The sequence below is a fragment of the Shewanella jiangmenensis genome (genome assembly GCF_018596335.1).
In the GTDB taxonomy this organism is placed as follows: domain Bacteria; phylum Pseudomonadota; class Gammaproteobacteria; order Enterobacterales; family Shewanellaceae; genus Shewanella; species Shewanella jiangmenensis.
The window spans coordinates 1-56,518 of the sequence record NZ_JAHEPS010000001.1; the positions used below are offsets into that span (position 1 = coordinate 1).

55 protein-coding genes and 1 riboswitch (1 of these 56 cut by a window edge) are annotated in these 56,518 nt (G+C 54.6%); of the genes, 16 read left to right on the forward strand and 39 right to left on the reverse strand.

The window, feature by feature from the left end:
- Positions 1-71: 71 nt before the first annotated feature.
- The 5 genes from KJI95_RS00005 to KJI95_RS00025 all read left to right on the forward strand — a co-directional run bounded on the left by KJI95_RS00005 (position 72) and on the right by KJI95_RS00025 (position 4,462).
- Positions 72-1,100, forward strand: coding sequence for an IS110 family RNA-guided transposase (locus tag KJI95_RS00005; protein ID WP_214505132.1), 1,029 nt, complete (start codon positions 72-74; stop codon positions 1,098-1,100).
- Positions 1,101-1,355: 255 nt separating this feature from the next.
- On the forward strand, positions 1,356-1,850 hold the full coding sequence (locus KJI95_RS00010) for a hypothetical protein (protein ID WP_214505133.1): 495 nt from the start codon (positions 1,356-1,358) through the stop codon (positions 1,848-1,850).
- Between the two features lie 443 nt (positions 1,851-2,293).
- Positions 2,294-3,283 (forward strand): transposase, encoded by a 990-nt coding sequence (locus KJI95_RS00015; protein WP_214505134.1) that lies wholly within the window; start codon positions 2,294-2,296, stop codon positions 3,281-3,283.
- Positions 3,284-3,511: 228 nt separating this feature from the next.
- A complete protein-coding gene (locus KJI95_RS00020) occupies positions 3,512-3,802 on the forward strand; it encodes a YciI family protein (protein ID WP_214505135.1) in 291 nt (96 codons plus the stop codon).
- A 99-nt stretch (positions 3,803-3,901) separates the two neighbouring features.
- Complete coding sequence (locus KJI95_RS00025; RefSeq protein WP_214505136.1) at positions 3,902-4,462, forward strand: sugar O-acetyltransferase; 561 nt, start codon at positions 3,902-3,904, stop codon at positions 4,460-4,462.
- A gap of 106 nt (positions 4,463-4,568) precedes the next feature.
- Here the strand turns inward: KJI95_RS00025 and KJI95_RS00030 are convergent, their stop codons facing one another.
- Entirely contained in the window at positions 4,569-4,772 is a 204-nt protein-coding gene (locus KJI95_RS00030; RefSeq protein WP_214505137.1) for a hypothetical protein, read from the reverse strand.
- Between the two features lie 396 nt (positions 4,773-5,168).
- On the opposite strand from KJI95_RS00030, the gene KJI95_RS00035 reads away from it, so the two are divergent.
- On the forward strand, positions 5,169-5,747 hold the full coding sequence (locus tag KJI95_RS00035) for a hypothetical protein (RefSeq protein ID WP_214505138.1): 579 nt from the start codon (positions 5,169-5,171) through the stop codon (positions 5,745-5,747).
- 70 nt (positions 5,748-5,817) lie between these two features.
- Here the strand turns inward: KJI95_RS00035 and KJI95_RS00040 are convergent, their stop codons facing one another.
- The 4 genes from KJI95_RS00040 to KJI95_RS00055 form a co-directional block, all read right to left on the reverse strand.
- Complete coding sequence (locus tag KJI95_RS00040) at positions 5,818-8,634, reverse strand: ExeM/NucH family extracellular endonuclease (RefSeq protein ID WP_214505139.1); 2,817 nt, start codon at positions 8,632-8,634, stop codon at positions 5,818-5,820.
- Positions 8,635-8,837: 203 nt separating this feature from the next.
- The gene (locus tag KJI95_RS00045) at positions 8,838-9,350 is read right to left on the reverse strand and encodes a GDYXXLXY domain-containing protein (protein ID WP_214505140.1); all 513 of its coding nucleotides are present in this window, start codon (positions 9,348-9,350) and stop codon (positions 8,838-8,840) included.
- Entirely contained in the window at positions 9,347-10,627 is a 1,281-nt protein-coding gene (locus KJI95_RS00050) for a DUF4401 domain-containing protein (protein ID WP_214505141.1), read from the reverse strand. The genes KJI95_RS00045 and KJI95_RS00050 overlap by 4 nt, the downstream gene beginning before the upstream one ends.
- On the reverse strand, positions 10,624-11,826 hold the full coding sequence (locus KJI95_RS00055; RefSeq protein WP_214505142.1) for a DUF2157 domain-containing protein: 1,203 nt from the start codon (positions 11,824-11,826) through the stop codon (positions 10,624-10,626). The genes KJI95_RS00050 and KJI95_RS00055 overlap by 4 nt, the downstream gene beginning before the upstream one ends.
- Before the next feature lie 320 nt (positions 11,827-12,146).
- Between KJI95_RS00055 and KJI95_RS00060 the strand changes: the two genes are divergently transcribed.
- Entirely contained in the window at positions 12,147-12,911 is a 765-nt protein-coding gene (locus tag KJI95_RS00060; RefSeq protein ID WP_214505143.1) for a type 2 periplasmic-binding domain-containing protein, read from the forward strand.
- A gap of 114 nt (positions 12,912-13,025) precedes the next feature.
- On the opposite strand, the gene KJI95_RS00065 is transcribed toward KJI95_RS00060, so the two are convergent.
- From KJI95_RS00065 to KJI95_RS00095, 7 genes are all read right to left on the reverse strand, one after another.
- On the reverse strand, positions 13,026-14,276 hold the full coding sequence (locus KJI95_RS00065; protein ID WP_250885572.1) for an ABC transporter permease: 1,251 nt from the start codon (positions 14,274-14,276) through the stop codon (positions 13,026-13,028).
- Between the two features lie 98 nt (positions 14,277-14,374).
- Positions 14,375-15,616, reverse strand: a complete 1,242-nt coding sequence (locus KJI95_RS00070; RefSeq protein ID WP_214505144.1) for an efflux RND transporter periplasmic adaptor subunit — start codon at positions 15,614-15,616, stop codon at positions 14,375-14,377.
- 71 nt (positions 15,617-15,687) lie between these two features.
- A complete protein-coding gene (locus KJI95_RS00075; RefSeq protein ID WP_349356687.1) occupies positions 15,688-16,956 on the reverse strand; it encodes an efflux RND transporter periplasmic adaptor subunit in 1,269 nt (422 codons plus the stop codon).
- Entirely contained in the window at positions 16,953-17,894 is a 942-nt protein-coding gene (locus KJI95_RS00080; protein ID WP_250885501.1) for an HlyD family secretion protein, read from the reverse strand. Before KJI95_RS00080 ends, KJI95_RS00075 begins: the two co-directional genes overlap by 4 nt.
- 31 nt (positions 17,895-17,925) lie before the next feature.
- Complete coding sequence (locus KJI95_RS00085) at positions 17,926-18,630, reverse strand: ABC transporter ATP-binding protein (RefSeq protein ID WP_214505146.1); 705 nt, start codon at positions 18,628-18,630, stop codon at positions 17,926-17,928.
- Between the two features lie 421 nt (positions 18,631-19,051).
- On the reverse strand, positions 19,052-19,477 hold the full coding sequence (locus tag KJI95_RS00090; protein WP_432653769.1) for a hypothetical protein: 426 nt from the start codon (positions 19,475-19,477) through the stop codon (positions 19,052-19,054).
- A 78-nt stretch (positions 19,478-19,555) separates the two neighbouring features.
- Positions 19,556-20,158, reverse strand: coding sequence for a GNAT family N-acetyltransferase (locus tag KJI95_RS00095; RefSeq protein ID WP_214505147.1), 603 nt, complete (start codon positions 20,156-20,158; stop codon positions 19,556-19,558).
- Positions 20,159-20,440: 282 nt separating this feature from the next.
- On the opposite strand from KJI95_RS00095, the gene KJI95_RS00100 reads away from it, so the two are divergent.
- The 3 genes from KJI95_RS00100 to KJI95_RS00110 are packed head-to-tail and all read left to right on the forward strand — an operon-like array spanning position 20,441 to position 24,472.
- Complete coding sequence (locus tag KJI95_RS00100) at positions 20,441-21,610, forward strand: amidohydrolase family protein (RefSeq protein ID WP_214505148.1); 1,170 nt, start codon at positions 20,441-20,443, stop codon at positions 21,608-21,610.
- Between the two features lie 9 nt (positions 21,611-21,619).
- On the forward strand, positions 21,620-22,936 hold the full coding sequence (locus KJI95_RS00105; protein ID WP_214505149.1) for an OprD family outer membrane porin: 1,317 nt from the start codon (positions 21,620-21,622) through the stop codon (positions 22,934-22,936).
- Between the two features lie 24 nt (positions 22,937-22,960).
- Positions 22,961-24,472, forward strand: a complete 1,512-nt coding sequence (locus KJI95_RS00110; protein WP_214505150.1) for an OprO/OprP family phosphate-selective porin — start codon at positions 22,961-22,963, stop codon at positions 24,470-24,472.
- A gap of 138 nt (positions 24,473-24,610) precedes the next feature.
- Here the strand turns inward: KJI95_RS00110 and KJI95_RS00115 are convergent, their stop codons facing one another.
- Positions 24,611-25,234: a 2OG-Fe(II) oxygenase gene (locus KJI95_RS00115; RefSeq protein ID WP_214505151.1), complete on the reverse strand. Its 624-nt coding sequence runs from the start codon at positions 25,232-25,234 to the stop codon at positions 24,611-24,613.
- A 210-nt stretch (positions 25,235-25,444) separates the two neighbouring features.
- Positions 25,445-25,954 (reverse strand): GNAT family N-acetyltransferase, encoded by a 510-nt coding sequence (locus tag KJI95_RS00120; RefSeq protein ID WP_214505152.1) that lies wholly within the window; start codon positions 25,952-25,954, stop codon positions 25,445-25,447.
- Between the two features lie 73 nt (positions 25,955-26,027).
- Here KJI95_RS00120 and KJI95_RS00125 point away from each other — a divergent pair, with 73 nt between their 5' ends.
- Positions 26,028-26,639, forward strand: coding sequence for a chemotaxis protein (locus KJI95_RS00125; RefSeq protein ID WP_214505153.1), 612 nt, complete (start codon positions 26,028-26,030; stop codon positions 26,637-26,639).
- A 15-nt stretch (positions 26,640-26,654) separates the two neighbouring features.
- Positions 26,655-27,389 carry an oxygen-binding di-iron domain-containing protein gene (locus tag KJI95_RS00130; protein ID WP_214505154.1) on the forward strand — a complete coding sequence of 245 codons (735 nt, stop codon included), beginning with the start codon at positions 26,655-26,657 and terminating at the stop codon, positions 27,387-27,389.
- Positions 27,390-27,600: 211 nt separating this feature from the next.
- Here the strand turns inward: KJI95_RS00130 and KJI95_RS00135 are convergent, their stop codons facing one another.
- The 10 genes from KJI95_RS00135 to hinT all read right to left on the reverse strand — a co-directional run bounded on the left by KJI95_RS00135 (position 27,601) and on the right by hinT (position 36,979).
- Entirely contained in the window at positions 27,601-28,149 is a 549-nt protein-coding gene (locus tag KJI95_RS00135; RefSeq protein ID WP_214505155.1) for an NAD(P)H nitroreductase, read from the reverse strand.
- A 157-nt stretch (positions 28,150-28,306) separates the two neighbouring features.
- On the reverse strand, positions 28,307-28,897 hold the full coding sequence (locus KJI95_RS00140; protein WP_214505156.1) for an HvfX family Cu-binding RiPP maturation protein: 591 nt from the start codon (positions 28,895-28,897) through the stop codon (positions 28,307-28,309).
- A 260-nt stretch (positions 28,898-29,157) separates the two neighbouring features.
- The gene (locus KJI95_RS00145; protein ID WP_214505157.1) at positions 29,158-30,036 is read right to left on the reverse strand and encodes a DUF6279 family lipoprotein; all 879 of its coding nucleotides are present in this window, start codon (positions 30,034-30,036) and stop codon (positions 29,158-29,160) included.
- Positions 30,037-30,114: 78 nt separating this feature from the next.
- Positions 30,115-31,275 carry a phosphotransferase gene (locus KJI95_RS00150; RefSeq protein WP_214505158.1) on the reverse strand — a complete coding sequence of 387 codons (1,161 nt, stop codon included), beginning with the start codon at positions 31,273-31,275 and terminating at the stop codon, positions 30,115-30,117.
- Positions 31,272-31,916 (reverse strand): nicotinamide riboside transporter PnuC, encoded by a 645-nt coding sequence (gene pnuC, locus KJI95_RS00155; RefSeq protein WP_214505159.1) that lies wholly within the window; start codon positions 31,914-31,916, stop codon positions 31,272-31,274. The genes KJI95_RS00150 and pnuC overlap by 4 nt, the downstream gene beginning before the upstream one ends.
- 3 nt (positions 31,917-31,919) lie before the next feature.
- Positions 31,920-32,180, reverse strand: coding sequence for a YkoF family thiamine/hydroxymethylpyrimidine-binding protein (locus tag KJI95_RS00160; protein ID WP_214505160.1), 261 nt, complete (start codon positions 32,178-32,180; stop codon positions 31,920-31,922).
- 142 nt (positions 32,181-32,322) lie between these two features.
- A complete protein-coding gene (locus tag KJI95_RS00165; RefSeq protein ID WP_250885575.1) occupies positions 32,323-34,446 on the reverse strand; it encodes a TonB-dependent receptor in 2,124 nt (707 codons plus the stop codon).
- A 151-nt stretch (positions 34,447-34,597) separates the two neighbouring features.
- Positions 34,598-34,703: riboswitch (TPP riboswitch) on the reverse strand.
- A gap of 311 nt (positions 34,704-35,014) precedes the next feature.
- The gene (locus KJI95_RS00170; protein WP_214505162.1) at positions 35,015-35,425 is read right to left on the reverse strand and encodes a YcfL family putative periplasmic lipoprotein; all 411 of its coding nucleotides are present in this window, start codon (positions 35,423-35,425) and stop codon (positions 35,015-35,017) included.
- Positions 35,426-35,618: 193 nt separating this feature from the next.
- Positions 35,619-36,608 carry a PaaI family thioesterase gene (locus KJI95_RS19665; protein WP_214505163.1) on the reverse strand — a complete coding sequence of 330 codons (990 nt, stop codon included), beginning with the start codon at positions 36,606-36,608 and terminating at the stop codon, positions 35,619-35,621.
- A gap of 17 nt (positions 36,609-36,625) precedes the next feature.
- Positions 36,626-36,979 (reverse strand): purine nucleoside phosphoramidase, encoded by a 354-nt coding sequence (gene hinT / locus KJI95_RS00180; RefSeq protein WP_214505164.1) that lies wholly within the window; start codon positions 36,977-36,979, stop codon positions 36,626-36,628.
- Between the two features lie 209 nt (positions 36,980-37,188).
- Here hinT and KJI95_RS00185 point away from each other — a divergent pair, with 209 nt between their 5' ends.
- Positions 37,189-38,952 (forward strand): M61 family metallopeptidase, encoded by a 1,764-nt coding sequence (locus KJI95_RS00185; RefSeq protein ID WP_214505165.1) that lies wholly within the window; start codon positions 37,189-37,191, stop codon positions 38,950-38,952.
- A 110-nt stretch (positions 38,953-39,062) separates the two neighbouring features.
- Here the strand turns inward: KJI95_RS00185 and KJI95_RS00190 are convergent, their stop codons facing one another.
- The 6 genes from KJI95_RS00190 to KJI95_RS00215 form a co-directional block, all read right to left on the reverse strand.
- A complete protein-coding gene (locus KJI95_RS00190; protein ID WP_214505166.1) occupies positions 39,063-39,914 on the reverse strand; it encodes a CsgG/HfaB family protein in 852 nt (283 codons plus the stop codon).
- Complete coding sequence (locus KJI95_RS00195) at positions 39,914-40,300, reverse strand: curli assembly protein CsgF (protein WP_214505167.1); 387 nt, start codon at positions 40,298-40,300, stop codon at positions 39,914-39,916. Before KJI95_RS00195 ends, KJI95_RS00190 begins: the two co-directional genes overlap by 1 nt.
- Positions 40,301-40,314: 14 nt before the next feature.
- Positions 40,315-40,779 (reverse strand): curli production assembly/transport protein CsgE, encoded by a 465-nt coding sequence (locus KJI95_RS00200; RefSeq protein WP_349356688.1) that lies wholly within the window; start codon positions 40,777-40,779, stop codon positions 40,315-40,317.
- The gene (locus KJI95_RS00205) at positions 40,776-41,408 is read right to left on the reverse strand and encodes a LuxR C-terminal-related transcriptional regulator (protein ID WP_214505168.1); all 633 of its coding nucleotides are present in this window, start codon (positions 41,406-41,408) and stop codon (positions 40,776-40,778) included. Before KJI95_RS00205 ends, KJI95_RS00200 begins: the two co-directional genes overlap by 4 nt.
- A gap of 178 nt (positions 41,409-41,586) precedes the next feature.
- Positions 41,587-43,320: a beta strand repeat-containing protein gene (locus tag KJI95_RS00210; RefSeq protein WP_214505169.1), complete on the reverse strand. Its 1,734-nt coding sequence runs from the start codon at positions 43,318-43,320 to the stop codon at positions 41,587-41,589.
- Positions 43,321-43,345: 25 nt separating this feature from the next.
- Entirely contained in the window at positions 43,346-43,846 is a 501-nt protein-coding gene (locus KJI95_RS00215; protein ID WP_214505170.1) for a curlin, read from the reverse strand.
- 229 nt (positions 43,847-44,075) lie between these two features.
- Here KJI95_RS00215 and KJI95_RS00220 point away from each other — a divergent pair, with 229 nt between their 5' ends.
- The gene (locus tag KJI95_RS00220) at positions 44,076-44,819 is read left to right on the forward strand and encodes a cytochrome b/b6 domain-containing protein (protein ID WP_214505171.1); all 744 of its coding nucleotides are present in this window, start codon (positions 44,076-44,078) and stop codon (positions 44,817-44,819) included.
- A 191-nt stretch (positions 44,820-45,010) separates the two neighbouring features.
- Here the strand turns inward: KJI95_RS00220 and cctA are convergent, their stop codons facing one another.
- Positions 45,011-45,361, reverse strand: a complete 351-nt coding sequence (cctA, locus tag KJI95_RS00225) for a tetraheme c-type cytochrome CctA (RefSeq protein WP_214505172.1) — start codon at positions 45,359-45,361, stop codon at positions 45,011-45,013.
- 350 nt (positions 45,362-45,711) lie between these two features.
- Entirely contained in the window at positions 45,712-46,575 is an 864-nt protein-coding gene (gene htpX / locus KJI95_RS00230) for a protease HtpX (protein ID WP_214505173.1), read from the reverse strand.
- Between the two features lie 287 nt (positions 46,576-46,862).
- On the opposite strand from htpX, the gene pepE reads away from it, so the two are divergent.
- The gene (gene pepE, locus KJI95_RS00235; protein WP_214505174.1) at positions 46,863-47,570 is read left to right on the forward strand and encodes a dipeptidase PepE; all 708 of its coding nucleotides are present in this window, start codon (positions 46,863-46,865) and stop codon (positions 47,568-47,570) included.
- Positions 47,571-47,657: 87 nt separating this feature from the next.
- Here pepE and bioD read toward each other — a convergent pair whose 3' ends face one another.
- The 4 genes from bioD to bioB all read right to left on the reverse strand — a co-directional run bounded on the left by bioD (position 47,658) and on the right by bioB (position 51,556).
- Positions 47,658-48,338 (reverse strand): dethiobiotin synthase, encoded by a 681-nt coding sequence (bioD, locus tag KJI95_RS00240; protein ID WP_214506142.1) that lies wholly within the window; start codon positions 48,336-48,338, stop codon positions 47,658-47,660.
- 2 nt (positions 48,339-48,340) lie between these two features.
- Positions 48,341-49,198 (reverse strand): methyltransferase domain-containing protein, encoded by an 858-nt coding sequence (locus KJI95_RS00245; protein WP_214505175.1) that lies wholly within the window; start codon positions 49,196-49,198, stop codon positions 48,341-48,343.
- Positions 49,188-50,330, reverse strand: coding sequence for an aminotransferase class I/II-fold pyridoxal phosphate-dependent enzyme (locus KJI95_RS00250; RefSeq protein WP_349356689.1), 1,143 nt, complete (start codon positions 50,328-50,330; stop codon positions 49,188-49,190). The genes KJI95_RS00245 and KJI95_RS00250 overlap by 11 nt, the downstream gene beginning before the upstream one ends.
- 161 nt (positions 50,331-50,491) lie before the next feature.
- Positions 50,492-51,556 (reverse strand): biotin synthase BioB, encoded by a 1,065-nt coding sequence (bioB, locus tag KJI95_RS00255; protein WP_214505177.1) that lies wholly within the window; start codon positions 51,554-51,556, stop codon positions 50,492-50,494.
- A 116-nt stretch (positions 51,557-51,672) separates the two neighbouring features.
- Here bioB and bioA point away from each other — a divergent pair, with 116 nt between their 5' ends.
- Entirely contained in the window at positions 51,673-52,977 is a 1,305-nt protein-coding gene (bioA, locus tag KJI95_RS00260) for an adenosylmethionine--8-amino-7-oxononanoate transaminase (RefSeq protein ID WP_214505178.1), read from the forward strand.
- A 137-nt stretch (positions 52,978-53,114) separates the two neighbouring features.
- Here bioA and maiA read toward each other — a convergent pair whose 3' ends face one another.
- From maiA to tyrR, 3 genes are all read right to left on the reverse strand, one after another.
- Positions 53,115-53,756: a maleylacetoacetate isomerase gene (maiA, locus tag KJI95_RS00265; RefSeq protein ID WP_214505179.1), complete on the reverse strand. Its 642-nt coding sequence runs from the start codon at positions 53,754-53,756 to the stop codon at positions 53,115-53,117.
- Between the two features lie 108 nt (positions 53,757-53,864).
- Complete coding sequence (locus KJI95_RS00270) at positions 53,865-54,851, reverse strand: fumarylacetoacetate hydrolase family protein (RefSeq protein ID WP_214505180.1); 987 nt, start codon at positions 54,849-54,851, stop codon at positions 53,865-53,867.
- 238 nt (positions 54,852-55,089) lie between these two features.
- Positions 55,090-56,518: the 3' portion of a transcriptional regulator TyrR gene (tyrR, locus tag KJI95_RS00275; protein WP_214505181.1), read on the reverse strand. The gene runs 110 nt beyond the window's last position; 1,429 of the gene's 1,539 nt are visible here — the last part of the coding sequence; its start codon lies beyond the right edge, outside the window — the gene reads right to left on this strand; it ends in the stop codon at positions 55,090-55,092.

A 56,518-nucleotide genomic window follows, 5' to 3' on the forward strand; every position in this document is an offset into this window, starting at 1 on the left:
CACTATACAAATAATGAAATGGACGCTCCTATCCTAAATAGTCACAGTACTAATTTGATTAGGAGTCCGTCATGGAAAACATCACAGTTGTTGGGATTGACCTAGCGAAAAATATCTTTCAAATCCATGCCGTTAATGGCTACGGTGCGGTGGTGATTAAGCGGGCGCTTAAACGGGTCTCTGTTTTGAAGTTTTTTGCCAATTTACCGCCTTGTCTTATCGGAATGGAAGCTTGTGCCAGCGCTCATTTCTGGGCAAGAGAGCTGGCTAAGCAAGGTCATACAGTAAAACTGATGGCTCCTCAGTTCGTTAAACCCTATGTAAAAAGCAACAAGAACGATGTGAATGATGCTGAAGGGATTTGTGAGGCTGTTTCACGCCCGAACATGCGTTTTGTTGCGCTGAAATCAGAAGAACAACAGGCTCTATTGCTGGTACATCGAGAGCGGGACGGGATTATTAAAGAGCGTACCGCCTTAATTAACCGTATTAGAGCAACCCTGGCTGAGTTTGGTATTGTTGTGGCGGTCGGCCCGAGAAAGCTATCGGCATGGTTTGCGCAAGAACTTCAAACTCAAGAAGCCTTGCCAGAAGTGCTGCTAAGGCACATCCTTCGCATGAAAGCACGGCTAAACCAACTCGAAACAGACTTGGCTCTCTATGACAGAGAGATTGACATGGCGAGTCGGGAGAATGAGCAGTGCAGAAGGCTTGAGCAAGTACCTGGGATCGGCAGACTTACCGCTTCAGCTCTTGTAGCCACGGTTGGCTCAGGTCATGAGTTTAAATCTGGAAGGCAACTCTCAGCTTGGTTGGGGTTAGTACCAAAGCAATGTTCAAGTGGCGGTAAAACACGGCTATTAGGTATCAGCAAACGTGGAGATGGTTATCTGAGACGACTATTTATCCATGGAGCACGTGCAGTGTTACGACACATGAATCCAGACAGACGGGTCACGGAATGGTTGGGAGCATTGAGCGGCAGAGCGCATAAAAATGTGGTGATAGTGGCCTTAGCCAACAAACTTGCGCGGATAGCCTGGTCGTTATTGGCTAATCGCACGGATTACCGTGAGGATTTTTCTCACATTGTAAATTAATCAGATGCAACGTTTTGCGCAGGCAAGTTAACTGACGACAGACAGGTTGCACCGTGGCTTACAGAGACTGTTCCTAACATCGTACAAATAAGTACGTCCAAATGATTAGTCGTAAGCCAGCGGAATTCATCAGGGATCGAGGCTTGTTCCTCACAAAATCCGAATAGATGGCTGCAAAACCTACAGTTCTTTAGGCTCAACTAGCTTGCACAATCGGGAGCGTCCATAGATGTTAGGGCTATTCTAGGATTGCACATGGCAGCAAGAATTTCGACTTTCTTATTTGTAGTTTTTTATAGTGCTTTTGCATCTGCAAATGAAACACAGATTCAAAAGAATTTACTTGATGCATTAGTTTGCAAAGGTAAGCCTGAATCTGTAGTTTATGATCTGGTTGAAAAGAAAACTAACTTTAAAAATGGATATGCTGCTTACGGATTCGGCGAAGGAACTGCTTATAAGGCTATGGTTATACTCCAGGAGCCAATAAATATCGGCGATGCAAAAGCAGAAGCTATTGTCTCCGAAACTGAAAATTCATATTTTGATTTCTCCGCATTTACTTATGCAAAATTTAGTGGTGACTATCAGAAAATTGTCAATTTATTCAGTCTAGTTCCATCAAATAGTGCTGGATCAGCTTTTGGTAAATATGTTTCAAATATAAGTGGCTGTCCAAAAACAATAGCGCTTACCCCTTTAAGTAATGGCCAATTTCTATTAGGTTGTGGTTGGCATAACGGGTGTTAAAAAAGCCCTAACAAGCGCAGGCAATCGGACTGGCTCAAACCTGTCACCAAAATTGCTTACGCAATTTATGGCGCCAGTTTTGGCCAGCCGTTGCTACGGGCGTTAAATGTCATTATGAAATCAAGCATCGGTGTAGCAGTCATAGTTTTCTTAGTAGCCTTGGGTATATGGTTATCAGATATTGCCGAGGATCGAAGTATGTCTGTGAAAGTAACCGAGTCTGTTGCTGCGTACGATAATTGGGAATGTGGTAATCAGTATCAACTGGATTGCAAAGTGGTATTTGAAGCGGTAATTAACCAAAGTTATTCCGTTCAACGAATTCGGTATGGTAAAGACTTTATGGCAATTAAAGCGATCTTTTCGGACATCCAAACCTTTTTGAGGTTTCGCCGCCCCTCGACTAGGCTTTGACGTAGCCCCTTTGTCCGTCGAGGTTCGCCATGACTACCGCTCGTCGCCAGTTGATTGACCCCGAGAGTACGCCCTTCTACCACGTGATTAATCGCTGTGTCAGAAGGGCGTTTTTGTGTGGTGAGGACGCACTTTCTGGTCGCAGTTATGAGCATCGCCGTGGCTGGATAGTAGATAAAATCAGGCAGTTGTCATCGATATTCTGTATTGATATCTGCGCCTATGCGGTGATGTCGAATCACTATCATTTGGTGCTGAAAATTGACCTTGTCGCTCAAAAGGCGCTGTCGCCATTTGAGGTGATTGAACGCTGGACAAAGCTCTTTTACGGCAATCCCGTCGCGGCAAAATTCCTCAAGGGCGAAAACCTGTCAGAGGGTGAGCGCATCTTGGTCGATGGCTTAATTAGCGACTGGCAGGAGCGGCTTGGCAGTATCAGTTGGTTTATGAGGTGCTTAAACGAAGAAATTGCCCGCAAGGCCAATCGGGAAGATGGCTGCAAGGGCGTATTTTGGGAAGGGCGATTTAAATCTCAGGCGCTACTCGATGAACAGGCGCTGCTCGCCTGCATGATGTACGTGGACTTAAACCCGATTCGGGCGGGCATTGCTGACTCGCTGCAAGCATCTGATTACACATCGATTCAGGAACGAATCGCAGATATTGCAGAGCCTGCGCCACTAACCGCCTCGCTTAAGCCTTTACTTCCATTCGATGGCGCTGCCATTAACGCCGAGCAATCCGGCATCCCCTTTCACTTTGCTGATTATCTGGAGCTGATTGACTGGACCGGCCGAGCAGTGCGTGACGACAAACGTGGCTTTATTGCGTCTACCAGACCAAAACTTCTGCAAGCACTTGGCATCAGTGATGATGCCTGGATAACCTCAGCGAAAGAATTTCGTCGCCAATACAGTGGCATCAGCGGCCGATGGGATGCGATGTGCGCCATGAAAGCCAAATGCGGCGGCAAGTGGTGCCGAGGTAAGCAGCAAAGCGAAGCGATACATCCCCATTAACGTCAATCGGGCCTGCTTACCTTGATTCAAGCGAGCGTTTGCCTGAGACTGGCATATCTGTAAATCAATTTTTGCCATCGTTATCGGCCTTCCCGAGCAAACATACTGACAAAGTGATCCCAGCTCGCTACGGATTGCTGATGGCTTGATTTTCGGTCGAAAAAATACATCGAATGGCTCAGAATAGGGAGACTCTCCCGCCTGTTAACCTATAGAAAAGGAGCACTCTTGTTCATCGTATCCCTTACCTATACCGCGCCACTGGATGAAATTGACAAGTTTATTCCTGAGCACATCGCATTTCTGAATGAGCAATATGCCTTGGGACATTTTCAACTATCAGGCCGCAAAGTACCTCGGACCGGTGGTATTATTATTGCCACAGTTAAAGACCGTGACAGCCTGGATAACATACTCGCTAAAGATCCGTTTCAACTGGAGAAACTTGCCAATTATGATGTCATTGAAATTGTGCCGACAAAGTCTTCGAAACACTTGGCATTTTTGATAGAGCCATAAGTGCATTGCAACAAGGCTTTAAAATTAAACTTACACTTTTTATTTTATTAATAAATAATAAGCATGCATTAAAAATCTTGATTCAGCGTTGGATTTTATATGACAGAAAGAGAGAAAATGCTCTTGGGAGAAAATTACGACCCGAGTGATGACGAGCTCGTTAGATTGCGCCTGAATGCGCGTTTACTCACCGAAACGCTGAATCAGACCAGTGTAAGTTTTAGTGAAAAAAGAGTAGAAATTATTAAGTCACTATTTGGCTCTACTGGGAATAATATTCACATTGAATCTACATTTAACTGTGATTATGGTCTGAACATACACGTTGGCGAGAATTTTCATGCCAATTTTGGCTGTGTTATTTTAGATGTTGCAGAAGTACGTATCGGCGATAACTGTTTTATTGGACCACAAGTTGGCATTTATACCGCAACCCATCCAATAGACCCTATCCAAAGAAAAAGTGGTATCGAGTCAGGAAAACCTGTCACGATTGGAAACAACTGCTGGATAGGCGGACATGCGACAATTAACCCCGGAGTCACCTTGGGTGAGAATGTTGTCGTTGCTTCAGGAGCCGTTGTGACCAAGAGTTTTGCCAGTAACCTGGTAATTGGTGGCAATCCGGCAAGGGTGCTCAAAGTCATTGAGCCCTCCTAATGTCATATTTATTGGCTCATCCCTATCCTAAAACCGTTCATTGATGTTCAATAAAAAACCGGCGCCCTGCGCCGGTTTTTGTTTTAACAATCAAGCATCAGGCCGTTTAAAAGCTCAGACTGGTGCTGCTACTCGCCCCGTCGTTATCGGTAACTGTGAGGGTTACGCTGTCAGCGCGGCCTGCGCGGCGAAGCACCCATTTGCTGGCAAACTGGGCGCCATCACTGAACTGCCAGTGCTGCTTGCGGATAGTGCCATCGCTGTCGTGACTGTCGCTGACTGTCGCTGACTGTCGCTGACTGTCGCTCATAAAAAACCATTGCCGAGGTAGGTGACAAAGTGCAGCAACACATCCACATAATGTGGGATTATGAATTTTTGCAATTTCACAATTTACCGCATGACGACCATTTAGACGGTTTAATGTCGATAGATATTTAAATTGACCAGCCTAAGTTTGACCGTGCCCATCAGTCACTATATTATCCGGCCGCACTCTGGGTTTCTAAGTGTAGCGACGTCGAGATCGCTGAGTCACTTACCATATTTAATTCGGTATCAACAGAACATGCGGATATCTCTATATCACCGAAAAGACACATCCGTATACCACATGCCGATCCGTTTTTTATATTTGGAACAATTTTAGATGTGGCAGATTAAGCTGAAATCACCATGCCACTCAAGTTAAATCAAAGGGATAATGATGAAAAAAGAACTGGCGATAATTTCTGCTGTATTTATCTCCGGCTGTGCCTCTGTACCCTACCACGTACCTAAAGAAGGCGTAGACAGTGCAAAACTTAGACTGACCTCTGTCCCAAGCAACAATAACTTTGTGACGGCGGCCAATCCAAAGGGATGCGTCTCAGATGAAGCATTACCGCTTATCACGGTGTTGGGTGTTAAAGCCAATCTGGTACGCAGTTTAAGCCGTATCGATATGCCACTCTATAACTCATCTATCCCTGATTCACATCAAAACGAAGTGCATATTCCAGCGAGCGCACCTTTATCGTTTCAATTCAACGGAGTTGGTATTGCAGGCTTTACCCCCGGAGAACCAGACGGTAAACAGGGAGCACTTTATTCGTGGTGCCGTAAAGTCGTGACTTTTACTCCCGCAAAGGACCGCAACTACGAAGCTCTCTATGATTACACTGAAGCACCAAATGGGCGTGAAACCTGTGGCGTCAAACTGTTCGAAATCGTTAAAGGCGTAGACGGAAACTATTCAAAAATAGAAGTCAAAGACTATAAAGTTGAGCACAATTATTGCTCGTGATTACCTCTAAGTAATAAAAAAACCGGCGCCTTGCGCCGGTTTTTGTTTTAACGATCAAGCATGAGGCCGCTTAAAAGCTCAGGCTGGTGTTGCTGGTCGCCCCGTCGTTATCGGTAACGGTGAGGGTTACGCTATCAGCGCGGCCTGCGCGGCGAAGCACCCATTTGCTGGCAAACTGGGCGCCATCGCTGAACTGCCAGTGCTGCTTGCGGATAGTGCCATCGCTGTCGTGACTGTCGCTGACAAAAAGCTCCATCAGCCCAAAATCGTAATGGCTTATCACGGCCACAGGCGCGGCGTTATCGGCCTTAACCTGCACAGCAACTTCTTTGGTGAGCTCAGTGACACCGCCTAAGTTATCTGTCACTGTCAACGTCACCTGATAAATACCAGGGGATGCGTATTTATGGCGAATGGTTTCGCCATTGCCCTGATTTCCGTCGCCAAAGTCCCACGCAATAGTGGCAATCTCGCCATCGCTGTCGCTCGCAGTGGCGCTGAAGCTTACCTTACGGCCGCGAACCTCAAAGCCAAAGTCCGCCTGCGGCAGCGCGTTGGCACGCTCAAGCTGAAGAGAAATCACCACAGGGTCGTGATCCGACGAGCGATAGCCATCGCTGCTGTAAAGCGATTCAAGCTGCCCTGCTGTCTTGAACTCGACGTTGTAATCCAGCACCCTTGGCTCATCGGTATTGATATGCCACTCGGTCACGTCCACCACTTCATCAACAAGTTTGGCGTTCGCCAATGCATGGTCAAGCTGACCCGACTCGCCGGAGAACACGTAGGAGTAGGCGCCCTCTTTACCAAGGTGGGCAAAAAGCTCGCTAAAGCCTGCATCGCTTAGCGCAGTTAACGGATCTTCCTTGGCGTAAGAGTTCAGATCGCCAATCACCAGCACCCGCGCATCGGGATACTGGGCCTCGAGGAAGGCACCCACCGCCTTGGCGGCGCGGGTACGGGTAAGATTACAGTTACCCTGCCCATCGCCTGTGTCGGGGTCGTTCACATCCAGACACTCGCTGCCCTTGGACTTGAGGTGATTAACCGCCAGCACCAAGGTTTCACCGCTTTCCAGATGACGGAAGGCCTGAGTCAGCATGGGGCGGTTTTTACCATCGTTAAAGAGTGGCTGTCCTGCCTCATCGAGGGCCGAATTGCTGCTGTCAAGGATGGCCGCCGCGCCTTCGGGGCTGACGCGATCGGCGCGGTAGATAATGCCTACGCTGATGGCATCTGAGCCAATGGCGTTAACCCCCGGGTTGATAAACTGATAACGGCCAGCTTCGGTGGCATTGTTAAGGCCCGCCACCAAATCGGCAATCGCCGACTCGCTGCCATAACCATCGTTTTCGATTTCCATCAGCCCGAGCACATCGGCATCAATCGCCTTCATGGCGCTGATGATTTTATCGCGCTGACGGCTAAATTCGGCGGCGGTATTGGCGCCGCGGGCTGTGGGGAATCCGCCGCCAAGGCCATCGCCATTAAAGTAGTTGAGCACGTTAAAACTCGCGACCTTAAGGTTACCGGCGTCCAGCACGGGTGCTGCGGTGCGCGGATTGGTGGCGACAAAGTTCACCGTATCCACCGGCATCAGGCGATATACGCCAAAGCCGTAGTGCATCACCGCCGTCAGATTGGTGACAGTATCCCCAACCCGCACCGTGTTGCTGGCAGAAAGGCCGGGGGCCGGATACATAATTGGGTCGGGGTTTTGCGCAGTCTTGCCATCGTCCAGCAGAATGCTGTCACGCTTGTTGGCATCCATCACCGCCAGCGCATCTGCGCCGGGCGCAGCGACCTGGGTCGGAATAAAGTGACGGCTGCCACCCAGCAGAATTTCACCGTAGCGGCCAAGGTTATACACCTCGTTCACGGTCAGATTCTGGTTGAAGTTCACCAACATGCCTTCAAAGGCTTCAAGGCTTGAGACATTCGCGACTGGCAAACTCACGGCGGCAGGCGTTGGCAGCGGCTGATTGGCGGCGCAAAGCGCCTTGTCGGTGATATTGGTTAGCTCGGTCAGGCCCTGATATTCGACCACTTTGGCCTTCACGCGAATACGATCGCCCGCAACGTAGCCCGTGGGCGCATTGCCGGTGTAGAGGAACACCCCTTCGGAGGTGGCAGCATCGCTATCGGCTTCGCTGTCGCTCATTTGCAGGAACAACCCCTTAAGCCCCGCTTCCTGATTACTCACCACCACGGCTTCCACTTCCACAATCTGGTTAACCAGCGGGCTTGTGTCTGTGCTGCCCTGCAGCGCATGAATGGCGGTGGCAGGCGCGGCGCACACGAGGCCATCAACCGGCGGCTCAACCGGGCCACCGCTGAATTTACCCAGATCGCTGATATCATCCTGAGCAAAACCCAGCCAGCCATTGAGGGTTACGGTATCAGAGGGATCGGTATCGATAACCGGATTAGTGGGGTCACGGCGCAGGGTGTTGTTGGCGGTGGATAAATCTCCCGTGCCCCATTCACTGCCCGGGTCAAACCCTACCTGCCCGAGGCTGTCAATCACGCTGCCCAAGTGCTCGAGCACCACGGCATCATCGCCATTGAAAAAGCTTAAGCTGCTCTGCTGCTGGGTGAGTGCGAGGATATCGGCGCTGGCGTCATTATCGGCCACCACATGGGTTTTGCCGGCAGCGAGTGTGCCAGACAGCGCTATGCTGCTGCCCACACTGCCTGAGCCATTGAAGTAAAACTTAAGACGGTAATCGGCAAGATCCACCGTTTGATTGGTGGGATTGTAGATTTCGATGGCCTTGTTGTTACTTGAGCCTTCGACGTATTCGGAAATAAACAGCGTATCGGCGGCGCTGACATGGGCGGACAAACCGGCCAATGCCAAGGCGACCAACGTCATGTTGGTTTTCATGTGTTAACCCCTGAAGTGTTTGTGTTTTTTTATAAGCGTTATCGGCACAATACATTGCACATACAATACATCGTGTTGATTTACCTGCTTTTACTGGCAATCGTTCCTAGTGTAGCCAGACAATGTTACAAACAGGTGTCATATGTAAAACACTTGCACCCAAGGGTGGTCAACGTCCTAAAGTATTAAATCAGTCCACTGTGTTAGAGAGGCCTGAACGCCTCATCCAGCATGGCGGCCAAAAGTACACGGCCGTCAGCATCGACCCGAAATTCGCCGTATTTGGCCTGCTCAAAATGCTCGGCCCTGCCTTCTTCAAAAAACCAGGCGTTGCTTGCAAGCTTGATGGCGTCATCGCGCTTACGAAACTGCAGTCTGATGGCACCTTTAAGCTCGGCCTCATCCATCGCTTGCCCTTTGTCGATGGCGACAAACTGCGCCACCCCATTGGCATCAAGCCTTACCCAAACCATGCCATCAAAATTGCGCTTAATATCCGCTTCATCCATGGCGGCGCGAACAGGGTCCTCTAGTGCGTAACGCAGCGCCATATAATCGCCCTGCATCAGGGATCGCGGGTCAACGGGCACGAGCGCTAAGCGCACCACTGTGCCACCCGAAAGCAGCTGCTCGTTTTTAAAAACCTGCACATTGATGGCAAGCAAAAACAGCACGCTTGCCGCCAATGCCAGCCAAAAGCCCCGTGACAGCATCATGCGCTCCTCCTTTTACACCATACGCCAAAGGCAAGCAGCACCGCGCCAAGGGCCATCAGCACAAGAGATTTGGTCAGCAAACTGAGCGACAGCTGGTAGTAATACAAACTGAAGCTGCCAAGCGCCGCGATAAGGCACCAGACTACATCAAGCCGCTCAAGCCGCTGCCAGCTCACAAGCCAGAGCAGCATCGCCATGGCAAGGGCGGGGAAAAACCAAAAAACTGTGGTGAGTAGCAGCACAGCAAAGATGGCAAAAAGCCATGCGCTTAGGGGCAGCTTGTCAGTGCTTTTATTAACGTGAACGTGCTCATCGTCGTGGCCGAGCCAAGAGCCAGCGGGCTTGACCTTGGCCTTGATCTTAGCCTTATTCAGCGTGTGCAAAATGGTCAGCAGTGTGGCAAAGGCGAGCACTGCAAACAGTAAAAACTCTGCCGCCAGCGGCAAGGACAGGTGCCAGCCCAGCACAGCCCACGGCCAAAAGCCTGAGCCCGCAACTGAACCCGCACCCTCTCCTACACCCGAAGCGCTGTTCATCGCCGCACTGTCCCAAGGCCTGAGCCGACTGTCGGTTATCCAGGGCAATACCAAAAGCCCCAGCAGCAGGCTTTGGCGAATACGGCGCAGCAGCGGTGCTGCGCTTCCAGTAAGAGCTGATGCACTACCAACCTGTGCGCCAAATAGGGGCAAGAACAGCAGTAACATCATCAGCAAAAGCAGTAGCGGCAGCAGCCAGTAAAGCCAGCCCATAGCTTCAAACCCAAGCCCCAGCATCAGCAGCGCCCCAAACACCGACAGCAGCGCATCGGGACGATACGCGGCAAACACGCCATTAAGCAGCAAAATAACGCCAGCCACAGCGTAAAAACGCGCATCGTTGCCTTCAAAAAAATCCATCACGCCCCACATAAGCGCAATCATGGCGGCAAGATTGATGGCAAAACCAAGCTGCTCAAAGAAGTCTTTGCCTGCGGCCTGAGCGTAAATAAAGCGGGCGCTGATAACATAAATCAGGCCAACAACAAACGCATGGCTGCTGTCGAAATCGCCGATACTGGCGATAAGCGCAACAGAAAACCCGAGGAAAAACAGCGCCGCAACCCAACCTGCCACGCCGGAGAGCAACATCAGCCACAGCGGCGTCGGCGCGTTTTGAACATTGCTGTGCAAAGTTTGGCGACTGTCGTTACTTATCAGTGAGGCGTTTTGCAGCGCATCCCAAAGCATTGCCATTGGAGATGGAGTATTTGCGCCCGGCATCTTTGATGATGAGCTCATGGATGGCGCTCCTTTGCATTATCTTCTCCCTTATCTTCCCCGTCAGGCTCAAAGTCGGGCTCGACGTCATTTTCAACGTCAGGCTCGACGTCAGATTCAAAGTCAGGCGCCTTAGAAGCCAAAAGCCCGGACGTAACAGATTCATCAACATCAGGAGACATGTCTCTTAGCATCGCCTTCAAATACACCACCAGCGCGCTGCTGCAGCCGAGCACGAACATGCCCACCAGCATAAAAATGCCGACAGGGTCATCGCTGGACTCAAGAATAAGCCGGCTAAGCGCCATGGTGGCCACGCCGATGGCGGCAAAACCCCAAAGCCCAAGGCCAATCGCACTGGGGTTTATTCTGCGGTAGTAGAGGTACACCAAGGGAGACAGCAAAAGCAGCCCAGCACCCACAATGCTTGCGCCGTCGGTGCCATATAAGGTTTGGCCCCACAGCAGCGAGCCTGAATCAAACACCAGCAAGGCGGCAAGCCAGACCAGATAACCAAGGGCAAGGAGCAGCGCAAACAGGCTGGCAAACGGCATAGTGGCGGCCGTGATTTTGAAACGCGGCGCTGCATCCAAAAAAAGATGCAGCACAAGATTGACCGAGGCAATCACAACAATGATGCGAACCTGGTCGTCAAACATCGCCCACAGGCCAAACCGGGTGCTGAAGTATAAAGTCAACGCAAGATTGAGCTGGCCGATAACGCAGCACCAGAGCCAGTCGCTGCGATAACCCATCGCCAGCAGCAAACTGAACACACTCCAGAGGGCAAAAAGCTGCCAGGGATCGGCGCCGGTTTGATACACCTGCCCCACAACCGCGAGCAAAGCGCCAAAGAGTAAATCGAGCATCAGCAGAATGGCGCCTTTGCCGGTCGCAATTTCCCGCCGCTCCAGCATAAACAGCAAACCAAGCAGGCCCAGCATGGCGCCCTCAAGCACAGCAAACTTGGCAAAGCGGTGCAAATCTGCCCAGTTGTAGGCAAAAAAGAAAATCACCCCGGCGCCAAACGACAGTGCCCCCAGACTGAGCCCAAGCCATGCCAGCCGCTGCTGCCATGCCCCATGGCGGTGATGCTCGGCGGCAAGCGTATTTGCAACAGCACGCGCCGCCTGCATGTCAGCGCTTTTGATTAGCCCCGCCTCCTGCCAGCGGCAAAGTGCGGCATCCGCACTGTCGGAGGGTGGAAGTATCGTCTGCATCCTTTGCTGTCCTCTTCCCATTTTTAACACTGGATCCATTTTCAGAACCTGACTTCTATCGATATTAACCAGCGCATAAACGAGCGCATAAATCGGCAATAGCACAGCAGAAAGTCAGCACACTTTAAACACTTGTGGTGCATCTTGACCGATTTGGCTATGTTTAACCACTCCGGGCTTACAACTCTGCGCTGTACAACTCTGGGCTGGACAACTCTGGGTTTTACAACACTGGGTTCAACTCAGCTTGTGGAGTTTAACCACAATATGCCGGTCAAAGGCTTGCCGGATGCTGAACCAATCAATATCAAGGTCGATGAATGCGTAATACCGCCCCAATGCTGTTTGCGTTACTTGCTGTGTGTCAGAGTGTGCTTGCCAAGCCGGTTGAGGTGATTATCGGGGGATATCAATTTCCGCCCTATGTAATTGAAACAGCTGAGGGTATTAATGGCGTGGTGCCGGAAATAACTGCAGCGCTGAATAAGATAAGCGACCGGTATCAATTCAGCTTTGCCCCCACCAGCATCGAAAACCGCTATCAGGCGTTTGCCCGGCACCGATTCGACATAATCCTGTTTGAAAATCCAAGCTGGGGCTGGGAGCAGTTCGACAAGGCGATAGTCAAACTCAAGGTTGCCGACGGCGAGGTATTTGTCGGCCATATGCCAGAGGCGGCAAAACCCGGTTATTTTGATGACCTGAGCGAAAAAAGCCTGCTGCTGGTGCGGGGTTATCATTATGAATTTAATGGTTTTGAAACCAGAGAAGCAGAACTCAGGCAGCGCTACCGGCTGGAGCTGGTGCCCGACAACCGCGCGGCGCTTGAAGGCCTTTTGCTTAACCGCGCCGACATAGCGCCCATCAGCATCTCGTTTCTGGGCTGGTATTTACATCAACACCCGCAAAAGGCGGCAACGCTGAAAATCTCAAACCGCTGGGATCAGCATTATCGCCATGTAGCGCTGCTGCATCCCCAAAGCCCCATCAGTGCATCAGACTTGGAAGCCCTGATGCACACACTCGAAACCAACGGCATGCTGGAGACTATTTTAAAGCGATATCAGCTTAATCTGGCACGCTGACTATTTTTTGCCGACACTCATTTCCGCTGAAAAGGCTTGCGGGCACGCACATCACACCCGCAAGCCTTTTTAACCGGTTAAGGGTTTCAGCGGATTTGAATATTGGCGCGCATATCAGTCCCGCTGCAGCGCCACAATCGGGTCGAGTCTCGCGGCCTTTTTGGCCGGATACAGACCAAAGCCAATACCCACCGCCATACAGACCCCGAGCGACAGCAAAATAGCGAATGGCGACCAGGCCACGGGCCAACCGGCAGCGGCCGAAATCACCAGCGCGAGAAACAGCCCAACACCAATGCCAATCAGGCCACCGGTGGCTGAAATCACCATGCTTTCAATCAAAAACTGCCGCGCTATGTCCTTTTGGGTGGCACCGAGCGCCCGCAAGAGGCCAATCTCAGAGGTGCGCTCCAAAATGGTGGCAAGCATGATATTCATGATGCCGATACCGCCCACCAGCAGTGAAATACCCGCCACACAGGCCATGACGATATTGAAAATTTGCTGCGTGCGTTGATGCTGCGCCAGCAAATCGGCCGGTACAACCACATCGTAATCCTGCGCCTTGCCATGGCGGCGGGAAATTAGGTGATTGAGACTCTGGGCCGCAAGCGACGGCTCAACGCCGCTTTTCAGGGCAAATTTGATGGTATCGAGTTCATCTTCAAGGGGTTTGAACTGCATTTTTTTAAGTGCAGTTGCCAGCGGAATAAACACCTGATTGCGCTCACCGCCTACTTTCACCCCTTCGATGGCCGACTTACCGCTTTGACCTTCGCGCAGCACGCCCACCACGGTAAACCACTGGTGGTTGATTTTAATCCGCTGCCCCACAGGCTCGCCGCGGGGGAAAAGGCTGCGGGCCGCCTCAGGCCCAAGCACGGCAAGCTGGCGGTAAAAGCGCTCATCTTCACTGTTAAGCAGTCTTCCTTCGGCGAGTTTCAACGCGCTCAGGTCAAAGTAGCTTGGGGTTACCCCCTGCACCATGGCATCGCTGCGCCCCTGCAAACTGAAGAGCCCAAACACCTTCACCTGCTTACTGGCGCTGTAGGCGTCGATAAAGGGCAAGGTTTCCATGGCGCTTTCCACATCGCGAAGACTGAGCCCAATACTGTGCTCACGCACGGTTTTGAGCGCCTCGCCTTCCGATGGCCTGGCATTGACCACCAGATTGTTAAGCCCCATGGATTCAATCATTTTCAGCGCTTCGCGCTCGGCGCCCTCGCCGACACTCAGCATGGCAATCACGGCGCCCACACCGAAGATCATCCCCAGCAGGGTAAGCGCGGTGCGAAGCTTATGGTGCAGCATTTCGCCGATGGCCTGCACCACGCCGAGCTGATAACGGCGCACCTTATCGGCCATGCTCACCTCAGCACTGCACACCCCAGCACTGCCCACCTCAGCAACACTCGCCCCAGCAATACTCGCCTGCGCGTTAGCCGCTGCCGTCTTTTCTGCCGTCATGCCTGCGTCCTCCGCGGCGGCACCGTCAGGGCCACCACATCGCCTTCATTCAAACCTTCCTGCACCACGGTGCGGTTAAGGCTGCGGCTGCCGGGCTTGATTTTTTGTTCAATAAACTGATTTCCCTGCTGTAAATACACCCAGTAACGCCCCTCTTTCTGGAAAATGGCCTGATTGGGCACGCTGAGCACGCCGGGCTCAGACACAGCGGCGATACGCGCCTGCACCTGACGGCCGGGCAGCATAATGGCGGTGTCGGTCATATCAAGCGCGACCGTGAATTCGAAATAATTCACCGGACTGTCGCGCTCCCGCGCCTTGGCAAGCGCATCGACCTGAGTCACCTTGCCCTGAAACACCTTGTCAGGATACGCATCCAGCGTCACAGACGCCTGTTTGCCGACCGACAGCCCCACGGCTTCCGACTCAAGCACCCAAAGCCGTGCCTGCATCACCGAGGTATCGGGCAAATTACCCAGAGGAATGCCGGACCAGACCATGTCTCCCGCCACCGGCAGAGTGCCGGTCCAGCCGGGCTGCATCACAAACAAACCATCGTGGGGGGCCACAATTTCCATCTGCGCCAAATTGCCCTCGTAGGTGGCAATTTTGGCCTCAAGCCCCTTTTGTTTCAGGCGGATAAGGTCAAGCTCGGCATTGGCCTGGGCATCATGGCTGCCCTTGCCCCAATCAAAATACCCAAGCCGCGCCTCAAGATAGTCTTTGTTGCGCATCTGGTCGATGATGTCGATTTTGGTGTACACCCGCTCATCGTCGATAAAAAAGCGCTGCGCCAGGCTGAGCTCCTCTTCGGTCACATCGCGGCCGATGTTCAGCTCCTGCGCCGTGGTCAGGTTCTTTTGCCGCTGCATGTCGCCATCGAGCGCCAGCTTGTCAAAGTCAAACCGCTCAAGCTCAAGCTCGAGGCTTTCGCGCCGGCCATCGAGCCTTGCTACCACATCGCCAGCTTTCACCTCGGAGAAGTTGTCCAAAATCCAGGCAAGTGACTGGGGGCCGCGAAGACCGCCAGGCACTGACACCGGGGTGGCACTGGTGGCCTCAAGCTCGCCGCGGGCGGGAATTTGGGCCACAAAGTCGCTGCGGCTGACCGTCATGGTCAGCACGCCGCTTTGGGGCGAATCGCTGCAGCCTGTCAGCAGCAAGGTTGATAACAGAGTTGGCAGCAGAGCGCCCGCCAGCGTCGTCTTTAGTCGGGTTTTGGTATTCAACGCATTCATTGGCGCGCCAGCATCTGATTTTTGTTGAGCTACTTTCGTGTCAGCAGCAACTTTCATTTCAGCAGGAACTTTCATTTCAGGAGCACCTCATCACCAAGGGCAAGCCCGTCTTCCACCACCACTTTGTCGCGGCCCGAATCCCCAAGGCGCACCCAGGTACGCCGCTCACCAAAGAGCCCATCCTGCCAGACAAAGGGCCGGCCCTCGTCGTAATGCACCGCATCGAGCGGCAGCAGCAGTGCCTCGGTTGGCCGAACCACATCAATACTGATTTTGGCTGTCATGCCCGGGCGCATCAGCTCTGGGTCAATCTCATCAAAGCTTGCCAGCGCATCGAACACCACCAGCGGAATATCATCGTTTTTAACCCGAAACACGGCGCCGGTTTCGGTCAGCGTGCCGTGAAACACCCGCTCAGGGTTGGCATCAAGACGAATTTTGACCCTAAGGCCACTCTTTACCCGGTTGGCTTCCACCTCGGGGATGGTCATGGCAACCTGCATCCGGTTCAGATCCGGCATGGAAAACACCGCATCACCGGCAAACACCGACTGGCCTTCCTTGATTTTATTGCCCTGGGGATCGCTGCCATAAACCACCATGCCATCCCGCGGCGCCTTTAAACTCATGGCGGCTATGCCCTGCTTGAGTGCAGAGACTTCGGCTTGAAATTTTTGCCTGTCACCATCGAGCATCGCCATCCGGCCCTTGATACTCTCTTGTTCCAGCTTGAGTTTCTGGCCGATAAGGGTCACTTTTTCGGTGGCGATAGTGGCATCGCGGCGGTATTTTTCCTTTTCGATGGCAGCGACTGTGTCGTCCGACAGCTCAAACTTGCGCTTGGCTTTTTCTTCCTCCATACGCGCCTCGGCAAGGTCGAGTTTGAGCTCCTCAAGCACCTTGGCGTTACGAAGCCGCGAGGTTTCAATGTCCTGCACCGTGGCTTCAAGCTCGGCGCTTTTAACCTGCAATTTCTGACTTAAATCTGAGGTATCAAGCTTAGCCACCACAGTGCCGGCCTTTACCTCCTTGCCTTCCGGGGCAAGGCTTTTGACCTGATACTGCCACACCCGGCGCATGGCAGGCGGCATCAGCGACACGGTATCGGCCGAGGTCAGCACGCCGGTCACTTCCACCTGCTGCATCAGTTGCCCTTCACTGACGCTGGCGCTGCTGCCTTTGCTGCAGCCGCCAAGACTGAGCATCAAAGAGCTGCCAAGCGCCAGCGCGACAAACATTGCGGCGCGGCGCGGCATACCTGCGGTTTCAGTGCTTTGTCTTATCTTGAGTGTCTGGTTAGCATTAATGTTTTTGGTCACTGGGCCTATATCGTTAGTCACTGGGACACCTCCACCATCACACTCATCCCCGGCGAGAGTGCAAGCTTGCCAGCGTCGGTGAGTGACACTTCTATCCGAAACCATTTGCTCTGGCCCCAGGCGCTGCGGGTTACCGCCTGACGGCCGATGTTTTCAACCTTGCCCTGAAAGGACTGACCCGGCATGGCATCGAGTGACAGGCATACGGCCTGGCCATGACGCACCCGGTCGACATCCACTTCATTGGCCCAGGCCGATACTTCAAGCCCATCCAGCGCCGGAATGCTGGCTATCTGGCGGCCAAATTGCACTGTATCGCCGGATTGGTATTTTTTTTCGTTCCAGTCGCGGCCGATGATCACCGGGCCTGCGATGTCGGCTTTAAGCTCGAGGGCATCAAGGGCATCGAGGGCGTCACTGAGCTCCACCTCGGCCTTGCGCTTTTCAATCGCAAGCTGCGCCAACGACGAGGTTTGATTCTCCCGCGCCTCCTTCAGCGCCTGATTGGCCTTATCCAGCTCACTTTCGGCCTGCATCAGCTTGAATTGGTTGTCGGCGTATTCTTTGGCGGCAATGTAATCGGCCGGTACCGCCGCATCGAGCCGGGCTTTCTCGAGAGTTAAGGTGGCGCGGCGCACCTCAAACTCCGCCGACAACAGGGCCGATTCAAGGTCTATGCCCTGACTTTGCTCCTGGGCTTTAACGCGGATAAGCGCCGCCTCGAGCTGCTCTATCTGATTGGCAATCTGGCTTTTATCAAAAATCACTATGGTGTCGCCAACGCTGGCAAGCTTGCCCTCGGGAAACAGCCACTGGATTTGATGCCGCCAGGCATCGCCGGCCTTGGGCACGGCAAAGGGCTGGGAGCGGGATGAGCTGATGCTGCCGGTGAGCAGCAGCGCACTGTCACCGCCCTGGCACTGGGCGAGGGTCGGCGTTGCCGTGAAGGCACATATCATTGAGACAAGCGCCAAAACAGGCGCTTTGCAATTAACCATGACGGGCCTCCGCCAACGGTTTGCGAGCTTCGCGGCCATCGGATTGCACCACGCCGTCCCGCATCCGAATAACCCGGCCGGCACAGGCGGCCACTTCTTCTTCGTGGGTCACCAGCACTATGGTCTGGCCGCTTTGATGAAGTTCATCAAAGAGCTGCATGATTTCCACCGAGGTTTTGGAGTCAAGCGCACCCGTGGGCTCATCGGCCAGCAGCAAGGTTGGCCGGTTTACCAGCGCGCGGGCAATGGCAACCCGCTGGCGCTGACCACCGGAGAGCTGATTGGGCCTGTGGTCAAGCCGTGAGCCAAGCCCTACCCGGTTTAAAAGCTCGATGGCGTGGGCCTTATCGCCGCGGGGGATGGCAGAAAACCTGAGCGGCAGCAGCACGTTATCCAGTGCCGACAGCCGTGGCAGCAAGTGAAAGCTTTGAAACACAAAGCCGATTTCACGGTTACGCACCGCCGACAGCGCATCGTCAGAAAGACCGCCCACCGCCTCGCCGTTCAGCAAATATTCGCCGGACGAAGGCCTGTCGAGGCAACCTATGATGTTCATCAGGGTGGATTTGCCGGAGCCGGACGGCCCCATGATGGCAACAAATTCATTTTGCGCAATGTGGATATCCACGCCCCGCAGTGCCTGAACTTCCCCTTCCCCCATTTTGAAGGATTTTGTCAAAGCCTGTAGCGATATCATGACTCACACTCAGGGCCCGCTGGCGGGCAGCATTTTATAAAATTTATTATCAAAAACAGTGACAGCCCTGCGACCAAGGCACGGCTAATGTCCCGTTTTCTTATAAAAAGCGGCCGATTGCAATAGTCATTTACGTTTCATTACAAAGGCTTTGAGTAACCTGACAAAGGCTTTGGGGATTAGAACTGCGTGCTTTAGGGAAAACGGGCCTGCTTTGAGAAAAACCGGCTTGCATTGAGAAAAAACAGCGCTGGGAATAAAAATTAAGGTATCGGCCTTATGCTCGCCTGCATCAGGCACCAAATACGCTGGTGAAGTAATACGCCCGACCATAAAAAAACGCCCTGTCGGGCGTTTTCTCTAATGCAAGTCTTCAGCAAACTCGCATTCATCAAAGAATCAGCAAGTTAGCTTTCGCAAATCACATGGTGGCCATTTGCCAGTACTCAAGCCGCGCCTGCGGGTTGGCGGTGAGCGTTTTGCAGCTTTCCTTATACTTGGCCATCAGATTGCCAAGGCTTGAGGAGCCCGCCATCGAAGCGATTTGCTTATCACGGGCGGCTTTTAGGGCGGCGTCCAGATCACCTTCACCATAGTATTTGCCTGCCAGCGCCAGGCTGTCGGCTGCAGACTGCTTAAGGCGCTCGCCCACCGCCTGCATTTGCGGCGCGTTCATGGCAGCAATAGCTTCAGAGCTGATTTGATAGTAAGCGGTGCAGTCCAGAAGCTCGCCCGCGAGGGCCTTTTCGGCCTCATCGGCCAGCACCTGAGTGCTCAGGGAAAAGCCAGCAAGCGCGATGGCGGCAATACGGATTTTACGGGGCAGCGTTGCCATGGAATTGGCCATAAGTGTGACTTCCTTCAAGGTTTTTGGCAAAGCTACCCAAGCTTGACGCCGCAATCAAGTGTTTCTTGTAGCGCGCTCTCAACCTGGGCTGGCATGGCGGCGCAGACGAAAGCACAGATCCTGTTTTACCACAGGCCATTCCCGGTCAAGTATCGAGAACACGACCGTGTCGCGGATGGTGCCATCGGCAAGGATTTTATGGTTTCGCAGCACCCCGTCCTGACGCGCGCCGAGTCTCGCAATGGCTTGCCTGGAGGCCTGATTGTGCCAGTGGGTGCGAAACTCGACCGCGATGGCATTTAAGGTTTCAAAACAATGCCCAAGCAGCAGTAATTTGGTTTCGGTATTGATGCCGGTGCGCTGGGCGCGGCTGGCATACCAGGTGTAGCCGATTTCCATACGCCGGTTTTCAGGCTCAATGTTGCAGATGCGGGTGGCGCCGACGATGTCGCCGCTTTGCCGACAACGCACCGCAAAGGGAATGGCGCTGCCCGCCTGCTGCTGCCTGAGCGCTTTTTCAACGTATGCTGCTACCTCATCCGGATTAGGCACGCTGGTGTACCACAGCTCCCAAAGCTTGCCATCGGTCACTGCCAGCATAAGAGCGCTGATGTGCTCCAGACCTAAAGGCTCCAATACAACGTGCTCCCCCGTGAGGGCCGAAAGATCTGCCGATGCCATGATAACTTCCTATAAAGCAAAGATAATTTAATACTTGTATCAGATACCCTTCCAAATTGCACCCGGCAAGCCCGGCTGTATAAAGGCACTGAAGCGCCGCAAGCCTTTGAAAATAAGTGATTCAGATCAACTCTATTCAGCCTTTTGTGGTAGTTCTAAAAGCACTTTTTTCACCTATTCTGCTTGAAAATTCCCAAATCCAATCGACAGTTAAGTGTTTGGCAATTTTTTGTCAGGTAGGCTTCCCCCGGAGCAGGGGAAGTTCACAACAAGGAGTGAACCATGAAAACCCATCGTCTTTCCCGTTTGACGTCCGCCCTGCGCCCCATGTTGTTTGCCTTGCCGGCTCTGGCACTGCTTTCAGCCTGCGGCTCAACCCCAAAAACCGGCGAAGAAGCCAGCGCAGCCGCCGAGCCCAAGTCGTCTCAGCGCAGCCTCGAATCCTTCGCCAAGCCAGCCAGCGAGCAAGCCTGTTACGACCGCGCCAAAGAGCCCTACACCGCCGTGGTGGATGCCCACTTCCACCCACGTCCATTTGGCGGCGCAGCCATGCCGGCACCTGAGCTGTTTTCAATGTTTGACTCGCTTGGCGTGCGTTTCGTGAACTACTTCGGTATAGGTCAGGTGCTGGACCTTAAATCAGGCTGTACCTATTACCTTGATTGTAAAGGCACGCCCGCAACACCCAGCGTGAAAAACGACTTCGTGAACGGCATGGACGTGGTGGCTTACCCCCATAAAAACCTGCACATCACCCTGTCGATGACTTTTATGGATCTCGCCCATCCGGACGATATCGTTAAAACCATCGAAATGTACGACAAAGAATATCCGGGCATGTTCAGCTGGGCCGGTGAGCTCAACGTGATGAAACAGGCGCTGCTTGGCAACAAACACGAGCCAGCAACTTTTGAGAGCATCGATGCTTGGGCGCCCTTTATGCAAATTCTTAAAGAGCGCAATATTCCGGTGACCCTGCACTCAGACCTCGGTAACGATGCCAACCCAACCGAGTTCCTGCCGCTGATGCAGTACGTGTTGTCAAAATACCCCGACAACAAGATTGTCTGGGCCCACATGGGTCTGTCGAAAGAGCTGACCAAGATCCCGCCCAACATGCACGTGTCCATCATGAAGGATCTGCTCGACAAGTACCCTAACCTGATGCTGGATATCTCCTGGGATGTGCTGTACAACGCCTATCACCAGTGGGGTCCTATCTTCATCGACTTCTTTAACGCGTACCCAACCCGCATTCTGCCGGGCTCTGACTTCGTCGCCGCCAGCACCAAGGCCCGCGAGCAGTACGCCAAAGAACTGGAAGTAACCAGCCGCGCCCTTAAGTACATGGACGACAATGCCTTCCGTCACATCGCACTGGGTGAAAACTTCTTCCGCCTGATGAACCTGGACTACCACGCCCCAGAGGTGTGTAAAGTCCCGGCAAATTAAGGAGATCCCATGGCCACTCGCAATCCTTTGCTCGTGGCCTGGCTGCTTTCAACAGCCGTGGCAGCCCCTGCCACGGCTTTTGCACAGCAACAGGTCAGTAACGGGCATGACCACGAACCCAACCAGCAAAACGATGTAACCGGCATCAGTCCTGAGGCCACTCAGGAAACCGAAAAGTCCTCCTTTTTCGGCGACAGCAGCCTGGTTCTCAAACCGCGAAGCTATTACCTCGACCGAGACCGCGACACCAAGGCCGACAGCGTCGGCTGGGCGCTCGGCGGCGCGCTGGAGTACAAGTCAGGCTGGCTCAGTGACTGGTTAAGATTCAACGCCACGGTTTATACCTCGCAAAAGCTGTACGGACCGGAAGATGAAGATGGCACAGGCCTGTTCAAGCCCGGGCCTGAATCCTTCACCGTGCTTGGTGAAGCCAACTTCACGGTGCGCTTTGCCGAAAACCATGGCCTTCGCATCGGTCGCCAGCGCTTCGAACTGCCCTACCTTGGCAGCCACGATATCCGCATGACACCAAACACCTTTGAAGGGGTCGCCATCGGCAATACCTCGCCCCAAGGCTTTGGCTATATGGCCGGTTACGTCGACAAGATAAAGGGCAAGAGTGACGATGAGTTTGTTTCCATGTCACATGCCGCCGGCGCCAAAGGCACGGATGAAGGTCTCGGTTTTGCCGGTGCCCGCTATGTCAGTGACGCAGGCACGACTGTAGGTGCGATTTACCAGCGAACTTTCGATACCTTCGACACTGTGTTTGCCAAAGTCGAGCATCCCTTTGAAATCATCAAGGGCAGCACCATTAACGCCAACCTGCAGTACACAGGGCAGCAAAGTCAGGGCGATGAACTGATTGGCGCCTTCGACACCAGCATGTGGGCGGCAAAGGTGGAGCTGAAACACGGCCCCTACGCCTGGCGATTCGGCGCAAGCACCACAGAGGATGACCACGGCATCATCAAGCCATTCGGCAACCCGGCAAACTACCTCTCGGTGATAGTCGACGACTTTGACCGCGCCGGTGAAGATGCCTATATGCTGGGCTTTTCGATGAACTTTGGCCGGGTTGGTCCGGGCGACATGAGCGCCTTTGCCAACATAGTCCATGGCGATACCCCTGAAACAGGACCTGCCGCCAGTGCCGATGAAACTGAGTATGACCTGACCCTGGACTGGCGCCTCAAAGAGGGCTGGAGTGAGCGGATTTGGCTGCGTGCCCGCGCCGCTTACATAGATCAGGACAACAACTTTGCCAGTGCCGATGACTTCCTCGATTTCAGAATAATCGTCAACTACGATTTTACTTTGCTGTAATGCAGCAAAAACAAGGAAAGTGATATGAAACCATCATTAGTCGCCCTCATGGTGAGCGCTGCGCTGGTGTTGCCCGGACAAGCTTTGGCCGAGCTTGGTGATGCCAGAGCCGAGCAGCTTGCCAAAGAACTTGCCGCCCTCAAGGCCATGAAAGCCGAGCTTGATGCCAAGAGCCGTGAATTCGAGCAGCGGATTGAAACCCTTGAAGCCGAAGTGTCCGAAGCCTCCCCCGAGGCTGCCACCCTGATTGCCGCCGATGCCGCTGCAAACAGCGCCGCCGCCAGCGCGGCACCGGCCCCTGTCAAACAAACCAAACCTGCCGCCAAGCCTGAGAAAGGCGAAAGCGGCGTATTTGAGCCGGGCAAAGGCTTTGTTATCGCCCGCGACAGCATGGGTGAGCTGGATATCAGCGCCTTTACCTATGTCCGCTACCTGAATCAGGATGGCTTTGACGATACCTACACCGACAGTTTTGGCCGCACCAGCACGCTGGATCTGCGTAACGACCTGCAGTTTCAGAAAATCACCCTTAACTTCAAGGGCTGGATTTTCGATCCGAAATTCCGTTACCTGATGTACGCCTGGACCTCCAACACCAGTCAGGGCGATCCGGCTCAGGTGGTGCTTGGCGGTAACCTTGGCTATCAGTTCGATCCGGCCTTTAATCTGTATGCCGGTATTGGTGCTCTGCCATCCACCCGCTCCACCAACTACACCTTCCCGACCTGGCTTAAGAACGACCACCGCACCATCGCGGATGAATTCTTCCGTGGCTCATACACCTCTGGTATTTGGGCCAACGGAAAACTCGCCGAGGGCGTGGAATACCGCGCCATGATAGGTAACAACTTAAGTCAGCTTGGGGTGAACGCCGCCCAGATGGATGGCGAGTTCAATACCCTCTCCGGCGCCCTGTGGTGGATGCCAACCACAGGCGAGTACGGCCCGGGTCAGGGGCTGGGTGACTACGAGCATCACGACGAATTTGCCACCCTGTTTGGTGTTCACTTTACCCGCAGCCGCGAAGATGCCCAGGGTCAGCCCGGCACAGAAGGCTTTGAAAACAGCCAGCTGCGCCTGTCGGACGGCACGCTCATTTTCCGCACCGACCCCTTCATGACCGGCGGCGATATCCGTAAAGCCACCTATCAGATGGCCGCCATCAACGGTGGCTTCAAGTACAAGGGCTGGTCACTGGAAGCCGAAGCCTATCAGCGCTGGCTGGATGATTTTGTCACCACAGGGCCAATTCCGGTGAACTCGGTTGAGGACTCAGGCTTCCAAATCCAGGGCAGCGCCATGGTTATTCCAAACCGTCTGCAGGCCTATGCCGGTTACTCGCAGATTTTTGGCGACTATGGCGATCCGTACGATGTGAGTCTCGGGGTGAACTACTATCCGCTGGACAGACGCGAACTGCGTCTGAACATGCAGGCTCTGTATCTGAACGACTCGCCGGTGGGTTACTCAAGCGTACCTTTCCAGGTGGGCGCCAACGGCTGGGCCTTCACTACTGACGTAGTGCTGGCGTTTTAAGGCTGAGCAATTGCCAAAGCGCAATGAAGCAAGCAAAAAGGGATGCCAGTGGCATCCCTTTCTTTTTGAGCGGTATTTTACTCAGCGGCTTGAAACGTCATAAGTTACTAAACGCCATGAGCTGCGGAAAGGATCGCATTAAAAGCCATGGCGACTGCCAGCGACCCGAAACCAGCCGGCGATGCTCGCCCTGTCAACCTCAGTCGGCAGCACTTCATGGGGAAAACGCTCCGACAGGAAAATCACCAACCGGCCCATCAGCGGCGCTATGTCTTCAAGCGGCGTGCCGTCTTCCTCATAGAGTTTCAAAAGGCCGCCGTGCTCGCTCTGCCAGTCGGGATTCATAAAAAACACCGTGGTCAGAATCCGGTTTTGACTTCCCTTCAGCGCATCGACGTGCTTTTTGTAGAAGGCACCCGGGCGATACAGCGCATAATGGCTTTCATAGTCAAAAAGCCCCATATACAGGCGCCGGTTAAGGCCATCCTTCAGCGACTCCATCAGGGTCAAATACCTTGAATCGGTTTGGCATTCGTGGCTTAACCAACGAATGCTGTCGCCGCGAATGTCGGCATTACGGTGCTGCTCATGGCCCCGGCCGATACTCGCCGGGCGCAAATGGGCGCCGTCATCGTTAAAAACCTTATCCCGAAGCGCGCTGACCAGCTGCGGGTCGATAATGCCATCAAGGCACACATAACCGCGCGCCACCAGGGCGTCGGCCACCTCATCCAGTACAGACTCACTGAACTCACAAACCATGATTGCAAGACTCGAATAAAAGCCACGCTGTCGCTGTACTCAGGGTCCCGGGCAGGATAAGGGACTCATTTTTCGAGGTAGGGCGTCAATACGGCCGGCGATATTGAAAGGCGCAAACCACAGGTTTGAACGCCATTTCGCAGGCCCCGGAAAACGCGCAAATTTTAGTGCAGGAACGCATCCGCGACAATAAAAATAACTTTTTATTTTTCAGCTAGATACCATCTCATACAACATTAGCGGCTTTGCATCTTCCCCAAAGACAAAATGGCGGCTGTAGCCAAGCCCCAATTTTTCAAGCAGCCGTCTTGATGGCAGGTTGGTTTCCGACACGATGGCAATCACTTTCTCTATGCCAAGGGCGTGGCGTTTCTCAAGGCAGGCAGTCGCCGCCTCAATGCCATAGCCCTTGCCATCACAGCCCGGCATCAGGGCATAGCCAATGTCCACTGCGGGCAGCTCCGGGCGGCGAATAAGGCCGCACACCCCGATAAAGCGGTCATCCGCACGGGTGGCAAGGCGCCACAAACCAAAACCCTGGGCCAGGTAACTGGCCAGCGGACCGTCGGTTAAATATTGGCGGGCATCATCCAGGGTACGCACGCCCTTATCGCCTATGTTCTGAATAAAGTTGTCGCTGCCAAGCAGCGCCAGTACATCGGCGGCATCGTCCAGGCAAAGCTCACGCACAGTTAAGCGGGCCGTTTGAAAAGGTTCCATGTTAAATCACCGACTACACAGCAAAATTGTAAGCCCTGACTATACTTTAGCTGTCTTATGGAGGGAATTCGTGATGAAGACTATTTCGCAGGGAGGCAGGCCCTATTATGTTACCGCTGCCATGGTCGCGGCTGAACTTAACCATACCCTCGCCTGCTGTAAAGAGATTAACCTCACCGCCAGTAACGCCCAGGCGGCCTCAAGCCGCATCGGCAGCGCCGCCCTTGGCTTTAAGGCCCTGACCCACTACATAGATGAGCTTGCCGGTTACACCAAGCGCGCCGCCAACGAAATCAACCAGCTTGCCAAAGATGCAAGCAAACTCGCCACCGAAACCGCCCGCACCGCCACCGCACTACATTACTTTCATGCCGCCCGCGACAAGGCCGCCAACGCTGCCTATGCCTACAGCATGGAAGGCGCGATTTACAACACCGAAGAAAACTACGCGCGGCTTGAAAGCGACTTTAATCAGGTGCTCAGCAAGATGCAGGTGCAACTGCTCGATTTAAAACAAAACCTTCGCAGTGCCAACGCACTGGCGTCCATCTGCCGGGTTGAAGCCTGCCGGGTAGACGGCCGCTTTCAGGCCATTTTTGTCGACGTGGCCAACAAGGTTGATACCGTCGCGGCGCAAATACGTGGCCGCGTCGATACCGCCATTCGCCTGTTTGATTCCCATTGACGTTAAGGACTGACCATGAAAACCCAACTCCTGGTGGAAACCCCAACCCACAAGTGGATGTACTTTGGCCGCGATCCGGAAAAAAACCAAAAGATTATTGATACCAACCAGTATCTTATTCAAAGCGGCAATCAATCACTGTTGATGGATCCGGGCGGCATTGAGCTTTTTGCCCCCATGCTGGCAAGCTTGGTGCGCCAACTGCCGCTGGAGCATCTCACCTACCTCTTTGCCTCCCACCAGGACCCGGACATCATCTCCTCCCTCGGCCTTTGGGATCAAACGCTGCCCAAGGCCAAACTCTATGCGCCCTGGCTGTGGGAAGGCTTTATCCGCCATTTCGGGATGAACAACATCAGCTACGAGCCGCTGCCGGACAAGGGCGGAAAACTGATGGTGGGCGAAGTGGAAATTCAGTTTGTCCCAGCCCATTACCTGCACGCCTCCGGAAATTTCCATGTGTACGATCCGGTCGCCAAGGTATTGATGTCAGGGGATGTGGGCGCAGCGCTTGAGCCCGCCGAGGCCGATATTTTTGTCGATGATTTTTCATCCCATATCGGCAAAATGGAATACTTCCACCGCCGCTGGATGCCATCAAACCGCGCCAAAGCCAACTGGGTGTCGCGTATGCGCGATCTGGATATTCAGTACATGTGCCCGCAGCACGGCCGCATCTTCCGCGGTCCGCAGGTACGACAATTCCTCGACTGGTTTGATAGTCTGGATGTGGGTATCGCCATCGAATAAAAATAGTGGTGGTATGGGATTAGCGGCGCGGAATGTCCGTAAAAACCATGTCAATCAAAGCCATACCTGAGCATAGACTGTATATAAGAAAGGCCCCAATAAGGGGCCTTCATATTTTGATGCGTTATTGCCTCAAAGGTTGGCGACAGGCATTTTGCAACAAGCTTTGCATTAAAGCAGGTCGTTAACCCATCGCGCGGCAACCTTGCCGTTACAGATAACGGGCAAACTGACGGCCGTCTTTGGCAGGCTTGATGGGCGCATTTACCGCAGGCGTACCAAGATACAAAAAGCCCACTATCTGATCGGTATCCTTAAGCTTAAGCAGACGATGCACTTCGCGATCGAAGGCAAAATCGCCGGTACGCCAAATACCGCCAAGCCCGAGGGCAAACGCAGCCTGCTGCATTGCCATCACGGCGCAGCCGGCAGCAATTTGCTGCTCAAGCACCGGCACCTTGGGGTGAGCCTGGGTGCGCGCCACCACGGTAATCACCATGGGCGCCCTTTTCGGCATGGCAGCAGCTTTACTGATAAGGCCTTCGTCGGCGCCGGCGGCTTTAGCGGCGGCAACAAAAATCTCACCGAGGCGCTCAAGCCCTTCCCCTTCGGCAATAATAAATTCCCAGGGGTCGAGTGCGCCGTGATCAGGCACCCTGACGGCGGCATTCAAAATGGTTTGCAGCTTTTCAGCATCCGGCGCTGGCGCCTCCAGACGTGGACAGGACTGGCGGGTAGTCAATAAGGTTAACGCGTCCAACGGTTTATCCTCTTAAACGGAAATCTGCGCCAGCATAACAAATCCCGCCTTCATTGAAAGTAAAAATCCCGCCCTTTACTCAGGATGAAGCAGCGGGATCGCACGGCCACGCCGCTTCAGCGCTTTGCGGCGTGCTGTTTTTCAGTCAGCTGTGCTCCTAAGACGCTGACTGACGTTTTTCGATAAACCAGTCAAGACTGGTGAAGCGGCCGCCACCGAGCGCCAGCAGCGCCAGCAACATCACAAAATAGGTGGCGGCAAACTCGATACCGTTATTCAAAATCACAAAGTTGCCACTGCCGGTTAGATAGTCGTAATTGCCGTATTCTTTGAGCAAGTCTTTGGCGCGGGACAGCCGCTCTGCCGACTCCAGCACCTGCGCATTGGCAAGCCAGCTGGACGGATCGGCAATCGCAAGCCAGCCGTTTTTCCAATGCACGCTGAATGCCGCCACCAACATGGTAACGAGCAGCGGAATGGAGATAAAACGGGTAAAAAGCCCCAAAAGCAGCAAAATGGCACCAAAAAACTCGGTGCCGGCGGCAAGGGCAGTCATGAGTTCTGGAAAGGGCAAACCAAGCCCCCAATCGGAATTACCAAACCAGGCGGCGGTATCGTCAAAGTGACTCAGTTTGTTGTAACCGGCCTGCATCATCACAGGCGCGAGATAGAGCCTCAGAGCCAGCGGCGCCAGCACTTCGCCAGCAACACGGCATTTATCGGAAAGTGTATTGATTAGTGTAAGCATCGGGTCCTCTTTGCGCTTTTGGATGCGTTTGCATTGAAGACCCGTCTCAGGGCAGTTTTGTTGCAGACAGGCGTTACCGGCAAACCCTGTCAATAAGCATAATCGAAGCATCGGGCATTACACCTTTTGCGGCATAAGCCATCAACTCAGCCACTTGCTTCCCTGCTTTTTACCGCCTTGCTATTTACGGCCCAGCTTTTTAGCGCCCTGCTTTTACGGCCCTGCTTTTACCGCCCAGCTTTGCGCTTGCACGCTGGCTATTAATTGCTGGCGCTTTGCGTACTTTCCAGTGCCAGCTCGCGCAAATCGTCTGCGAGACTATCGTACTCGCGCCAGAGTTTGCTGCGCTGCTTGTCAGACAGATCGCGATAGATATCCATCACCAGTTTGCCGAAGTTTTCGCTGTTTTGACGTATTGCCGCCTGATGCGCTTCAGAGCGCAGGGTTTGCGGCGCTGTCATCAGCACCCGCATCCGCTCGCTGAAAACGGCCGTGTCGGCGCGCTGGCGCAGTGCCTGCTCAAATTGCCTGAGCCACTCGTGGCGATATTCAAGCCACATGTCGAGCGTCGCAAGGCGGCTTTCGTTTGAGCTGTTTATCATGGCTTTTTGTTTGTCGGTCAGTTTGCCAAGCCACTTTTCGGCACGTTTTTGTTGGCGTTTATTGGACTCTTTCAAAAGCTCCGCCTGGCTTTTACCAAGGTACTCCTTGCTGTCTTCGACTTCGTCTTCTTTCAATTGGGCGATAAGCGCATCGACCTGCTTATCCGACAGCGACTGGATAATTGGCAAAATACCATCAAAAACATGCTCAAACAGGCGATACCAATGGGCCTGAGCGTAATCCATATGATCAGCCCACAGCTTCGGCGTCAGGGTGTCTGACTGCATCTGAGCCTTGAGGTTATCAAGCTGCGCCACATAACGCGGCAACTCCTCTTTTTGATGCCAGACAATAAACTCATCCAGCACCTTATCAAAGGCCTGCTGCTGCGACTTATCAAGCTCGACATAATCATCAAGCTCCCAGGCAATAGCCCAGTCCAGAAAGCGGTAACTCATCTTGGTCGAGCAGCCAACAAGACCAAGCAGCACGAGTGCAATCAAAAGATACTTAACGGGTAACAGCGACAATTTCATGGCAATCCTTGGCATGCTTTGGCAAAAGAAACATCTGACATGGCTAAACTAGCAGGCCGAACAAAGGAAAAACATCCGTCACGAGCGCGCTAATTGTAAGTACCTGTAAAACCATACAAGGTACTGATTATCACCGCTCTCCCCCGCCATCAGCAGCGCCCACACGGCGCCAAAGTACCAATGCAGCCGCACCGCATCGCCAATAAGATGAACGTGACCCAGATTGAGGCTGGCATGGCCGTTAAGATAGGCAAGCGCAAGCACCATCCTTTCATCCATGCTCAGTTGATGAGAAGCAAGCACCGCCGCCAGATCCCAAAGCGGATGGGAGGCGCAGGCGTATTCAAAGTCGATACAAAAAAGCCGCCCCTGATGGCGCAAAATATTATGGGGCGTTAAATCGCGGTGGCTGAATTGCAGCGGCAGGTCCATGGCTTCAAGCGCTGCGATAGCCCGCTGAATATCGTCATCCGATTGCAGCAGCGCCTGATGGGCGGCCACAAGCTCTGGATCCGCTTGCCATGTTGTTACCATCGCCAAGGACAGCGCCGATGCATAATCCTGCCACTGGGCAGCAAATCCTTTCACATTCGCAGGCAGAGGTAAGGATGCGAGGCCCGTCAGCAGCTCAAGCAGCAGCGCGGTATTTGTCGTATTCGCATTGGCAGTTGTCGCTGTGGAACTCGCATCGGCGCTCGTTGAATAGGACGACTGCAGCTTCTGAATATCATTAAGGCTTAAATCTGAAAAGCTAAACGCCGATGCCGGCAGCTCAACATAACGCTGTTGCCAATCGCCCTGCTCGAGCAGCGGCGAGAGATAACAGCGGCCACAGACGCTTTGGGCAACAAGCGGCGGCGCGAGCGCCTTGTCGGCGGCAAGCCGCCAGTTGGCGCCCTCAAAGGCGCGCTGACAAAAACGGCTGCTGGCATCGCGATTTATCCGAAGCACCCAGGCATCATCTTCGATGCGGATAATAAGATTATCGTTGCTGAGCCCCAACGTCAGGGGCTCAAAGCGGGCGTTAATCAGCATCTCGCCAAAGTGAGAGTGCAAAAATGCTGTTACCTCCGGCGCCTGCAGCCGTGTGCGCAGCGGCTTTGGCAGCGCATCCATTAACACGCCTGGCTGCGCTCCTGGCTCCACTTCAAGCTCCACTTGAGGCAGCGGCTCAGACACGCGCTCCGGCTGTACGCCGGGGGCAGAATCGAGTCCCAGTACGGGCTTGGCCAGCTTCATGGCAGCGCCAGCACCGGCTGACGCGGCTCGGCAAGATTGGCGCGCCAGACAAAGTAGCCAGCCACCGCAAGCCCCACATACAGCACAAACAGCAGCGAGGTCATCATCAATCCCTTACTGAGGTAGAGATAAATCGACACCAAATCAATCACTATCCAGTAAAGCCAGTTTTCCAGCACCTTTTTGGCCACCAAAAAGGTGGTCATGACAGCAAAACAGGTGGTGGCCGCATCCAGATACGGAAACGATGCCGCGGTGTAGTTTGCCATGACAAACCCGGTCGCAAGGGAGGCAGCGCCTGTCACCCCAATCAGCAGGGCGTGACGCTTAAGGCCCCAGCTTTGCACCGCCAGCGTGCCTGCATCACCGCCACGCCACAGCCAATAGCCATAAACCGCCATCGCCATGTAGTAAACGTTCAGCACCGACTCCATCAGTAGCGCGACTTTGTAAAACAGCACGGTATAAATGGCGGTGCTGACAAAGGCCGCCACCCAGCACCAGCGGCTGCCTTTCATTGCCAGCAGCAAATACGCCAGCGCCAGCAGCACAGCAACGCCTTCCCAGGCCGACAACGCCTGCATTTCACCAAAGGCACTGTGAAACGCGCTGCCAAGCCAGGGCCAGAATTCGGCTTGCATCTGTTACTCCGTATGGCTCAAATCAAGCTCACTGCCGATAAACTTGCACACAAACACCGCCTTGCCGAACTTTTCGTGGGCGGCCTGCATTTCGGTGGCAAGCATCGACATAACCGCCTGATAATCGCCCTGCACCTGGGTCGCCATGGCGTTGGTGCGCCGGATGATGCCGGGGTAGTTATCAAGCCTATGAATAAACCAGTGAATGGGCTCGACATAGTCTTCTTTGAGCGGATACATGCTGATTTCAGCGGTCAGTTTCATCAGTTAAGTCCCCCTGGTCGCGCGCCTGTCGGGCACGAGAGTGATGTTTCGGGTTGATGTCAAAAATGGGGCTGCGCCAATCGCTAAACACACGCTAAACACACGCGAAACACACAAAGATAAGTGCAGCCCGGACAGTCAATTACAGGCGAATATCCAGCGTCACGCCAACCATGCGCGGGTCGCCAAAGCGGATATACTGCTTGTCAGCCCAGCCGTTGTCCGGCTCGTTGCCAAAGTAGAAACCGCGCACGCCGTAGCGTTCATCCAGCAGATTGCGGCCCCACAGGTACACAGACCAACTGTCGGCTTCGTAACCGGCGCGGGCATTGAGCACTGAGTAATCATCTGACACCGAGTCGTTGGAGTCGGAGTAGTAAAACTCGCTCTTGCCGTTGGCATTGACGTTGGCAAAGAAACCCGCGTCCATCCGCCAGGTTGCGCCAAGGGCCCAGGTCCAGTTAGGCGCATGGGCAAGCTCGCGGCCTGATAGGTCAACCAGGGCGCCGTACTTGTCCTGATAGCTGTAATCACCGTATTCGGCCACCAGATACCCGAGGCTGCCGTAAAAATGCAGGTTGTCAGTGGCGTACCAGTTGGCGTCAAGCTCGGCACCGTAATTGGTTGAGCTGCCGGCATTTTCAGTAAAGAGGATAAAGCGCTGTGGCTTGAGCGGATCCTGCTGCGAGGCTGATACCTGCTGATCTTTGCGGTCCATAAAGAACAGCGCCACATTGGTGTCGAAATTGCCATCAAGGAACGCCGACTTCAGACCAACCTCGTAGTTATACAGGGTTTCGGCGCTGAACTCTTTTTTGTCGGCAAATTCTGTGGGCAGAGACATGTTAAAGCCACCGGCCTTGTAACCGCGGGCAATGCGGCCGTACAGGTTGTGGTTGTCACTGAGCTGCTTGCCAAGGGCAATGTGGCCGCCCCACATGTTTTCGCTCGGGTCGAAGTTATCGCCGGCATCGTCGCGATAATCCGATTCACGCCGCTCAAGGCGCAGGCCCACCGACAGATTCAGCGCATTGCCAAGGTCGCTGTCGAGCTGGCCAAACAGCGCCAGATTGCGGGCGCTGTACTCAGAGCGCAGCTTTTCATCGCTCCAGCCGTTGTAAAACGACTGCAGATTGTTGTCTTCATCGAGCTGCATGCCATAGAGGCCCACCAGCCAGTCGGTGCTGCCGGCGAAAATCCGGCCATCGTCGTTGCTGGCAAGGCGGAATTCCTGGGAGACAGTGGCGCGATCGCCGCGCTTATCCCAGGTGTAGTCGTATTCGCACGGCTCGGCGCCAATCACGTTCCAGTCATCGTCGTAGCTTTCACACACGCGGCTTGCCCAGTAATCGGGGTTGGCCCAGTCGCCATCGTAACCGTGGTGGTGCGCCGTGCCGCCAAAGCTGGTGAGCGAGGTCAGCTCGGCATATTTAAAGCCGTCGTGGGCGATTTTAAGGCCAACACCTGTGGTGCGCTGGGCATCGATGCCGGGCATGTCGGTCAGGGTGTCAAAGCCGTTGTTGTCCAGCGTCCAGGCATCGTAGCCGTTGTCAAAATCGGCGTGCATCAGGGTGAAATCCACCTGGGTGTTATCGCCTGCATACCAGCGCAGCTTGCTTCTGAAACTCAGCTCATCGCGCTCGTTGGTATCGCTGCGGCCAAGGAAGGCGTTATCACGAAAGCCGTCCTGACCGTGATGCTCCACCGCCACCCGGTACAAAAGCTCGCCCGAGTCCACCATGGGGCCGGAGCTGAAACCGGCGAAGGTGCGCAGGTTGTCTGAGCCAAGGCTCAGCTGGCCACCATGTTCGAACTGCTCGGTAGGGTCGTTACTTTTCAGATAAATCAGGCCGGCGAGTGCGTTGGCGCCGTAGCGGGTACCCTGGGGACCTCGCAGCACTTCAACCTGCTGCAAATCGTACATGGACGACACCATGCCAAGGCCTGAAAGGTCAATATCATCAATAATGTAGCCAACAGATGAGTTGGGCGCACCTTTGTAATCTTCCTGCTCGCCCACGCCGCGAATCTGGAAATAACGGGGGCGCGAGGTGCCGCCGGACCAGTTGAAGTTGGCCACTGTGCCCAGAATGTCTTCAAAGTGCTGCGCGCCTTCATCTTCAATTTTCTGAGCGTCAATCACGGTCACGCTGGAGGGGATTTTTTCTACCGCAAGCCCACGAAAATCGGCGGTGACCAACATGACTTCCATCGGCTCTTCAGTGCTTTCAGGCTCGCTGGCATAGGCTGGAGCGAGCGCAGCCATAGCGGCAGTGATGGCAACAGTCAGCGGCGCCAGACCAAAACGGGCGGGCTCGAAACGGGCCAGAAGATGAGTATTACGAGTGCGGGATTGTGTAGACATCGGGACCTCAACAGTACTGTATGAGATCCGGCAAGCTCGGAGCGGTGAGACGTTCTCGGTTTCAGCCCATTCCTACGCCGGTATCAGCCGGATCAGGTTCTAAGGGTTTGTCGTAAGACATCTCAGTCAGCAATAGGCAGACACCCCTTGGCGAGCGCGATTATACGCCCAAACCGGTGGCAAACGATACTTTTGTTGCAATCTGTTTGAACAATTTGCCGCCAATCCCGAAACGCAAACAAGTTACAGCACCCGGCACAGCGCCCGCACGGTGGGCAGCGGGCGACGCGCGGCGCCAAAATACTCATAGAGAAACCCGCTTTGAAAGCCTGCACAGCTAATCTGCCACGGAGCAACAAAAAACGCCCCGGTTGGGGCGTTTTGCGGCGCTTTCGCTTAAGTAACTTTCTCCTAAGGAGCTTTTTCTTGAGCAGCTTTCTCTTTAGCAGCTAAGTCAGGCGCCTGGTCCTCAATTGGAAAAGGCTTTACGTACATACACTTCAAAGCTGCTGGCATTGGGGTTTGGCGCCACAGATGACACCTGTTGCTGCTGCTTGCCGTGCAGTTTAAGTGACTGCCAGCTCTGGCCTTCGCTGTCGATGGCAAGGCCATTGGCATCATACCAGCTGAAGCGGTATTGCAGGCGCAGATCGGTGGCACTTTTACTCTGGATAAGTGCATGGGCTTTAAGCATATCGCCACTGACGGCAAGCTTAAGGTCGCTGACGCTCACATCGCGGCCAAAGTTACTGTTGTCGACCCGGGTCTCGCCGCTTGATGAGGCCGAAATACCGGCGGTGTGATTGGCGCAGCCCACAGTGCCAAGCGCCAGCGTGGCCGCCATGGCGACAAGTAGCAACCCCTTAATCCGTGTACTCATGCTATCTCCTTGAACTTGGTTAACTTAACTTTTATGCTGGCCCAAAAGCCCGGCGCTTTACTTGATCCTTGGCGTGGCGCTATGTCTTAGGCTGACGCTTTGTCTTAAGGTGACACAGCTAAACTGAACCCGGCCTTAACGCCCCTGGCTGGCTTTTGAATCCTACTGCCAGCGCTTAAAAGCCGCCAGCGGCTTAATCAATCAGGAAGTGCGCCCGCGCCGTGGCTATCAGTTGCTTGCGGTTGGTCTGCCAGCAGTTGATATTCACGTTGGCAACGCGCCGGCCCTGACGGGTTATCACGCACTCGGCATAGGTATCCTTGTGCAAACCGGCGCGCAGGTAGTCGATGGAAAAATCCACCACCTTGGGTACCCGCGATGTTTGCATAAATACCATCAGCTGCACAATCGCCGACATTTCCATAAATCCGGCAATCACCCCACCGTGAATGGCAGGCAACACCGGATTGCCGATGTTGGCATCCCGCGCAGGCAAGCGGCACACCAGTTCATCACCAAAACGCTCGACCTGCATCCCGATAAAGCGTGCATAGGGCACCTGCTCAAGCAGATGACCAAAGTCGTTAAGCTCGGTCACCCGCCGGACGATTTCTTTGACGTCCATGGGCGCGGCCGGGCTTGTGGCATCGGGGCAGTGAGAAAGCTCAGTCACCTCAGGGCCAAGGATGATGCCATCCTGATTGAGCGCGTTTCTGAACTGCTCCCCCACCATGTCGGGACTGATGCGCATAAAAGAGCCCACCGCATGGGCGATCGGCTCATCTATGCTGTCCTGATAGGCAATGGCGCGGGTAAAGGCGATGTTGCTCGACAGGCGGTAACACTCGGCAAAGGCATACACCGGCTTGCCGGGCTCAGCCGGACGCATATAGTCCACCCGCAAATCCAGGGTCGGCGAAATCTCCAGGGTAGCAAACTTTTCCTGAATGGCGCACACCACGGCGGTGCCGCTGGCGGTATCGATAAGGGTGGTGATCACCCCGCCATGAATGACCCCGGTGTCAGGATAACCAATCAGCGCCGGACTGTAGGGCAGCTCAATCAGCACATGGTGTTCACTGCCTTCAAGCACATTTAGGCCAAGGCGGCGGCACTGGGCGAGTTGGCTGACAAAGCGGCGCGCGAGGGCGGTCAGCGGGAAAAAGTCGGTATTCACCTTCATCTGATTGCCCGCCGGTGTCAGCACTGGCACAGCATGGGGCCAAGGGGCTCGCCGCCAACCAGGTGCATGTGGATATGGTAAACTTCCTGCCCGCCGTGGCGGTTACAGTTCATGATAAGGCGATAGCCGTCTTTGGCGATGCCGGCTTCTTCTGCCAGTTTCGCCGCCACGGTAAAAAGGCGACCCAAGGCCTGCTCATCTGAGGCTTTGACATCGTTGGCGGTCGGGATCAGGTGATTGGGGATAATCAGAATATGGGTCGGCGCCTTGGGGGCTATATCGCGAAAAGCGGTTACCAGCTCATCCTGATACAGGATCTCGGCGGGGATTTCGCGGCGGATGATCTTGCTGAAAATGGTTTCTTCGGCCATGGTGGACTCCGTACTCTGACTGGGCGACCGTCATTGGTCGGCCACAAATAAATGACTGGCTTTATGCCTGAAATTCAATGGGCTTATGATAGCAAGCCCGGCGCCAATTGGGTAAGGGAAATCCCCGCCTTGCGGCGCAGAAAAATGCCCCTTTGCCAATAAGCAGGAATTTTGGCAGCATGCCTGCATGTCCTAGATTGGAAATGATTATGATCCGTTTCAGTATTGCGCCAACCGACCCAAAGGTGCACCTTTTCAGCGTGACTCTTGAGATTGACTCCCCCGCACCGCGCCAGCAATTATCCCTGCCCGCCTGGCTGCCAGGCTCCTATATGATCAGGGATTTTGCGCGCAATATCATTTCGTTATCAGCAGCGCAGCAGGGCCAGCCCCTGGCGGTGACTCAGCTTGATAAACAGCGCTGGCAGCTTGAAAACCAAAGCCCAGCGCCCATCAGGGTGAGCTATCAGGTGTATGCCTTTGATTTATCGGTCCGCAGCGCACACCTTGATATGACCCACGGTTTTTTCAATGGCTCCAGCGTGTTTCTCGCGGTAGAAGGCCAAACCGACTCGGTTCAGCACGTGACGATTTTGCCGCCCGCCGAGCCTTCCCTCAGCGCCTGGCGCCTTGCCACCACCCTGCCCCGAAACGGCGCCGGGCAATGGCAATTTGGCCAATATCAGGCCGAAAATTACGATGCGCTTATCGACCATCCGGTGGAGATGGGCGAATTTACCCTGGCAAGTTTCGATGCCTGCGGTACACCGCATCATGTGGTGCTGACCGGACGCCATCGCTGCCATATGCAAAGGCTGTGCGACGACCTCAAAGCCATCTGCGAAACCCAAATCCGCTTTTTTGGCGGCAAAGCGCCCTTCGATGAATACCTGTTTATGACCATGGTGCTCGACAATGGCTTTGGCGGGCTTGAACATCGCAGCTCCACCGCACTGGTGTGCTCCCGTAAAGACCTGCCGCTTGGCATAGATAGCAAGGTCAGCAAAGACTACCGCACCTATTTATCCCTTTGCAGCCACGAGTATTTTCATAACTGGAACGTGAAGCGCATCAAGCCGGACTGCTTTACGCCCTATGCGCTCGAGAGTGAAACCTACACCCGTCAGCTGTGGGCCTATGAGGGCCTGACATCCTATTACGACGACCTGTTGACCCTGCGCGCCGGGCGGGTGGATGTAGCCTCTTACCTCGATATGCTGAGCGAAACCATGACCAGGGTGTATCGCGGCAAAGGGCGCTTCAAGCAAAGCCTTCGGGATTCAAGCTTTAACGCCTGGACCAAGTTCTACAAACAGGATGAAAACGCCCAAAACGCCATCGTGAGTTACTACACCAAGGGTGCGCTGTTTGGCCTGTATCTGGACTTGAGCATACGGGCCGAAACCGACGGCAAGGCAAGCCTCGATACCCTGATGCAGCTGCTGTGGCGCCGCTTCGGTGAAACCGGCATAGGCACCAGCGAGCAGTGCCATCAACAGCTTACCGCTGAAATTCTTGGCCGCGACGTGAGTGACCTGTTTGCCTTCCTTGACAGCACAGACGACCTGCCGCTGGAGCCGCTGCTCGCCCGCTTTGGGGTGAATATGCTTCACCGTGCGCCGTCCGGTCAAAGCGACACAGGCGGCGGCAATCCATCGCCGCTGGCAACCTCGCTTGGCGCCAAGTACAAAGCCGAGGCCATTGGCGTACGCATTCAAACTGTGGCCGAAGGCGGCAGCGCGCACCAAGCCGGATTGTCGGCTGGGGACTTACTGATTGCCGTTGACGGGCTGCAGGCGAGCGCAAGCCTTGAAAGCCAGCTTGAAAGCTATGGCGTCGGCGCCAAGCTTGAGCTGCATTTCTTCAGACGCGATGAGCTGATGCAAAGCACTATGCTGCTGCAGGCCGCGCCGGCCGATACCCTGTCGCTGCTGCTTATCGATGAGACCGCCGCCAGGGCCTGGCTCGGCTGATGGCTGATGGCTGATAGCCGTTTAAGCCATCAACCCGCAGTAATTCACTGCGGCGGAAAAAAGAAAAGGCGCCCAAGGCGCCTTTTTTGCTGCTAAGTGCCCTACTGCGCTCAGCTTTTATCTTCTTTCGCCGGATACACGGCCGCCTCGGGGAAGGCTTCCAGCCAGTATTTTTGCAGCACCGGATTGTTTACATCATCCTTGGGATTGGCAAGCGCCCAGGAGCCCTTCCAGATCCCATCGGCAATCAGATGCACCACAGCGCTTTCGATGGCAGCCGCCACACACAGGCTGACCGGCTCGTTGGTGGTGATCCCGGCTTCGGCTTCAAGCAGTTTTTGCGCCTCAATAAACTTGAACACGCCTGCGGTAATTTCCTGCGATAACACCGACTTGGTGGTGGTAACACTGGAGAGTAAGCGGCCGGTGCGAATATCCACTGCGCGCAGATTCACAGTGACACTGTCGACCCGGTACTGCCCCGATGCACCAATGCCCAGATAACGGGCGCCGGCGCCGCCGGTTTTGATGTTGGTGTCGTAGGCCACTATGCCGCCTTCCATCAGAATTTGGGCGCTGGACAGCTGCGGCAGTTTGCTGCCATCACCACCCAACGCGGCGCGGACAATTTTGCGCTCGGTCAGCAAATTCTGCAGGCCCTCACGTTCGACCGGAATAAACCAGCGCGAATCGTTTAGAGCCTTTGCCAGAAAAGCCGTGCCACTTTGGGGCACTGCCGTAGAGAAGTTACTTGCCGGAATGGGTTTGTACTGGCCGGTTTGATCGCGAAAATCATACACGGCGGCGAACATCGGGCCAGCGGGGGTTGGCAATCCCTGCAAATCGTAATAGGAGCTGCCACGGGGCATCAGGCTGCTTGCCTGGCCGGTGGGCGCTTCATCGAGGGAGGTGGCGCAGCCGCCAAGCAGCAACAGGCCGATTAATGCGCTGAGCCGTAACATCAGTCATCTCCTCCAAGGCCGCCGACTTCAATCACAGTGGTTTCGCCGGATGCCTTGTCGGTGATATGCACCAACAGCACGCCGTCTTCGTTAACCACCTGAATATTAAAGTCCTTGGTGCTGAGATAACCTTCGCCGCCGTTGGCTGCGTCGTTAAAAAGCTGGCTCATCAGCCGCGCTTCGAGGGAGCCTGCCAGTCGGTCAAGCGCCGATGGCGGCGTATAGCCTGAGCTTGATTTGTGTTCATTCTGGGCGGAGGCATTGCCCAGAAGGTAGGAGCCGTTGAGGGCGTTACCCCCAAAGGCAGGATTTACCGGGGTGTACACCAGTTGTGTCGCCCCCGCCGAACCACAGCAAAGCAGTCCGGCTATCAGCCAAATTTTCATGATACATTCCCTGTCTAAAACTCATCGGCGGCCAAATCCGGTTCCGCCATCACCTGCCACGCGGATTGCTGCTTTTGCTGCCTGAGCAGCTCATCAACCCGTTTGGCGGCGGCCTCTGCCTGTGCATCAATCTGCCTGCTGACCGGTGACACCACGGTCGAAAACACAGGTTTACGGTTGTGCAGCACCAGTATTTTACTGCCGCTGCGGGCCGTTGCCTGCTCGACCACCGTCAGGCCTGCATGCTCGCCAGTGCCTCCTATATCACGCCACGCGCTGACAAACTCACGGTAAAAACGATGACCCATGCGGGTCATGGCGCGATTAAGGATAAGTCCATCTATCAGATCCGATTCAGTGCGGGGTTTTGCATCGCTGGTAGCCTGCCCTTCGGCGACAACAGAGGGCAGGATAATGCCCTCATCCGACGCCAGAGCACCGCCGCACAGCAGCAGCGCCCACAGCAGATGCCGTTTCACACATGAACCTCGTGCAGGTGTGTCTGTGCCCAGGCAATGGCCTGACCACGGCTGGAAACACCTATCTTACGAAATGCACGGTAAAGGTGGGTCTTGATGGTGCTTTCACTGACAAACAAGCGGTTGGCGATATCGAGGTTGGTGCTGCCTGACAACAGGGCCTGCAACACTTCACGCTCACGAATGGTCAGCTTGTCGCTGTCTTCTTCGTATTCATCGCCGTTGGCATTGCGCAGCAGCTGCGCGGGGATTTGATTACGCCCTTTAAGAATTTCACCAAGGCCCTCTCCCACGTCGGCAAGGCTGGCGTCGAAAAAGAATACACCGGCGGTGACGGAGGGGTTGATAAGGAACTTGGCATCAGTTTGGCGAGGAAAGTGGATGAAGACGACCTTGATGGATGAATATTCCCTTTCAACATGCTTTTGCAGCTGATATGCCTTTTGCAAATCAACCGACGCCAAATCTATCACCACCAGAGAAACCTGACTCAAATGCAGTTTATTGCTCATTTCCTCAGGGGCAGCTTTGGTGAGTTTCACCAAAAACTCCTGTGGCCAACGGCAATCCAGCAAATCACCCAATAAATGCGAACGAGATACTACCATCCAATGAATAATCTTGAACATAACGCTCAACCTCCGTGTTAAATCTGGGTAAATTCGTGTTGTTCCACCATAATCCGCAAGCAGAACAAGGACAACTTACACCAAACAAACGACAGTATCTACCCCTTTCCAAGCTATTTACCGTCAATTATTCTGCCAAACCCAAAAGGGTGCCGAAGCACCCTTTTTTGGTTACATATCAATTAGACGAAGGTGTGCCCTGGTTCACAATCGCCATGTTGTTTGAGCCCAAACTGGTAACAGTCGCGCTGTTATGACTGTCATATTGGGTAACTGTCACAACGTTGTTTGAGCCGCCGCGCACGTACACATCAGCAAGATGATGGTCGCCAACCTGCTTCACGTCCAGGTCGTTGTTCTGACCAAGCCAGGACTCAACGGCCGCGACGTTAAACTCACCGGTCTGCACGATATCAACAGAAGAGCTGTCGTGTGAAGCATCGGCATAGGCTTGGTTATCATCACCGGTCTGAGCGATTTTCAGCGAGTTATTGGCGCCGTAAGTGCCGGCACCAATGTCAGAGCCGTAGTAGTTGCTGGCGTAAGGGCTGTTGGCGACACGGTTACGGTCACCTTCCTGATCGATGGTGATGGTGCTGTTGCCACCAAGCTGGGTTGCCGCGCCGGCGTAGTTGTCGGTACCGCTTTGATTGATACTGATAGTGTTGTCGTGGCTGTTTGCACCCTGACGCACTACGGTGCTGTTGGTGGTGCCAACCTGAGCCACGGTAGCGCGGTCATTCTGACCTTGCTGAGAGACATTGGCATCATTGCCACCGGTGCCGGTGCCGGCTGACTGGTCAACACTGGCATAGTTACCACTGCCGCCCTGGTTCACATCGGCGTTGTTGCCGGCAGCCCCTTGATTGACCATGGCTTCGTTACCGGTGCCATTTTGCAGCACTTTAGCGGTGTTGCTGCTGCCATCCTGGGTCACTGTGGCCATGTGGCTGTTGCCGTTTTGCTCAACATCGGCGTTGTTGGCATCGCCGCCCTGGCTAACGGTAGCCTGGTTGCTGTCACCGGTCTGACGAACGCCGGCGGTGGCACCTGTGCCAGACTGAGTGACATCAGCGCGGTTGAAATCGCCGGTCTGCTCGGTCGCGGCATTGTTGCCTTCACCTTCCTGCAGCACAGTGACAATGTTGTCATCACCGGTTTGTACCGCTGACGCATTGTTATGCTTTGCCTTTTGAGTGATGGCACCGTTGTTGCCATTGCCGACCTGAGTCAGGGTGGCAACAGAATCGTCACTGCCGGGGGTATTGCCAAAGTTGTCAGTATCCTGAGTGATACGGCCAAGGTTGCCGCTGCCCTCTTGGGTCAGAGTCGCGCTAACGGAATCAGAGTAAATCTGAGAGATCTTGGCATCGTTACCACCACCAATAGACTGGTTTATGGTGGCATCGGCAAAATCAGAAGCATAATTGTCGATTTCAGCCAGGTCGCCGCTGCCATTCTGATTGATGGTCGAATTGGCATTGTCGGCGTTGTTCTGGGTCACTGTGGCGGTGTTGCTGTTGCCATCCTGATTAATGGCCGCCGCAGCAGACTGCTGGTTGAAGAACTTTTGGGTGATGGTTGCGGTGTTGGAGTCACCACGGGTATCGATGGTCGCAGTGGAGGTGGACGTGGCATCACGTTGGACAATGGTACCCTTGTTGTTGTTACCAACCTGGGTAGTCTTTGCCTGAGTGTTGCTGGTACGGGCCTGGGTGGTGCTCGCTTCGTTTCCATTACCGGTTTGGGTAATTTCGGCATTATTGTCGTTGCTGAATGCCACCTGAGTTACCAGCGCATTGTTGGTAGAGCCAGTTTGCTGGACGTCAGCGTTGTTACCTGAGCTTGCGGCCATGGCAGAGCCAGCGAACAGGGTTGCGGCAACAATCAGCGCGATTTTTGACTTTTTCATCGGTATTTCCTTTCCTTGGGTTGAGTTAGCGACCCTGAGTCACAACTGTGTGTTGTCCCTGACCCCACTGAGTCACACTTACTGCGTTATCAGATCCGAACTGCTGGATCCAAATTTGGTTGTCGTTGCCCAGTTGCTGGATAACGGCAAGGTTGTTCTGGCCGTATTGCCCGATATCGAGCTGATGACCAAAGCCCTGTTGATTGGCGGCGATTTTGTTAAAGCTGCCGGATTGCAGCAAACTGGCCTCGAGATATTGCCCCTGTTGCAGCAGGCTGATGTCATTGCCCTGCCCCAGCTGCTGAATATTGGCCTCACTGCCAAGGCCATCCTGCAAGAGCCTGAGCTGATTTGCCTGACCCAGCTGACTGGCATTGGCCGACAGAAAATCCCCCTGCTGCACCACAGTTGCCTGATTGGCGCCCTGCGCCAGTTCATCCCAGTCGCTGAGATCCTGCCCGGCAAACGCTAAAGGCGAGAGCAGCGCCCATCCGAGGGCAATTCGCATTAATCCGTTGTTCATCATGTTTGACACCGTCAATCTGTTGACGCTCATTATGCAAACACTTTTATCGCATAGCGTCCCCAGTCGGTATTAATAGACGCCCCCCTGATAGCGCTAATTTACTGATGCCTCCCCCCCTAAAGGATTAAGAAATGCGCCTGAAAACCAGCGCGATAAACGGAAATTCACTTAGCAGGAATGAAAAAGGCGCCTAATATAGGCTGAACATCCATCGATTGGGGGAATCGAAATGACATCTGAAATCAAAACACTAACGGAATATCAGGTCTGGCCGCTGCCGGTGAGGCTGTTTCATTGGCTGAATCTGCTTTTGGTATTGGTGCTCAGTTTTCTTGGGCTGGTGATGCTGTTTAAACCAGAGCTTGGGATCAGCGGCAACGAGGCCAAGATAGGGCTCAAGACCGCCCACGTGGTCGTCGGCTATCTGTTTATTGCCAATCTGGCGCTGCGACTCGTTTATGGTCTGTTTGCCAAAAACCACGGCAGCCTTGGCTCCATGCTGCCCGGACCATCGACCCTGACGGCGCTTAAAGACTATAAAGCGCGGATTGCAAGGGGCGAGTCACCCCAATATCTGGGTCACAATCCCAAGGGTAAACTCGCCATTGGCGCCATGCTGGTGTTGATGCTGCTGATTGCCTTAACCGGGCTTTACCGCGCCGGTACCGATATCTACTACCCGCCCTTTGGCAGCAGTATTCAGGCGGCAATTGTCAAAGACGGCGCCGATGCTGCAGCCATCAAGCCCTATGATGACACCTATGTCGACAGCGAAAAGCTGGACAGCATCAAACCGCTCAAGTCGCTCGCAGGCGAAATCCACGTTTATGCGGTGTATTTACTGTGGCTGATTATTGCAGCTCACATCGCCGCGGTGATTTACGCCGAGAACCGCCGCCAGCCCGGGCTGATTTCGGCCATGTTCTCCGGCAGAAAATGGCTTGGCAGTGCACCGGCAGACAGCGATAAATAAGTGGCAGCGCCTCTGGCTTATCTTGCGTCAGAGGCGATTTTTCGGCGGCAATAGCCGTTTATATAGCGGTTGCGACAGCTGTTGATGCATCGATTGACAGAGCAATTGAACGAGCGGTGACGACACCAATCACAAAATCGCGAAGATAAAAAAACGCCGGCAATTGCCGGCGTTTTTCATTGGATAGTCAGTTATTTCTTCAGCGCTGATTCTGCAGTGCGGCCATCGTCGTGGCAGCTTTCACAGGTAGGCTTCTGGCCGACATTGTTGTCGTGCGGTGCGTGACAGTCGGCGCACACCAGATTGCCATCGTGTGGCTTGTGCACAGCGTCCATCTCAGCCAGGGTGCCGTGACAGCTCTGGCACTGCTCAAATTCATAGGCGCCGTCAGCTGATGGGGTTTCGCCCTGGTGGCAAGAGTCACAGCCACCGTTTTCAACGTGGAATTCAGCCAGGGTCTGATCGCCGGCAAAGGCAGTCGGAGCCATGGCAAGGGCTGCAAACGCAGCACCGAAAATTGCACTCAAAAGAGTCTTGGTCACAATGGTATCCTCCAAATGAGACTGCCGTGGGAGTTCTTGTTGCGGTGACTCCCATCAAGCCGTCTGAGTCTTATCACGACATGCTTCAGTTAAATCGATTTGGCCACTGTGGCCCATTCAACCTGTGCCCAGTTTAACAACACGGGCCGGGACAAAATGTGCGCTGAATCATGTAACCGACTGCCCGAAATGGACTTTTACACAATTTCAATACGCCAACCCGAATAATTAACATAACCGAAAAAGCTGTTTCGTCAAATGAAACAAAGCACTGAAACTGAAGCGCTGAACGTAAAAAAGAGGCCCGAAGGCCTCTTTTCCATTGTGTTGATTGTCAGCTAAAGCGCAGATTACTGAGCACGCAGAGCCGCGATACGCTTTTCGAGCGGCGGGTGGCTCATCAACAGCTCAGTGATGGAACGCTTGCCGCTGATCCCGAAGGCCGCCATTTGCGCGGGCATAGCACCGGTTTCAGGGCCGTTACGCAGACGCTCAAGGGCGGCAACCATCTTGGCACGGCCGGCGAGCTTGGCACCGCCTTCGTCGGCGCGGTATTCACGGATGCGGGAGAAGTACGCCACAATCACAGAGGCGAGGATCCCGAACAGGATCTCAAGCACAATCACCACCGCCATGTAGGCCAGCGTGCCAAGGCCTTCGCCTTCTTCATCGTTGCTGGAAACAAAGTTGCTGATAATACCGGCAACCACGCGGGCAGCAAAAATCACAAAGGTGTTCACCACGCCCTGAATAAGGGTCAGGGTCACCATGTCACCGTTGGCAACGTGGCTGACTTCGTGGGCAAGCACGCCTTCCACTTCATCCTGGGTCATGCCGTAGAGCAAGCCGGTGCTCACCGCTACCAACGAGTTGTTTTTGCTCGGGCCGGTGGCAAAGGCGTTCATTTCAGGCGAGTTATAAATCGCCACTTCCGGCATTTTGATACCGGCCTGCTGCGCCTGGCGGGCCACAGTATCAATCAGCCATTTTTCAGTGGCATCCCGTGGGGTAGTGATAACTTCACAGCCCATGGACTTTTTCGCCATCCACTTGGAAATGGCGAGTGAGAAGAAGGCGCCACCGAAACCGAAAATGGCGGCGAATACCAGCAGGCCACCCATGGTCTTGGTATTGACACCCAACAGGGACATCACTATCGACGCAACCACCAGCACGGCCATGTTGGTCAACAGGAAAAGAAATACACGTTTCATTTCAGCTCCTTCAGCGGGCACGACGCCCATACATTCGCTTCTAAGACAAAATATGTCCTGAATTTGATTTTTCAAGGGGACAGCTGCAAATAAAGCGCCCCCTGCTTTTATCCTTATCTGCGGAGTCTATGTGGCTTATATTAAGCGAATCTTAATAAATTCCACCCATTAGGTGACAGCATACGCTTTAGCAGCAGCGGTGTTTCTTGGCGGCGAACTTTGTTAACATGGCCCCATAAAGCGATACCTTTATCACGATAATAACGAGCCTTAATCAGGATTTTTTCATGACCATCAAAGCACTGCTGCTGAGCGCCTCCCGCGTGGGCGACACGCCCTACCTCGAACACACCCTGCCCTTTATCAAGCCGCTGACCGAAACCGCCCGCAACTGGGTATTTATCCCCTATGCCGGCATCAGCCTCGGCTACGATGCCTACCTTGAAAAGGTGCGTGAGGGGTTGAAAGCACTCAATATCCATATCAGTGGTATCCATGAACATGCCGATCCGCGTCAGGCCGTACGCGACGCCGATGGCATTATGGTTGGCGGCGGCAACACCTTTCATTTGCTGCATGAGCTGTATCGTTACGATCTGCTGTTTACCATTCGCGAGCAGGTTGAAGCCGGTAAGCCCTACGTGGGCTGGTCAGCAGGCTCCAACATTGCCGGATTGTCCATCCGCACCACCAACGACATGCCGATTATCGAGCCGCCCTCTTTCACCGCGCTTGGACTGGTGCCGTTTCAGTTAAACCCGCACTACACCGACTATCAGGCGCCGGGCCACAACGGCGAAACCCGCGCCCAGCGCCTGCTGGAGTTCACCCTGGTTGACCCGCTGACACCCATTGTCGGTATCCAGGAAGGCACCGCCCTTTACCGTGAAGGCAGCAGCCTGACGCTGCAGGGTGATAAAGAAGGCTACTTCTTTAAAGGCAGTGTGCAAAAAGAGCCCATTGCCGCCGGCGCCGACTTAAGCCACCTGCTGTAATTAGCGCCACCCACGAAAAAGGTCGCCCCGGCGACCTTTTTCTTTTCTTCTTTTTCGTTTTACTTTGGGGCTGCCGGCATAATTAAGCTAAGCGCCAAGCAGACTCAGGTCCAAAAAGGCGGCGGCTTCCTTGGGCGCTTTACTTGGCAGATACGGCACTGCCCCTAAAAACGGCGCACTCATCAGCTCTTTCAAGGTTTCCAGATTGTCCTGATAATGGGCCATATTCGGGTCGACCCGATTGGCAACCCAGCCTGCGAGCCGTATGCCATCGGCCTGAATAGCCTCCTGGGTCAGCAGCGCATGATTCAGGCAGCCAAGTTTCATCCCCACCACCAAAATCACCGGTAAATCCAGTGCTTTGACAAGCTCTGGCATAAAGCGGCCATCGCCAAGCGGCAAACGCCAGCCGCCGGCACCTTCAATCAGGCAAAAATCACTGCGCGCTATGCTGGTCCAATCGAGTTTGGCCATAATCGCTTCGGGGCTGATATCCACCCCGGCCTCACGGGCGGCGATGTGCGGCGCAATCGCCGGCTCAAAGGCAATCGGATTGATTCGCTGATAATCGAGCTCGCGGCTGGCGTGGGCCATCAGGATCTCGGCGTCGCCATTGCGAAGCCCGTCAGGCGTCATATGGCAGCCCGAGGCCACGGGTTTAACCCCCAGGGTTGAGCGGCATCCCGGCAGGCTGCGCGCCGCCACCAGCATGGCAGCCGACACCAGGGTTTTACCGCAGTCGGTATCGGTTCCGGTCACAAAATGGATCATCAGCTCTCCTTTCGCCGCCTGGCGACCACATAGAGGATTTGATAACTGAGCGGCAGCCCTGCGGCCGTGCGTGTGCGCTCTGCCTGCGCTTCACGCATGAGCCAATCGTTGCGGCCACGAAGCTTACCGGCGCTGCCGGCATCGCGTCTGGCATTGGCGCCCACACCCTTGATGGAATAGATAAGCGCACGCAGATTGTCAAAATGCAGGGTTTCGGTGACAAGCCGCACATCGAGGTGCTGCCAATCCTTTGCTGAAAAGGCCGCTTGTGCCACTTGCGCCGTCATAAAATGATTAACCGAAAAGCCGAGCGCTTCAAGCTCCGGCAAGGAGCCATCGCACACCAGCGCAGCCGCCACCTCGCCGCCGGGGCGTATCACCCGGGCCAGCTCGTCAATGGCCGCAGAAAAAGGCTGACACCACTGAAGCGCAAGGTTGGAATAGGCGCTGTCGATACTGCCATCGGCAAGGGGTAAGCGGGTTGCGTCGGCGCAAAGCACGTGGGCGTCTGAAAAGCGCGCCTTTAAGCGCTCACACATGCCAAAGGCAATGTCCACGGCGATAACCGACGAGGGCGCAACGCCATCAAACGCTGTGCCAGGCCCTGCGCCGACATCAAGCACGGTTCCCTGAAGGCGCGCCATCGACTTAAGCTTGGCCGCGGTCAAGCGCTGCAACACATCATGGTTTGTGTAGTCTGCCGCGCGGGAAAAATGCGTTGCCACATCTTCCTGAATGCTTGGCTTTTGAATGCTTGGCTTTTGATTGTTCGGTTTACGAATGCAAGGCACCTGCCCCGCCACATCAGAAGCGACATCGACCGAAGATGCCAAACCATAATCAAGCTCAGGCGCCATCGGCTGCATCCCCGCGCGGATCAGGTAAATCAGCGACAATACCCGGCAATGTCGTCAGCGATTGCAGCAGCGCATCTATCTCATCTTTGCTGTGGCAGGCACTTAAGGTAATGCGAAGCCGCGGGCTTGGCACAGTTGGCGGCCGGATAGCACCAACCAAAAAGCCTTTTGATTTAAGTATGTTACCTGCATCAAGGCAGAGCGCATTGCTCGCAATCGGCAAAAGCTGAATGGGGCTATTGGCAATGCCTGGTTGCCCGGCGTCCAAAAGAGGCAGATTAAGCTTAGCGGCGCGCCCGGTGAAATAACGGATATTGCTTAGCAAACGCTCACGCTCAGCGCCCGCTTGGATGCACTCAATCGCAACCTTGGCCACATGGGCCTGGGCCGGTGACAGCGCGGTTGAATAGATATAGTGGCGTGCGCGGGCAACCAGATGCTCAATCAGCTCCTGACTGCCTAAAATGGCCGCACCCTGACAGCCCATTGCCTTACCAAAGGTGATGACCTGCAAGGCTGGCAATACCTGCCCTGCTGGTTTTGAGCCAGTGCCTGTATCCCCGTTTACACCGCACTCAGCTGACGAATCCAGCGCCAAGCGGCTAGCGCCCATGCCATTTTCACCAATAATGCCAAAGCCGTGGGCGTCATCCACAATCAGCAGGCTGTTATTGGCGCGGCAAAGCGCTGCAAGGGATGAAAGCGGCGCAAGGTCGCCATCCATACTGAAAATGCTTTCGGTTAACAGCGCAGTACCGGGAAAGCGCTCAAGCAGACGCGCGGCGCCTTCCAGACTGCAATGGGGATATCGGCGCAGCGTCGCGCCCGAGGCCTTAACGCCATCTATCATGGAGGCGTGGATAAACTTATCGGCCACCAGGGCATCTGTGTCGTTAAAAAGGCCGTGGCACAGCGCAAGATTGGCGGCAAAGCCCGAGCAAAAAAGCAGCGCCGCTTCATGGCCTGTGGCGGCGCAAAGCGCCTGCTCGAGTAGCAGATGCGCATCGTGATAACCGCTCACCAAAGGCGATGCGCGGCTGCCGACCCCAAAGCGGCGTGCTCCCTCGGCAAGTGCTTCAGTGAGGCGCGGGTCGCGGGCAAGACCCAGATAATCATTGCTGGAAAAATCCACAAGCTGCGCGTCAAAGAGCCGCCGCTGTCGCCAGAGGCCCAGAGACTCGGCCTCAGCGCGTTCTTGTCGCAGCCGAGTGAGCAGCCGATTTCCTGTGTCATTTACAGACGCATTCACAGACACACCCACAGCCGCACTCATAGACGCGCTCAAAGTCGTACTCAATTGGCCGCGTTGTAAAACAGCGACTTGCCACCAGCCTCAGAGGCAATATTTGCACTCTGACCGGCCTTGGCCACCAGCGCGGCATCTTCTTCAACGGTTGCCGCTTTACCCTGCTCGGCGTTAAGCCCCAACCGGCGGAACAGGTTCATATCATCGTTTTCTTTCGGGTTGGCGGTGGTCAGCAGTTTGCAGCCATAGAAAATCGAGTTGGCACCGGCAAAGAAACACATGGCCTGCAGCTCATCGCTCATGTTTTCGCGGCCAGCCGACAGGCGCACCCGCGAGCGCGGCATCAAAATACGGGCCACCGCAATGGTGCGCACAAATTCGAGCGGGTCGAGGTCGTCAAGCTTATCAAGCGGCGTGCCTGCTACTTTCACCAGCATGTTAATGGGCACTGAGTCCGGATGCTGCTCAAGATTGGCGAGCTGCTGCAGCAAACCGGCGCGGTCTGTGGCCTGCTCGCCCATGCCGACAATACCGCCGGAGCAGACTTTCATCCCCGCCGCGCGCACGTTTGACAGGGTATCGAGCCGGTCCTGATAGGTGCGCGTGGTGATGATATCGCCATAGTATTCCGGCGAGGTATCGAGGTTGTGGTTGTAGTAATCGAGCCCCGCATCCGCAAGCTGGCTTGCCTGATGAGCCGAAAGCATGCCAAGGGTCATGCAGGTTTCAAGGCCAAGGGATTTAACTTCTTTCACCATATCAGTGAGATACGGCATGTCGCGCTCATGGGGATTACGCCAGGCGGCGCCCATGCAGAAACGGGTCGCGCCAGCGGCTTTGGCGGCGCGGGCCTCGGTCAGCACCTTTTCGATTTCCAGCAGGCGCTCTTTTTCAAGGCCGGTATCGTAGCGGGCACTTTGCGGGCAATATTTGCAATCTTCGGGACAGGCGCCGGTTTTAATCGACAGCAAACGGCTGATCTGCACTTCGTTGGGATCGAACACCTCGCGGTGTATGCTGTGGGCACGAAACAGCAAATCATTCATTGGCAAGGCAAACAGTGCCTCGACTTCCTGACGGCTCCAATTGTGACGAACGGTAAAGGTCGACATGCTACTACCCTGATTTGGTCTTTTTCTGTTGGCTAGGATAACCTTGCCCCTTACACTGTCAACGCCAACCAGTGTGCAGGGTTTACTGCTGATTAATTTTTGAGCGCGAAATAACCATGGATCTTGAATTCGACCGCCAGCATCTTTGGCACCCCTATACCTCCATGACCAATCCCTTGCCGGTGCTGGGGGTAACCTCAGCCTCGGGCTGCCGCCTGCGTCTCGATGACGGCCGCGAGCTGATTGATGGCACTTCATCCTGGTGGTCGGCCATCCACGGCTACAGCCATCAAGCGCTGGTTGCTGCAGTGCAGAAGCAAGCAGCGCAGCTAAGCCACGTGATGTTTGGTGGTCTGACCCACGAGGCTGCCATCGACCTTGGCAAAGCGCTGCTCAAACTGACGCCTGCAGGTTTATCCAGGGTGTTTTTTGCCGATTCAGGTTCAGTGGCGGTGGAAGTCGCCATCAAAATGGCCATCCAGTATTGGCAAGGGCGCGGCAAGGCAGGCAAACACAAGCTCCTTACCGTCCTTGGTGGCTACCATGGCGATACTTTTGCCGCCATGAGTGTGTGTGATCCCAATGCCGGCATGCACGGCATGTTTGGCCATCTGGTGGCAAAGCAGCTGTTTGCCTCGGCGCCAAGGGCTGGTTTTGACCGACCGTTTTGCGACGATGACATCCGCGAGCTTAAGACTCTGCTTGAGCGCGAGCACGACAGCATCGCCGCCGTTATCATTGAGCCTATTTTACAGGGCGCTGGCGGCCTCAGGTTTTACAGCCCGGACTACTTAAGGGCGCTGCGCGCCCTTTGCGACCAATATCAGGTGCTGTTGATAGCCGATGAAATTGCCACAGGTTTTGGCCGCACCGGCAAAGCCTTTGCGTGTGAGCATGCCGGCATCACGCCGGATCTGCTCTGCCTTGGTAAAGCGCTCACCGGCGGCATGTTAAGCCTTGCCGCAACCCTGTGCAGCGACGAAGTGGCCGCGGGGATTGGCGATTCACCCGCCGGCGTATTTATGCATGGCCCGACCTTTATGGCCAATCCGCTTGCCTGCGCCGCCGCAAGTGCCAGCCTTGAGCTTTTTGCAAAAGGTGACTGGCAAGCGCAGGTATCCCGTATTGAAGCTGAGCTTAAGCGTGGGCTTGATGATGCCAGTGCATTGCCTCAGGTTGTTGATGTGCGGGTGCTTGGCGCCGTTGGGGTCATTGAAATGGCTGGCAGCATCGATACAGCCTTTGCCATGCACGCCTTCGCCGCGCGCGGCGTTTGGGTGCGCCCCTTTGGACGACTGATTTACGTAATGCCGCCTTATTGCATCAGCAGCGCAGAGCTTGCCGCCCTCACCCGCGCCATGGTCGAGGTCGCCGCCCTTGATGGCATCCTTAAAGCAGAGGTGACCCCAAGCCACGGCTGATGGTGCAGGTTACTTAATTGGGAGGACGGAATGCCGAATGCGAGTGCTGGGAGCCAAATGCAAAGAGGTAAACAGCAAACACAAAAAAGCGGCCAATAGGGCCGCTTTTTGATTTATCAGGGTGGAGAAGCGCCGGTTTACACCGCGTCAGGCTGGTTTTCCGGCAGCGCCGCAACAAAGGCCGGCAGGCTGTTACAGTAATCGCTTATCCGCACTATGTTTGGATAATTATCCAGCGGTACATTAAAGCGGCGGGCGTTATACACCTGCGGTACCAGACACGCATCGGCCAGGGTCACAGTGTCGCCAAAGCAAAAACGGCCACTGTGTTTTACCAGCATCCGCTCCAGCGCTTTAAAGCCTTCGTGGATCCAGTGGTGATACCAGTCGTTTTTGACCTTGTCGTCGAGCGCCATATCGCCTGAAAGGTATTGCAGCACCCGCAGATTGTTAAGCGGATGGATTTCACAGGCAATGGCAAGACACATGGCGCGCACCTGCGCTTTACCAAGGGCGTCCGTTGGCAACAGTGCCATACCTTCGCCGCGCTCTTCAAGATACTCCAGAATCGCCAGCGACTGGGTCAGCGCCGTACCATCATCCAGCACCAAAGTCGGCACCAGATGCTGCGGATTGAGGGCAATATAGTCGCGGCCATGTTGCTCGCCGCCATTTTTGACCAGATGCACGCTCTGGTGCTCTGCTTCAATACCTTTAAGATTCAGTGCAATACGAATGCGATAGGCGGCACTTGAGCGCCAGTAACCGTAGAGTTTCATTCGTGTCTCCAATCCCCTGTGACGGGCATGAGCCCCTGTGAGAATAAGTCTGTGACAGTGAGCCAGCGACAAAAACGCCGCCCTCGGGCGGCGCTGTCAAAGCCTGACTCAGGCTTTATATTCTACAACCTGCTGATCGATGGCGCCGAAAATACTCTTGCCGGCATCGTCGAGCATTTCGATACGAACGCGGTCACCAAAGCGCATAAAAGGTGTGCTCGCTTTGCCATCGGCAATCACTTCGAGCATGCGCTTTTCGGCCAGACAGCTTGAACCTGCGCTGCGGTCATAGTTTGAAATAGTGCCTGAGCCGATGATGGCACCGGCGCCGAGCGGACGGGTCTTGGCCACGTGGGCAATCAACTGGCTGAAGTTAAAGGTCATGTCCACGCCGGCATTGGGCTTGCCAAAAAGCTCACCGTTCAGGTGGGTGATAAGCGGCAGATGCACCTTGCTGTCCTGCCACTTGTCGCCAAGTTCATCGGGGGTGATGGCAACAGGCGAGAAGCTGCTCGACGGCTTGGACTGGAAGAAACCAAACCCTTTGGCAAGCTCGGCAGGAATAAGGTTACGCAATGACACGTCGTTCACCAGCATCAACAGTTTGATGTGCTTGGCGGCATTGTCGCTGCTTACGCCCATCGGCACATCGTCGGTGACCACGGCGATTTCAGATTCAAAATCGATACCCCAGTCTTCGCTGCCCATTTCGATGTTGCTGCGCGGCGGAATAAAGCTGTCGGAGCCGCCCTGATAAAACAGCGGATCGGTCCAGAAGGTTTCCGGCATCTCGGCGCCGCGGGCCTTGCGTACCAGCTCAACGTGGTTCACATAGGCGCTGCCATCGGCCCACTGAAAGGCACGTGGGAAAGGCGACAGACACTTGGTCTCATCGAAATCCACGGTGTTTTCCAGCACGCCGGCGTTCAGGGCATCGTACAGCTCGGTCAGCTGCGGGCTCAGTAAATCCCAGGCATCCAGAAGCTGTTGCAGGGTGTGGGCAATGGCGGGTACGGCAACGGCCTTGGTCAAATCACGGCTGACCAGCATCAATTGGCCATCACGGCGTCCATTGTTATATGTAGCTAATTTCATTCTCTGCTCCTGTCCTGTGTCGACCCTCACCCTGGGGGTGGCAGTCCTGTGTGGCGTAACAAATACCCCAAGCGGCGACCGTTGAAAATAGCGTGACCAAAATCACAGTTCGCGGGGCTTTGACGCCTTTTGTAAACTTTAACGTACAGACTGAAACCGCCCCACTGGCCGTGGGTGGTCGGCTTCAGCTTTGGTGAGTTTTTGCCCGTTTTACTGGCAAATTCCTGTTACAGCCGACTCAGCGCTTTTTGCTGATCCGGTATTCCCTGAGTTTGTTGGCAATGGCGGTGTGGCTGACGCCGAGTTTTTTCGCAAGCTGCCGGGTGCTGGGGTACGCAGGGTACAGGCGGCGCAGCAAACTTGCCTCAAACTGACGCATGGCATCATCGAGTGTGCCTTCGAACTGATTATCAAAGTAGCCAAAGCCTTCGGCGTAGGAGGGCAGTTTCAGCTGCTCGACTGTGAGCTCCGCCGAGCCATCCCACATGGAGACGGCGCGAAACACCGCATTTTTAAGCTGACGCACGTTGCCGGGCCAGGCATAGCTCAGCAAATGATCCCGACAGCTTGGGGAAATGCGCCGCATCGGGCTTGAAAGCTGCTGGCTGTAATGCTCAAGGAACATTTCGGTCAGCGGAATAATGTCGACCTTGCGCTCACGAAGCGATGGCATATGGAACGACAGCACGTGGATGCGGTAGTAGAGATCTTCACGAAACTCGCCAAGCTGACACAGCTCCGCAAGGTTTTTCTGACTCGAGCAGATAATGCGCACATCCGCCCTCACCTCTTCATCGCCGCCGATACGGCGAAACGAGCCTTCGGTAAGGAGGCGCAGTAACTTCACCTGGGCAGCCTTGGACATTTCAGCGATTTCATCGAGAAACACGCTGCCGCCCTTGGCTTCTTCAAACAGGCCGCGTTTGACTATCTGGCCGTCGCGGACAAAGCCAAACAGCTCTTCTTCGGCGGCGCTGTCCGGCAGTGCGGCGCAGTTAATGGCAATAAAGGGATGCTCGCGGCGCATGCTGGCATCGTGACAGGCCCGGGCCATCAGCTCCTTGCCGGTGCCGGTTTCACCTGTGATAAGCAGCGGCGCGTCAAGCTGCGCCATGCGTCTGGCCTGCTTGAGCACCTCTTTCATCTTATCGGACACCGCCAGCACGTTCTCAAAGCCGGCGGTCTGGTTTTGCAGAGCGTTGAATTGCTTGCCAACTCTTGCCGGGGATTTGAGTGACACCACGGCGCCGGCGAGAATGGTTTTATCATCATCGTCCGGCAAATAAATCGGCAGCATTTCGGCCAGGTATTCGTTTTGGGAAATTTGCACCCGGGTCGCCTGTGCAAGCGCCTTGCCTTCGCTGAGCCAGCGGGCAAAGTTAAAGCCCTGCACCCAATGGTTGAGCGACTCTTCAACCACTTCATGCTCCTTCATGCCAAGGGTCATCAGCGCCGATTCATTCACAATCCGGATGCGGCCTTTGACATCGATAGAAAACACGCTGTCGGGCAGGGTGCGCAGCAGGGTTTTCAGGGCGTAATGCTCCTGCTCGGAGGGCATAAAGGAGACGGTACGCACATCGTGCACGCTTTCGACTTTGCGAATTTGCGGCATCAGCGCGCTTAAGGTTTCAAAACTAACTTCGGCAAACTGGAAATACAGGAAC

Excerpts from the sequence above, each read along its gene's own strand:
- KJI95_RS00210 (WP_214505169.1), bottom strand. The coding sequence starts at position 43,320 with ATGAAAAAGTCAAAAATCGCGCTGATTGTTGCCGCAACCCTGTTCGCT.
- KJI95_RS00170 (WP_214505162.1), bottom strand. The coding sequence starts at position 35,425 with ATGAGTACACGGATTAAGGGGTTGCTACTTGTCGCCATGGCGGCCACG.
- KJI95_RS00060 (WP_214505143.1), top strand. The coding sequence starts at position 12,147 with ATGCGTAATACCGCCCCAATGCTGTTTGCGTTACTTGCTGTGTGTCAG.
- KJI95_RS00100 (WP_214505148.1), top strand. The coding sequence starts at position 20,441 with ATGAAAACCCATCGTCTTTCCCGTTTGACGTCCGCCCTGCGCCCCATG.
- KJI95_RS00010 (WP_214505133.1), top strand. The coding sequence starts at position 1,356 with ATGGCAGCAAGAATTTCGACTTTCTTATTTGTAGTTTTTTATAGTGCT.
- pepE (WP_214505174.1), top strand. The coding sequence starts at position 46,863 with ATGACCATCAAAGCACTGCTGCTGAGCGCCTCCCGCGTGGGCGACACG.
- KJI95_RS00105 (WP_214505149.1), top strand. The coding sequence starts at position 21,620 with ATGGCCACTCGCAATCCTTTGCTCGTGGCCTGGCTGCTTTCAACAGCC.
- KJI95_RS00120 (WP_214505152.1), bottom strand. The coding sequence starts at position 25,954 with ATGGAACCTTTTCAAACGGCCCGCTTAACTGTGCGTGAGCTTTGCCTG.
- KJI95_RS00205 (WP_214505168.1), bottom strand. The coding sequence starts at position 41,408 with ATGTTCAAGATTATTCATTGGATGGTAGTATCTCGTTCGCATTTATTG.
- KJI95_RS00165 (WP_250885575.1), bottom strand. The coding sequence starts at position 34,446 with ATGGCTGCGCTCGCTCCAGCCTATGCCAGCGAGCCTGAAAGCACTGAA.
- KJI95_RS00195 (WP_214505167.1), bottom strand. The coding sequence starts at position 40,300 with ATGAAAATTTGGCTGATAGCCGGACTGCTTTGCTGTGGTTCGGCGGGG.
- KJI95_RS00110 (WP_214505150.1), top strand. The coding sequence starts at position 22,961 with ATGAAACCATCATTAGTCGCCCTCATGGTGAGCGCTGCGCTGGTGTTG.
- KJI95_RS00190 (WP_214505166.1), bottom strand. The coding sequence starts at position 39,914 with ATGTTACGGCTCAGCGCATTAATCGGCCTGTTGCTGCTTGGCGGCTGC.
- KJI95_RS00130 (WP_214505154.1), top strand. The coding sequence starts at position 26,655 with ATGAAAACCCAACTCCTGGTGGAAACCCCAACCCACAAGTGGATGTAC.
- KJI95_RS00185 (WP_214505165.1), top strand. The coding sequence starts at position 37,189 with ATGATCCGTTTCAGTATTGCGCCAACCGACCCAAAGGTGCACCTTTTC.
- KJI95_RS00045 (WP_214505140.1), bottom strand. The coding sequence starts at position 9,350 with ATGATGCTGTCACGGGGCTTTTGGCTGGCATTGGCGGCAAGCGTGCTG.
- KJI95_RS00035 (WP_214505138.1), top strand. The coding sequence starts at position 5,169 with ATGAAAAAAGAACTGGCGATAATTTCTGCTGTATTTATCTCCGGCTGT.
- KJI95_RS00040 (WP_214505139.1), bottom strand. The coding sequence starts at position 8,634 with ATGAAAACCAACATGACGTTGGTCGCCTTGGCATTGGCCGGTTTGTCC.
- bioB (WP_214505177.1), bottom strand. The coding sequence starts at position 51,556 with ATGTCGACCTTTACCGTTCGTCACAATTGGAGCCGTCAGGAAGTCGAG.
- KJI95_RS00055 (WP_214505142.1), bottom strand. The coding sequence starts at position 11,826 with ATGCAGACGATACTTCCACCCTCCGACAGTGCGGATGCCGCACTTTGC.
- KJI95_RS19665 (WP_214505163.1), bottom strand. The coding sequence starts at position 36,608 with ATGAAGGTGAATACCGACTTTTTCCCGCTGACCGCCCTCGCGCGCCGC.
- KJI95_RS00005 (WP_214505132.1), top strand. The coding sequence starts at position 72 with ATGGAAAACATCACAGTTGTTGGGATTGACCTAGCGAAAAATATCTTT.
- KJI95_RS00030 (WP_214505137.1), bottom strand. The coding sequence starts at position 4,772 with ATGAGCGACAGTCAGCGACAGTCAGCGACAGTCAGCGACAGTCACGAC.
- KJI95_RS00215 (WP_214505170.1), bottom strand. The coding sequence starts at position 43,846 with ATGATGAACAACGGATTAATGCGAATTGCCCTCGGATGGGCGCTGCTC.
- htpX (WP_214505173.1), bottom strand. The coding sequence starts at position 46,575 with ATGAAACGTGTATTTCTTTTCCTGTTGACCAACATGGCCGTGCTGGTG.
- KJI95_RS00245 (WP_214505175.1), bottom strand. The coding sequence starts at position 49,198 with ATGGCGCCTGAGCTTGATTATGGTTTGGCATCTTCGGTCGATGTCGCT.
- KJI95_RS00270 (WP_214505180.1), bottom strand. The coding sequence starts at position 54,851 with ATGAAATTAGCTACATATAACAATGGACGCCGTGATGGCCAATTGATG.
- KJI95_RS00150 (WP_214505158.1), bottom strand. The coding sequence starts at position 31,275 with ATGAAGCTGGCCAAGCCCGTACTGGGACTCGATTCTGCCCCCGGCGTA.
- KJI95_RS00070 (WP_214505144.1), bottom strand. The coding sequence starts at position 15,616 with ATGAATGCGTTGAATACCAAAACCCGACTAAAGACGACGCTGGCGGGC.
- KJI95_RS00025 (WP_214505136.1), top strand. The coding sequence starts at position 3,902 with ATGACAGAAAGAGAGAAAATGCTCTTGGGAGAAAATTACGACCCGAGT.
- pnuC (WP_214505159.1), bottom strand. The coding sequence starts at position 31,916 with ATGCAAGCCGAATTCTGGCCCTGGCTTGGCAGCGCGTTTCACAGTGCC.
- KJI95_RS00050 (WP_214505141.1), bottom strand. The coding sequence starts at position 10,627 with ATGAGCTCATCATCAAAGATGCCGGGCGCAAATACTCCATCTCCAATG.
- KJI95_RS00140 (WP_214505156.1), bottom strand. The coding sequence starts at position 28,897 with ATGCTTACACTAATCAATACACTTTCCGATAAATGCCGTGTTGCTGGC.
- KJI95_RS00145 (WP_214505157.1), bottom strand. The coding sequence starts at position 30,036 with ATGAAATTGTCGCTGTTACCCGTTAAGTATCTTTTGATTGCACTCGTG.
- KJI95_RS00085 (WP_214505146.1), bottom strand. The coding sequence starts at position 18,630 with ATGATATCGCTACAGGCTTTGACAAAATCCTTCAAAATGGGGGAAGGG.
- KJI95_RS00090 (WP_432653769.1), bottom strand. The coding sequence starts at position 19,477 with ATGGCCAATTCCATGGCAACGCTGCCCCGTAAAATCCGTATTGCCGCC.
- KJI95_RS00160 (WP_214505160.1), bottom strand. The coding sequence starts at position 32,180 with ATGAAACTGACCGCTGAAATCAGCATGTATCCGCTCAAAGAAGACTAT.
- hinT (WP_214505164.1), bottom strand. The coding sequence starts at position 36,979 with ATGGCCGAAGAAACCATTTTCAGCAAGATCATCCGCCGCGAAATCCCC.
- maiA (WP_214505179.1), bottom strand. The coding sequence starts at position 53,756 with ATGAAACTCTACGGTTACTGGCGCTCAAGTGCCGCCTATCGCATTCGT.
- KJI95_RS00125 (WP_214505153.1), top strand. The coding sequence starts at position 26,028 with ATGAAGACTATTTCGCAGGGAGGCAGGCCCTATTATGTTACCGCTGCC.
- KJI95_RS00065 (WP_250885572.1), bottom strand. The coding sequence starts at position 14,276 with ATGGCCGATAAGGTGCGCCGTTATCAGCTCGGCGTGGTGCAGGCCATC.
- KJI95_RS00015 (WP_214505134.1), top strand. The coding sequence starts at position 2,294 with ATGACTACCGCTCGTCGCCAGTTGATTGACCCCGAGAGTACGCCCTTC.
- KJI95_RS00080 (WP_250885501.1), bottom strand. The coding sequence starts at position 17,894 with ATGATATGTGCCTTCACGGCAACGCCGACCCTCGCCCAGTGCCAGGGC.
- KJI95_RS00095 (WP_214505147.1), bottom strand. The coding sequence starts at position 20,158 with ATGGCATCGGCAGATCTTTCGGCCCTCACGGGGGAGCACGTTGTATTG.
- KJI95_RS00220 (WP_214505171.1), top strand. The coding sequence starts at position 44,076 with ATGACATCTGAAATCAAAACACTAACGGAATATCAGGTCTGGCCGCTG.
- KJI95_RS00115 (WP_214505151.1), bottom strand. The coding sequence starts at position 25,234 with ATGGTTTGTGAGTTCAGTGAGTCTGTACTGGATGAGGTGGCCGACGCC.
- bioA (WP_214505178.1), top strand. The coding sequence starts at position 51,673 with ATGGATCTTGAATTCGACCGCCAGCATCTTTGGCACCCCTATACCTCC.